Consider the following 57,671-nt stretch of genomic DNA (forward strand, 5'->3'; position numbering starts at 1 on the left):
GTCCACACCGTGCGGCTCTGGCAGAAATACTAACCCGCGTTTGAGTCCTCGCGGCGGGCCAGCCTCTACCTCGCGGAGTCATACTGACTAGTTCAGTTAGCATTGTAAAAGGCCGTGCGAGAGAGCATAAGGGTGCGAAAGCGGGCGTGCTGGCGGTGCGTCGAGTTCGCATCACCGGTATGCAATGTGCTGCGAGTGAGCGTAGAAGGTTCTGTAGAACGGGCGATCTTTTTCGCGCGCATCTCGTCTGATCAACACGTAACTGCGTCGTTGGCTGGCGCGATCTAAGGGTTTTCGCTTGCAGATCAACACGATGCGCGTAAGTGGCCGGTAAGTTGCAGCGCTTATGGTTAAGCCTTGACGCGGAATAGGATCGCGCAGGGCGCCCGCATGCACGGATGTTGCGATGCCGCACGCACGCGCGTTCGACGGTATCGCGAGGTGGGAGACAGCGCCGCTCGTGGCGGCTCGAACAGGATAAGGCCCGCGCGCGCCGCGCGCCGGTACAGGTTTTACGTTTCATCTTCACCAAGGGGTTGTCGATGTCTGCGATTGAATCGGTTCTTCAGGAACGCCGCGTTTTTCCGCCCTCCGCTGACACTGCGAAGGGTGCCACGATCTCCGGCATGGACGCGTACCGGGCGCTCGCCGCCGAAGCGGAGCGCGACTACGAAGGCTTCTGGGGGCGTCTCGCGAAGGAGACGCTGAGTTGGCACAAGCCGTTTACGAAGGTGCTCGACGAATCGAAGGCGCCGTTCTACACGTGGTTCGAAGACGGCCAGCTGAACGCGTCGTATAACAGCATCGACCGTCACGTCGAGGCCGGCAACGGCGAGCGCGTCGCGATCGTGTTCGAAGCCGACGACGGTAGCGTCACGAACGTCACCTATCAGGATCTGCTGCAACGCGTATCGCGCTTCGCGAATGCGCTGAAAAAACGCGGCGTGAAGAAAGGCGACCCGGTCGTCATCTATATGCCGATGTCGATCGAGGGCATCGTCGCGATGCAGGCGTGCGCGCGGATCGGCGCGACGCACTCGGTCGTGTTCGGCGGCTTCTCGTCGAAGTCGCTCAACGAGCGGCTCGTCGACGTCGGCGCGGTCGCGCTGATCACGTCCGACGAACAGATGCGCGGCGGCAAGGCCTTGCCGCTGAAGAACATCGCCGACGAAGCGCTCGCGCTCGGCGGCTGCGAGAAGGTCAGGAGCGTGATCGTGTACCAGCGCACCGGCGGCAAGGTCGCGTGGGACGCAGGGCGCGACCTGTGGATGCACGAACTCGCACAGGCCGAGTCGGACCAGTGCGCGCCCGAATGGGTCGACGCCGAGCATCCGCTCTTCATCCTCTATACGTCGGGCTCGACCGGCAAGCCGAAGGGCGTGCAGCACAGCACCGGCGGCTATCTGCTGTGGGCCGCGCAAACGCTGAAATGGACCTTCGACTGGCGCCCCTCCGACGTGTTCTGGTGTACCGCCGACATCGGCTGGATCACCGGCCATAGCTACATTACGTACGGGCCGCTCACGCTTGGCGGCACCCAGGTCGTGTTCGAGGGCGTGCCGACCTATCCGGACGCCGGGCGCTTCTGGCAGATGATCGCGAAGCACAGGGTCACGCTGTTCTATACGGCGCCTACTGCGATCCGCTCGCTGATCAAGGCCTCCGAGGCCGACGCTAAAGTGCATCCGAAGAGCTACGACCTGTCGACGTTGCGCATCATCGGCACGGTCGGCGAACCGATCAATCCGGAAGCGTGGGTGTGGTACTACGAGAACGTCGGCGGCGGCCGCTGTCCGATCGTCGATACGTGGTGGCAGACCGAGACCGGCGGCCACATGATCGCGCCGATGCCGGGCGCGACGCCGCTCGTGCCGGGTTCGTGCACGCTGCCGCTGCCGGGCATCATGGCCGCGGTCGTCGACGAAACCGGGCAGGACGTGCCGAACGGGCAGGGCGGCATTCTGGTGATCAAGCGCCCGTGGCCGGCGATGCTGCGCAACGTGTGGGGCGATCCGGAACGCTACAAGAAGAGCTACTTCCCCGACGAGCTCGGCGGCAGGCTCTACCTCGCCGGTGACGGCGCGGTGCGCGACAAGGAGACCGGCTACTTCACGATCATGGGCCGCATCGACGACGTGCTGAACGTGTCGGGCCATCGTCTCGGCACCATGGAGATCGAGTCGGCACTGGTGGCCAATCCGCTCGTCGCGGAAGCCGCCGTGGTGGGCCGCCCCGATGCGACGACCGGCGAGGCGGTGTGCGCGTTCGTGGTGCTCAAGCGTGCACGTCCGCAAGGCGAAGAGGCCATGAAGCTCGCGAACGACCTGCGCAACTGGGTCGGCAAGGAGATCGGTCCGATCGCGAAGCCGAAGGACATCCGTTTCGGCGAGAACCTGCCGAAGACGCGTTCGGGCAAGATCATGCGTCGTCTGTTGCGTTCGCTCGCGAAAGGCGAGGAAATCACCCAGGACGTGTCGACGCTGGAAAACCCGGCGATTCTCGATCAGCTCGGCGAGTCGATTTAAAGCGTTGTAAGCGGATCTGCGCGGACGGCGGCGGCGGTGTCGATCGACACGCTTGCGGGCACGCCGCGCAGACCCGTTATTCGAGCGGACGGCTTGCATCGCGGCGTTGCGCGGACAATCCCGATTGCCTCGCCGATGCCTTTTTGATACATAGGCGCATGGCCGCGCCGCACCTATCCTCCCACGCCAGGTTGAACCCCCCGCCCGAACCGCCACCGGTCTCGGCGGCGATGGCGCTCGTGCATCGCAAGTACTGGCGTTTCAACCTCGCGCTGATCGCGGTGCTGATGACGCTTGGCTTCTTCGTCTCCTTCGTCGTGCCATTGCTGGCGCCCGCGCTCGCGCAGGTGCACGCAGGCGGCTTCAGGCTGCCGTTCTACTTTGGCGTACAAGGCGCAATCCTGATCTACCTCGCGCTGATCGTCGTCTATATCGTGCTGATGCAGCGCGCCGATCGTCAGTTGCAGCACGCGTTCGAAGCGGATTCGCAGCGCGATGCGGCAAGCTGTCCCGCCGCGGATTCCACCACCGGCGCGAACGATGACGTCGCGATCGGCAAGGCCGCGCCGGCCGCGCGCGGGCGCTGAGCCGATGAAGCTCACGCATCGGCTGATCCGCTCGTACGCGCTCTATACGCTCGGCTTTCTGCTGTTCGTCTACGTGATGTGGCGCATCGAGCGCAGCACCGGTCCCGGGATGTGGATCGGCTATGTGTTCCTGTTCGTGCCGATCGCGGTGTATGCGGTGATCGGCGTGCTGTCGCGCACGTCCGACCTGGTCGAATACTACGTAGCGGGGCGGCGCGTGCCGTCGGCGTTCAACGGCATGGCGACCGCGGCCGACTGGTTGTCGGCCGCGTCGTTCATCGGTCTGGCCGGCTCGATCTACGCGACCGGCTACGACGGCCTCGCGTACCTGATGGGCTGGACCGGCGGCTATTGCCTCGTCGCGTTCCTGCTCGCGCCGTATGTGCGCAAGCTCGCGCGCTACACGATTCCCGATTTTCTCGGCACGCGCTATTCGAGCAACGCGGTGCGCGGCCTCGCGGCGCTCGCCGCGATCCTGTGCTCGTTCGTTTATCTGGTCGCGCAGATCCAGGGCGTCGGGCTGATCGCGACGCGCTTTATCGGCGTCGATTTCGCGGTCGGCATTTTCTGCGGGCTCGCGGGCATTCTGGTGTGCTCGTTTCTGGGCGGCATGCGTGCCGTCACGTGGACCCAGGTCGCGCAGTACATCATCCTGATCCTCGCGATGCTGATACCGGTATCGATGATCGCGCACAAGGACGGCCTCGGCTGGGTGCCGCAATTCAGCTACGGGCGCCTGATGGAGCGCATGGAAGGGCTCGAGAAACAGGTGCGCGACGCGCCGCTCGAGGAGCGCGTTCGCGACGACTATCGACGCCGCGCCGCGTTGATGCAACTGCGGCTCGATACGCTGCCGCAATCGTTCATCGAGGAAAAGCAGCGGCTCACGCAGGAGGTCGCCGATCTGCGCCGCCATAACGGTCCGTTGCGCGAGATCAACGAGCGCGAGCGCGCGCTCGAACAGTTTCCGCGCGATGCCGCCGCCGCGCAGATCGTCTGGAGTCAGAAGCGAGACGACATGCTGATGCGGGCGAGCGCGCCGGTGCCGATGCAGGAACCGTTTCCTGCTGTCGGTGAGGAAGACCGGAGCACGCACGCGCGTAACTTTCTATCGCTGCTGCTGTGTCTGTCGCTTGGCACGGCGAGCCTGCCGCATATCCTGACGCGCTATAACACGACGACTTCGGTGGCGTCGGCGCGGCGCTCGGTCGGCTGGACGCTCTTTTTCGTCGCGCTGTTCTATCTGACCGTGCCGGTGCTGGCGGTGCTGATCAAGTACGAGATCCTGTCGAATCTGGTCGGCCATCATTTCGCCGATCTGCCGCAGTGGCTGATGCAATGGCGCAAGGTCGAACCGAGCCTGATCAGCCTCGCCGATACGAACGGCGACGGTATCGTGCGCTGGAGCGAGATCCAGATGCAGCCCGATATGGTCGTGCTCGCGGCGCCCGAGATCGCGGGGCTGCCGTATGTGATGTCGGGCTTGATCGCGGCGGGGGCGCTCGCGGCGGCGCTATCGACCGCGGATGGTCTGCTGCTGACGATCGCGAACGCGCTATCGCACGACGTGTACTACCACATGGTCGATCCGAACGCGTCGAGCCAGCGGCGCGTGACGATCTCGAAGATTCTGCTGCTGGGTGTCGCATTGTTCGCGTCGTACGTGGCGTCGCTGAATACGGGGAATATTCTGTTTCTGGTCGGGGCGGCGTTTTCGCTGGCGGCGTCGAGTCTGTTTCCGGCGCTCGTGCTCGGCGTGTTCTGGAAACGCACGACGCGGCTCGGCGCGGTGGCGGGGATGGTCGCGGGGCTTGTCGTGTGCATCTACTACATCGTGTCGACGTATCCGTTCTTCACGCAGTTGACGGGATTCACGGGTGCGCGCTGGTTTGGCATCGAGCCGATCAGTTCGGGCGTGTTCGGTGTGCCGGCGGGTTTTCTCGTGGCGATCGGGGTGAGTTTGCTCGATCGAAAGGCGGACGCTTATACGATCGCGCTGGTCGACTATATCCGGCATCCGTAGGCGGTTTGCGCGGGGCTTTGGCCAGGGTGTGGCGCAGGGCGCGAAGTTTGCTATAATTCGGCTCCCCGCCGGAGAGATGGATGAGCGGTTTAAGTCGCACGCCTGGAAAGCGTGTATAGGTTAATAACCTATCGGGGGTTCGAATCCCCCTCTCTCCGCCAGGACGTCAAATGAATACGGGCCTTTCGGCCCGTTTTTCGTTCTACCCGCACCAGTACCCACACGCGTGCACGCGGTGCAATTTCCCACCCGTCGGCGGCCATTTCGATGCGTCGTCTACGAACAACACAGGTCGGGGTTTTCCGGGGCTCGGCTCGACAAAGAGACTTACCGGGGAACAAATGAAAAGCCCCGCTCGGGGCGGGGCTCATTCAGGCCTATGCCTAAGGCTTTCTGGCAGTTCGATCGGCGAGGCAAGAGAAGAAAATATGTTTGCGAGATCCTGGTAGTCAAGCCTGCCTTCAGCCACGTCAACCATGATCTCTTCGAGCGCCTGAGTACGACGGACTGCGTACCCTTCAATAAGCAAATAGGTTAACGCCGAAACCAGCGCCGTCCTCTTGTTGGCATCCGAAAAAGCGTGTCCGCGCGCGATCGCTTCTGCGTAAAGCCCGGCGATCTCAAAGACATCCTCCAGTCCGCCATAGTGAATGCGGTTCTCAATACGACCAAGGGCACCCTCCAAGGTGCCCCTGTTCGTCGTGCCAACGAGTCCTGGTTCGCGGGAGAGAATAAAGTCGTGCACGATCACGACCATACCCGCATCAAGAATCATCTCTTTGCCAGCGCTTGAATGACAGCATGATGCTGTTCGTACACGCGTTTGGCTGCATTGAGGATCTGCTTACGACCATCCGCGGAGCTTGCATTGACCTTTGTTGTCGGGAGCTGTACGCCTGCCCGGGCCTTGACTTCGACTCCGTGGATGTTCCCGGTCTTTCCTTTCATGACCATAGAATCTCCTTCGGGGTTGGGTTTTAAGGGGCTGTCACATCGTTGTTAACGTCGATTCTACACACAAGTTTAGTTTCCTGAACGGTGCTGTTTACCACATCACCCCTCATCCCCCTCCCGCAACTCCCCCGTATTCCCCCGTTCCGCGCAAGCGCCCGTAACAGGCGGCCGCCCCCGCGTCGCCTCCGACAGCGTCACTCCCTGCTGAATCCCAGCCTTCGCCAGCATATGTGCGCTAATCGGCGCGGTGAGAAACAGAAACGCCGGAATCAGCAACTCGTGCAGGCTCGCGAAGTTGTTATGCGCGCTGAAATACACCACCGACGCGAGCACGATGCCGCCCACACCGAGCGTGGTCGACTTGGTCGGACCGTGCAGCCGCATGAAGAAGTCGGGCAGCCGAGCGAGCCCGACCGCCCCGACCAGCGTGAACAGGCTGCCGGCCAGCAGCAGCAAACAAACGATCGCTTCGACAAAAGTTTCCATCGGCATACCCCACGCTAGTTGAGTTCGATGATGTCGCCGCGCTGCAGGTACTTGGTGAGCGCGACGGTACCCACGAAACCCATCACGGCAATCAGAAGCGCAACCTCGAAGAGCACCGTCGAGCGCAAGCTGATGCCGTACACGACGATCAACGCGATCGCATTGATGTTGAGCGTGTCGAGCGCGACGATGCGATCGGGCAGCGACGGCCCGCGCACGAGGCGCCACAGCGCGAGCAGGAACGCGATGCCGAGGATCGCGAGCGAGATCGGAATCACGATGGCTAGCATGCGAAGATCTCCATCAATGGGGCTTCATAACGGGACTTGATGAGCGCGATGAGTGCCGCTTCGTCGCCGAGATCGAGCACGTGCACGCAGAGGCGCGTGCGGTCGTCGCTGAGTTCGGCGCACAGCGTGCCAGGGCTCAGCGAGACCACGCTGATAAGCACCGTGAGCGCGATCTCGTGGGTGCTGTCGAGCGGCACTTCGATGAACGCCGGGCGCATCCGCCGCGTCGGGCCGAGCACGAGCAGCGCGACCTCGACGTTGGCCACGATGATATCGACCAACACATGCCAGGCGAGGAGCACGAGCAGCCACGGTCGGCCGAAGCGCACCGGTCGCAGCCACAAGCCTTCGGCGACGCGAAAAGAGATCACGTAGCCGAGCGCGGCGCCGAGCAGCAGATTGCCCGGCGAGACGTCGTTCATCAGCAGCACCCAGCAGATGATCAGCAAGACCGCGAGCCACGGGTGGGGGAAGAGCCTTTTCAACATCGTCAGTTCCCTTGTGCGTCGGCCGTGGTCGCGGCGGCCGCTGGTGGCGAGGAGCGCGCCGCGGGCAGGATCGCGTGCACGTAGGCGGCGCGATCGAATAGCTGTGTCGCCGTATCGGTGAGATAGTGCCGCACCGCGCCCGCGCCGAGCGTGATGGCCACGACACAGCCGAGCAGGATCGCGCAGGCGGCGAGCTTCGCATTACTGCCACGGGGTGCGCGCTCCTCTTTGCCGGCGGCGGCGCGCTCGGCCGGCGCGGCCCACATCAGGCGCGTGCCCGTGCGGCTCAGCGCGACGATCGAGAGCAGGCTCGACAGCAGTACGGCCGGCCACAGCACGACTGCCGCGCCGAGCGGCGTGGCGGCCAGCACCATGGCCTTGCCGAGGAACCCGGACAGCGGCGGCAGGCCCGCGGCGCCCACCGCGGCGATCAGATAGAGCAGCGCGGCGAGGTTCGACGGCCACGGTGCATGCGTGCGCGGGACCGCTTCGACCGTAGCTTCGGCTTCGGTGTGAGCCGGTTCCCCGACCAGCACGGCGAGCGCGCCGGCCGTCTCGACCTGCAGCGGCTGCGCCCGCGCCAGCGTCGCCACCGCTTCGCCGTCCGGGTCGGGCGAGATGGCCGCCGCGGCCGCGTCGTCGAGCGCTTCGAGCGAGCCGGGCTCGATCGAATTGGCATCGGCGGAAACGGCGGCATGGGCGGCGTGCGGGGTCGGGGCTTGCTCGGGTTCGAGCGTGTCGGCGAGCAGGAACAGCGCGCCAGTGCAGAGCGTCGTGCTGATCAGGTAGTAGAGCAGCGCGCTCCATGCAAGCGGCGTCTGTAGTGCGATCGCCGCGATCAGCAGACCCACCGAAACCAGCACGAGATAGCCCGTCGTGGTCTTGAGACTCGACACCGCCAACGCGCCCAGCGCGCCGAACACGATCGTCGCGATCGCGAGCCACCACGCCCACTGATGCATGAACGCATCGAGCACGCCGCCCGCCGCGCCGAACACGAGCGCGTCGCAGCGCAGCATCGCATAGATGCCGACCTTGGTCATGATCGCGAACAGCGCGGCCACCGGGCCGATCGCGCTGCGGTAGGCCTGCGGCAACCAGAACGACATCGGAAACACGGCGGCCTTGAGGCCGAACACGAGCATCAGCGTCGCGCCCGCGAACTGCGCGAGCGGCAGCGACTCCGGCCCGAGACGCGCCAGACGTTCGCCCATGTCGGCCATGTTGAGCGTGCCCGTGACGCCGTAGAGCACGCCGATCGCGATCAGAAAGAACGACGAACCGACGAGGTTCATCAACAGATAGTGCAGCCCGTTGCGCACCCGTCGCGCGCCGCCACCATGCAGCAGCAGCGCGTACGACGCGATCAGCAGCAGCTCGAAGAACACGAACAGGTTGAAGAGATCGCCCGCGAGGAAGGCGCCGTTCAGGCCCATCAGCTCGAACTGGAACAGCGCACGGAAATAGCGGCCGCGCCTCGCGTCCTCGCTCGAGGTGCCGAGCAGGCAGCAGACCGCCAGCACGGCAGTGAGCACCAGCATCAGCGCGCCGAGCCGGTCGAGTTCCAGCACGATGCCGAACGGCGCGGGCCATGCGCCGAGCGCGTAGCTGGCGATCTCGCCTTGCGCGGCGCGCGCCATCAGCAGGCACGCGACGGGCAGCAGCGCGATGATGGCGAGCGCGTTCAGCGCGCGTTGCAGGCGTTTCGCGCGCAGCGGCAGCACGACGATGACGCCCGCGGAAAAGAGCGGAATCAGGATCGGGAGCAGGAGAACGTGGTTCATTCGACGGGCGTCTCCTCGTCATTGACGTGATCGTTGCCCGTGATCGAAAACGAGCGCAGCGCGAGCACCACGGTGAAGGCCGTCATTGCGAAGCCGATCACGATGGCCGTCAGCACGAGCGCTTGCGGCACCGGATCGACGTATTGCGCCCCCGCCGCGATGACCGCTGGCTTGCCGATCGCAAGCCGGCCCATGCCGAGCAGGAACAGGTTGATCGCATACGAGAACAGCGTGATGCCGAGAATCACCGGCAACACCCGTGCGCACAGCAGCAGGTAGATGCCGCACGCGCAAAGCACGCCGATCGCGATGGCAAAGGCGGCTTCCATCAGCTTTTCTCCACGGACTGCATGTCCTTGTCGCGTACGCCGAGGTGCGAGACGATCGTGAGCGTCGTGCCGACCACCGCGCCCGTTACGCCGAGATCGAACAGCATCGCCGTGGACAGTTCGATCTCTCCGATCAGCGGCACGTGCAGGTGCCCGAACGCACTGGTCAAAAACGGCTGGCCGAACGCGAGACTGCCGAGCCCCGTGGCCGCGGCGATCAGAATGCCGAAGCCCGCAAGCGCGCGGTAGTTGAGGTGGATGCGCGACTCGGTCCACAGCACCCCGCTCGCGACGTACTGCAGCAACAACGCGATCGAGAGGATCAGCGACGCGATGAAGCCGCCGCCCGGCAGGTTGTGGCCGCGCAGGAACACGAACACGGCGACGAGCACGGTGAGCGGCAGCATCAGCCGGGCGAGGATCGCGAGCATCAGCGGATGCGATTGCGACGACCATGGCCGGCCATCCGGCCCCGCATCGGGCGACTTCAGGCGCAGCCCGCGCAGCAGCGCCTTGACGGCGAGCCCCGCGACCACGAGCACGCTGATTTCGACCATCGTGTCGAAGCCGCGGAAATCCACGAGGATCACGTTGACGACGTTGTGGCCGCCGCTGCCGGGCAGCGCATTGGCGAGGAAGTACGGAGCGATGCCGGGCAGCGGCGCGCTCGTCATGATCCTGTACGATACGGCGCCGAGCAGCGCGCCGCCCGCGAGCGCGAGCACGCCGTTGAGCAGCCGGACGGGGAGCGGCTCGACGGCGCGTTGCAGCGCGGGCAGGAAATAGACGGCCAGCACGAGCAGCAGGATCGTGACCAGTTCGACGGAGATCTGCGTGAGCGCGAGATCGGGCGCGGAGAAGCGCACGAAGGCGAGCGACACGAGCAGGCCGCAGGTGCTCAGCATCACGAGCGCGTAAAGGGTGCGCGCACGCACGCACACCACGCCGACGGCGAGCAACGCCATCAGCACGAGGCCGCCCAGCGTGAACGGATCGGGCGGCAGGCGCGCGTGGCTGCCGCTCCAGGTGTCGAGCGCGACGAGCGGCACGCCCGGCACGATCAGCATCGCCGCGATCATCCATGCGAGGTAGGCCGGCAGCGAGCGCGTCTCGAACAAGCGCACGATCACGCCGGCGCACTGTTCGAGACGCTGCACGAAGCGGTCGAAGATTTCGCTGGCGTTCAACTCGGTAAGCGCCGTGCGACGGTGGCGGAACGCATTGCGGCGCAGGAAAAAGAGCGCCGCACCCGCCGCGAACGACACCGCGCTCATCACGAGCGGCGTATTGACGCCGTGCCACAGGCTCAGGCTGTAGTCGGGCAGCTTGCCGCCGAGCGTGACCCACGCGGCCGATTCGAGCAGCCTGCCGATGCTTTGCTGCGGGAACAGGCCGATCAGCAGGCACAGCGCCACGAGAATCTCGACCGGCAGCCGCATGAAGCGCGGCGCCTCGTGCGGCGGATAGTGCGGCAGATCGCGCGGCGTCTCGCCGTCGAAAAACACGCCCCAGACGAAACGTAGCGAGTACGCCACGGAGAGCGCCGCCGCCACGATCGCGATGACCGGCACGGCGAGGTTCAGCGGCCCGAACATGCTTTGCGCGAGTGTTTCGCCGAAGAACATTTCCTTCGAGAGAAAACCGTTGAGCAGCGGCACGCCGGCCATCGACAGCGACGCGACGCTCGCGAGCACGGCCGTATGCGGCATGTACCTGCGCAGGCCGCGCAGACGGCCCAGATCGCGCGTGCCGGTTTCGTGATCGACGATGCCCGCGGCCATGAAGAGCGACGCCTTGAACACCGCGTGGTTGACCGTGTGAAAGAGCGCGGCGACAGTCGAGAGCTGCGTGTCGAGGCCGAACAGCAGCACGATCAGGCCGAGATGGCTGATGGTCGAATAGGCGAGCAGGCCCTTCAGATCGCGCTGCAACAACGCCATCCCCGCGCCGCCCACCAGCGTGACGAGCCCGGCCACTGTCGCCGTGTACGCCCATAGGTGGGTACCTTCGAAAACCGGATAGAGACGCGCGAGCAGGAACACGCCGGCCTTCACCATCGTCGCCGAATGCAGATAGGCCGACACGGGTGTAGGCGCCGACATCGCGTGCGGTAGCCAGAAGTGAAAAGGAAACTGCGCCGACTTCGTGAACGCCGCGAACAGCGTGAGCAGCAGAATGGCCGGGTAGAGCGGATCGTGCTGCACCTTGTCAAGCTGGGCGAGCACGTCGTTCAGCTCGTAGCTGCCGCATACGTGGCCGAGCAACAGCACGGCCGCAAGCAGCGCGAGACCGCCCGCGCCGGTGATGGTGAGCGCCATGCGTGCGCCGCGCCTTGCGTCGGGCCGCGATGGCCAGAAGCCGATCAGCAGGAACGAGACGAGGCTCGTCAGTTCCCAGAAGATGACGAGCAGCAGCAGGTTGTTCGACAGCACGATGCCGAGCATCGCGCCCATGAAGAGCAGTAGCAGCAGGTACAGACGCGGCAACGAATCGCTGCCGGCGAGGTAGTAGCGTGCGTAGATGAAGACGAGCAGGCCGATCGCGAGTACGAGCAACGCGAACATGAACGAGAGGCCATCGAGGCGCAGCGACAGCGCGAGGCCGATGTCGGGCATCCACTCATGGCGCCATTGCAGCACGTCGTGGTCGCCCATGCCCACGCGCTCGCTCAGCAGCAGCGCGCAGCCGAACAGCGCCGTCGCGAACGCGATCCAGGTGCAGAGCGCGGCGGCGCGCGGCCTCGTGAGCGCAATGAGCGCCGCGGCCATGAACGGAAGTAGGACGAGCCACCCCAGTACCATTCGATGCCCTCCGGGAGTTCGAGTGTTAGACGGTGTGGCTGGCCGGTGGGACTGGGCCGGCGTGCCGCCAGCCGGGCGGCTGCCCACGGGGCACAATCATAGCCGCAAACAGCCCGGCAGTTCACATCGATACATCAAGCATAAATATACGCACCGCGAAGCGCGCGGCGAGCCCGACTGATGCCCAATCATGCCCATTGATGCGGACGCGCGTTCGATTTAACACCCGTCGCGTGACATGCGGCGCGCTGATGCACTGTAATCGGCAAACTTGACGATCAATCGAGGCGCCAAATTGAAAGGAACCGAACTGGATCTGTATACAACTGAAGAGCCAGGCCACAATTGGCTTTCAATCTTTTCGATGGCACATGGGTGTCCGATGTGCCGGGCTACGGTTTAGGTATGGCGTCCCATTTCGACGATGGGCGTCTCCACTGGTTCGAGATCAGCCTCCTTTGTGCATGCCCTCCGGTCTTGCTCTAAACTAGCGCCCGCCCAACCCACGCCCCGATGCGCCCCGTCACGAGCAACAACCGATGCCCCCAGCCTCCATCGATCCCGCCGATTCCCCGCATTTCAGCCTGCCGAAACACCCGCCGTTCCAGCGTTTCTGGTGCACCCGCATCCTGTCGTCGCTGTCGTTCCAGATGCTCGCGGTCGCGATGGGCTGGCATGTCTACGCGCTCACGCATAGCGCGTTCGCACTTGGCCTCGTCGGTCTCGCGCAGTTTCTGCCGATGTTCCTGCTGACGCTCGTCGTCGGCCATGTCGCCGATCGTTACGATCGCCGCCGCATCGCCGCCGTCTGCCAGAGCCTCGAAAGTGTCGCTGCATTGCTGTTCGCGATCGGCACCTTCGGCGGCTGGATCAGCGCGCCGGTCATCTACGTGCTGGCTGCCTGCGTCGGCGCGTCGCGCGCGTTCGAATCGCCGGCCGTGGCGTCGCTGCTGCCGGCCGTGGTGCCGCGCGGCTATCTGCCGAAGGCGACCGCGTGGGCGACGTCCGCCAATCAGACCGCGCAGATCGCCGGGCCCGCGCTCGGTGGTCTGCTGTACGGCATCGGTCCCGGTGCCGCGTATCTCGCGTGCACGCTGACGTTCGCGGCGGCGGCCGCGTCGGTGTGGAGCATTCCGTTGCAGATGAAGCCGGCGAGCCGCGCGCCCGTCACGCTCGAATCGATCTTTTCGGGCATCGCGTTCATTCGTCGCGAGCCGATGATTCTCGGCGCGCTGTCGCTCGATCTGTTCGCGGTACTGTTCGGCGGCGCGACCGCGTTGCTGCCGATCTTCGCGCGCGACGTGCTGCACGCGGGCCCGCTCGGTCTCGGCCTGTTGCGCTCGGGCACGGCGATCGGCGCGCTCGCGGGCACGATCTGGCTCGCGCATTTTCCATTGCGCAACCGGCCCGGCGCGGCGATGTTCGGCGGCGTGATCGTGTTCGGCATCGCGACGATCGTGTTCGGGCTGTCGCATCAGTTCCTCGTGTCGTTGTTCGCTCTGATGGTGCTCGGCGCGTCGGACACGATCAGCGTGGTGGTGCGGCTGTCGCTCGTGCAATTGCGCACGCCCGATGAAATGCTCGGCCGCGTCAGCGCGGTCAATTCGTTGTTCATCGGGACGTCGAATCAATTGGGCGAGTTCGAATCGGGCCTGACCGCGGGATGGTGGGGCGCGCAGCCGGCGGTGCTGGTCGGCGGTGTCGCGACGATCGCGATCGCGCTGTTGTGGATGCGGTTCTTTCCCGAACTGCGGCACACGCGCACGCTCGAGCGCGAAGAGGCGCTCGCGGCGAGCGCCTGATTGCCAGGGCCTGGGCGCCATCGCCCGATCCATGACACGACGAGGAGACGAACCGCATGAGCCAGTCCGAACTGCACCCCGCCGCGCCGGTCGCGGCGACGATCTATCGTGGTGAATCCGTCGAGAACACGCATCTCGCGCACGTCGCGGTCGTCGATGCGCCGCAGCGCCTCAACACGATGGGCGTCGAGATCGGCCGGATGGACTTCTCGATCGAGCTTGCCGCGCATCGTTGAGCGCGGCGACCCGATTCACTGCTCGACACTCCAGACGTCAAGCCGCCGCCGCCTTCGCTGGCGCGGCGCCCAGCGCATCACGGATCGCGTCGGCGAGCTCGCTCGCCGCGAACTTCGCGACATAGCCGTTGGCGCCCGCGTTCTTCACATGCGCCTCATTGGCCGCGCCCGTCAGCGACGAGTGAATGATCACCGGAATATCGCGCGTGCGTTCATCGGCCTTGATCTGGCGCGTCAGCATGAAGCCGTCCATCTCCGGCATCTCCAGATCGGTCAATACGAGCGCGATGGTGTCTTTCGCGCGCGCGCCGTTTTTCTGCGCTTCGCGCGCGACCTGCTGCAGCGTCTGCCACGCTTCCTCGCCGGTCTTCGTCATGATGTAGTCAGCGCCGATCGCGGTGAGCGCCTGTTCGATCAGCTTGCGCGCGAAGCCGGAGTCGTCGGCGGCGAGGATCTTCGCGCCGCGGCGGATGCCGAGCGCCTGGCCGACCGAGGCCGGATCGACGCTCGGATGCTGCGACGGGAACACGTCGCGCAACACCTGCTCGACGTCGATCACCTGGGCGAGGCGCGAGTCGCCGGTATTGCCGTCGATGCGCGCGATGCTCGTGACGAGCTTGCCGCCCGCCGAGCCATCGGCCGACAGCACCTGGTTCCATTCGAGCCGGACGATGTCGTCGACTTCCTCGACCGCGAAGGCCTGCGTCGAACGCGCGAACTCGGTGACCAGCAGGATGTTCAGGCCGCGCGTCGGCTCGCAGCCCATCAGCCGCGGCAGATCGATCACGGGGATGATCTGCCCGCGAATGTCGACCGCGCCCATCACGTAAGGCGACGATCCGGCGATCGGCGTGACGGTCGGCATCGTCGAGATTTCGCGGACCTTGAACACGTTGATCCCATACAACTCGTGCGCGTCGCTGCCCGGCACGTGGCCGAGGCGGTATAGCAGCAACTCGAACTTGTTGGAGCTCGTCAGGTTGCTGCGTTCGGTGTGGCGCTCGTGATTGGCACGGTGGTCGTCTGCCATCGGAATCGTTCTCCAGAATTGCGGTGCTGAGCGGTGCTGAGCGTGCCTGTATCTGGTTATCGGCGCCGATGGCGAAAAATTCAGCACTGCGTGGCAGCGTCGAGCGGCGCGCGCGATTCACGCGAATACGGCAAACGTGTGCGCATTCATATGAGGGTTACCTAAGGTTACAGAAGCGACAGCAGGGTTTCACCTGCCCGACGGTGTGGCTTCTAGAATCGGCAGCGATAAAAGCGTGGCGCCGCGCTGGGCTCGCAAGCAGTCCGCAGCGTTTTGCATCGCACGCTTCGTTCGCGGCGCACACGTGTCCGTCGTTTTGCTTTCAGATGCTTTCACCTCAAGGAGAACGTATGATCCGCCTGCCTTCCGTCCCTTCCGTCGCTTTGGCCCGCATCGCCGCCGTTGCCTGCTTCGGTGGTCTTCTGACGGCCGCCTCGGTGGCCAGCGCGCAGAGCGCCGCGTCCACGGACACGGGCCGCCTGCATGCCGCCGACCAGACCTTCATCGCGGACGGCACGCAAGCCGTCGCGACGCAGCGCGATGCCGCGCGTATCGCCACCGCGCGTTCGGCCGACCGCGACGTGAAGGCCTTCGCCGAGCGCGTGTCGAGCGACGACGCGAAGATCACCGACGCGTTGCGCGCGGCGAGTCCGCGCGGTGTCGACGTGCCGAAGAACGATCCCGATTCGGCCGTGCTCGCAAGCATCAACCACCTGCGCGGCGCGGACTTCGACAAGGTGTACATCGAGCAGGTCGCGCTCGCGGGTGAACAGAAGGCACTGTCCGCTTTCCAGGCGGAAATCGCAGCGGGCCGCGACGAGCAGTTGACGGCCGCCGCGAAACAGGCGCTGCCGACGATCCAGCAGCACTATGCGATGGCGCAGGATCTCGCGAAGCGCAAGCATCTGTCCGTGGCCGCGCAATAAGCGGCGTCACGTCGCTACGCGGCAGGCGGCGGTACTTCGAACCCGGGCTTTTCGGCGATAATCGTGCGCTTCTTCCGACGATTCTTCGCGCCTCCGATTCCAGGTACCGCATGAGCAAGCACGCCAGTCTGCCGCAACAGTTGGACCATCTGCTTCGACAAGCCGTCGCGCTCCAGCAGAACGGCGCGCTCGTCGAAGCCGAGGAGTTGTATCGCGAGATACTCGAACTGAAGCCGAAGCATGGCGACGCGTTGCGCTGGCTCGGCGAACTCGCGCTGCAAACGGGCCGCTTGCAGGAAGGCATCGATCTGCTGAAGAAGGCGCTCGTGGTCAACGCGAGACAGCCGGCCGTGCATTCGAATCTCGCCTATGCGCTGAACGCGTTGCAGCGCCATGACGAAGCGCTCGCGTGTGCCGAGCGGGCGCTCGCGATGCAGCCGAAATTCGCCGATGCGTTGAACAATCGCGGCAACGCATTGGCGGCGCTGAACCGTCCGCTCGATGCGCTCGCGAGCTACGAACGCGCGCTTTCGCTCGTGCCGGAGTTTGCGCCGGCGTGGAACAATCGCGCATGCGTGCTGCGCGATCTCGGCCGCTATGCCGATGCGCTCGATAGCTGCGACCAGGCGCTCGCGTTGCAGCCGAACTATCCGGATGCGTGGAGCAATCGCGGCAACGTGCTCGGCGATCTGAACCAGCCGCACGAAGCACGACACTGCTACCAACGCGCGCTGGAACTTGCGCCTGCTTTCGTCGATGCATGGAACAACCTCGGTCTCGCGCAGATCGATCTGAATCAGCGCGAACAGGCGTTGTCGAGCTATCAGCGCGCGCTTGCGTTGAATCCGGTGTCGGTCGAAACGCACTGGAACCAGGCGCTGTGCCTGCTGCAAATGGGCCGCTTCGATACCGGCTGGCGCGAATACGAATGGCGTTGGGAGCGCAGCCGCATCAAGGCCGGCAGGCGCGCGTTCGCGCAGCCGTTGTGGCTCGGCGATGTTCCGCTCGACGGCAAAACGATCCTGCTGCATGCGGAGCAGGGCCTGGGCGACACGTTGCAGTTCTGCCGCTATGCGCCGCTCGTTGCGAAGCTCGGCGCGAAGGTCGTGCTCGAAGTGCCGGGCGCGTTGTTGCGATTGCTGTCGACGCTCGATGGTGTCGATCAGTTGATCGAAGCGGGGCAGCCGTTGCCGCCGTTCGATTGTCATTGCCCGCTGCTGAGCTTGCCGCTTGCGTTCGGCACGAACGAAGCGAGCATTCCGGCGGCGACGCCGTATCTTTTTGCGCAGCCGGCGGCCGTCAGCGAATGGCGTGAGCGAATCGAACACGACGGCAACATCAACGCGGATGCCGACGCAATCAGGCCGCTGAAAGTCGGCCTCGTCTGGGCCGGCGAGAACCGCGCGCATATCGCCGAGCTGCGCAAGATCGACGCGCGTCGGTCGCTCACGTTCGAGCAACTCGCGCCGCTCCTCGAGGTGCCGAACGTTCGCTTCTTCAGCGTGCAGAAGGGCGCGGCCGCACCGCAATTAGCCGAAAGCGCCTACGGTGAACGCGTCGCCGATTACACCGGGCTGCTGCACGATTTCGCCGATACCGCCGCGCTCGTCGCCAGTCTCGATCTGGTGATTTCGGTCGACACCTCCACCGCGCATCTGGCCGGCGCGCTCGACAAACCCGTCTGGATCCTGAACCGCTTCGACACCTGCTGGCGCTGGTTGCTCGAACGCAGCGACACGCCGTGGTATCCGTGCGCACGTCTGTTCCGTCAACCGGCGCTCGGCGATTGGGGCGGCGTGATCGATGCCGTGCGCGATGCATTGGGGGATCTGAGCGCCCCGCCTTCGTGACGCCTTTGGGCGCACACGCGTAGACTGAACCTCCGTTCATCGATGGCAATGCCACGGAGAGTTCTTCAATGGAATACAGACATCTGGGTGCATCGGGTTTCAAGGTGCCGGTGCTGAGTCTCGGCACCGGTACATTCGGCGGCAAGGGTGAATTTTTCCAGGCGTGGGGTGCGACCGACGTCGCCGAAGCGCGGCGTCTGATCGACATCTGTTTCGATGCGGGCGTCACGATGTTCGACACCGCCGACATCTATTCGAAGGGCGCGTCCGAGTCGGTGCTCGGCGAGGCGCTGAAGGGCAAGCGCGACAAGGCGATCCTGTCGACCAAGGCGACCTTTCGTTTCGACGACGATCCGAACGGCGTCGGCTCGTCGCGCTTCCATCTGATCCAGGCGGTCGATTCAGCGCTAAAGCGTCTGCAAACCGATTACATCGACCTGTTCCAGCTGCACGGCTTCGACGCGAAAACGCCGATCCCCGAAGTGCTGTCCACGCTCGACGACCTCGTGCGCGCGGGCAAGATCCGCTATATCGGCGTGTCGAATTTCTCCGGCTGGCATCTGATGAAGTCGCTCGATATCGCCGACCGTTACGGCTATCCGCGCTATGTCGCGAATCAGACCTACTACTCGCTGGTCGGGCGCGACTACGAGTGGGAGCTGATGCCGCTCGGTGTCGACCAGGGCGTCGGTGCGGTGGTGTGGAGCCCGCTCGGCTGGGGCCGCTTGACCGGCAAGCTCAAGCGCGGCCAGCCGCTGCCGGAGACGAGCCGTCTGCACAAGACCGCCGACATGGGGCCGCCGGTGCCGGAAGACTATCTGTTCCGCGTGCTCGATGCGCTCGACGAAATTGCCGCCGAAACCGGCAAGACCGTGCCGCAGATCGCGCTGAACTGGCTGCTGCAACGGCCGACCGTCGCGACGCTGCTGATCGGCGCGCGCAACGAGGAGCAACTGCGGCAAAACCTCGGCGCGGTCGGCTGGAATCTGACGCCGGAGCAGGTCGCGAAGCTCGATGCGGCCAGCACGGTGCGCCCCGCGTATCCGTACTGGCATCAGGAAGGCTTCGCGGAACGCAATCCAAAGGCGGTTTGAGCGGCGGGTCGACCACGTTCCAGGCGCCGCAGCCGGCGCAATGCGCTGGTCCAGCGCGGCCGCACGCTGGACCAGCGCATCCCATCAAGCCAAACCGCCATTGGCCCGCAATACCTGCCCATTGACCCAACCCGCATCCGGGCCGACCAGAAACGCGACCACGCCCGCCACGTCTTCCGGCTCGCCGAGGCGTTGCAGCGGCGGCATCTTCGCGAACGTCTCGATCTGCTCGTCGGTCTTGCCTTCGAGGAACAGCGCGGTCGCGATCGGTCCCGGCGCGACCGCATTCACTGTGATGTTGCGCCCGCGCAGTTCCTTCGCGAACACACGCGTGAACGCTTCGACGGCTGCCTTGGTCGCCGTGTAGATGCCATAGCCGGGCAGGTTCAGCGCGAGCACGCTGGTCGAGAAATTGACGATGCGCCCGCCGTCGTTCAGGCGCGCGGCCGCTTCGCGCAGCGTGTTGAAGGTGCCGCGCACGTTGATGTCGAAGGTTTGGTCGTAGAGTGCGTCGGGCGTGTCGGCGAGCGGCGTGGGCTTCATCACGCCCGCGTTGTTGACGAGCACATCCACCTTGCCGAGTTCGCGTTCGGTGATCTCGAACATGCGACGTACGTCGCCGGGCTTCGACACGTCGGCTTGCACCGCGACCGCCTTGCCGCCAGCTTCGCGGATCGCACTGACGAGCGCGTCGGCTTCGCCCGCGCTCGCTGCGTAGTTGACGGCGACCGCGTAGCCGTCCTTCGCGAGCCGCTGTGCGATCGCCGTGCCGATGCCGCGCGATGCGCCCGTGACGATGGCGACTTTCGGTTGTGGGTTCGTGCTCATGATTGGTTTCCTCATAGAAGGTGGTGGATCGGTGAGGTGAATCATGAACGCTTTGCGCGCTGAGATAATCAGATTACACTCGCCATCATCATTCCATTTGCTTTAATAATCCGCCGCTATGGACCGTTTCGAGGAAATGCGCGTATTCGTGCGGATCGCCGAGCGCCAGAGCTTCACGCGCGCCGCCGACGATCTGCAAATTCCGCGCGCGACCGTCACCAACCTGATGAAGCGCCTCGAGCAGCGGCTCGGCGCGCGGTTGCTCGAACGCACGACCCGCACGGTGCGGCTCACGCCCGACGGTGAAGCGCACTACCAGCGCTGCGTGCGCCTGATCGCCGATCTGGAGGAGGCCGAGGGGGCGTTTTCCAATCTCGCGCCAAAGGGGCTGTTGCGCGTGAACGTGCAGGGCACGCTCGCGCGGCACTTCGTGGTGCCGGCGCTGCCCGCGTTTCTCGCGCGCTTTCCCGACATCGAGCTGATGATCGGCGAGGACGACCGGCTCGTCGACCTCGTGCGCGAGGGCATCGATTGCGTGCTGCGCGCGGGCGTGCTGCAGGATTCGTCGATGGTCGGGCGGCGTGTCGCGCAACTGCAGCAGGTGACGGTCGCGAGTCCTGCCTATCTGGCCACGTATGGCGAGCCGGCCGATCCTGACGCGCTGTCGACGCATCGCGCGGTCAACTACGTGTCGAGCGCGACCGGCAAGCCGGTGCCGCTCGAATTCCGTGTCGACGGGCGGGATGCCGCGCTTGTGCTGCCGTCGGCGGTGTCGGTCAGCGGCGCCGAACTGTACACGGGCGCGGCCCTCGCCGGGCTCGGCATCGTGCAGGTACCGCGTTACCGCGTGGATGGCGAGTTGGCGGCGGGGCGGCTGCGGGTCATTCTGGCGGACTATCCGCCGCCACCGATGCCGGTGTCGGTGCTGTATCCGCAGAACCGGCAGTTGTCGTCGCGCGTGCGGGTGTTCGCGCAGTGGCTGCGGGAGATTTTCGAGCCGGTGAGCTGAGGGAGCGAAAAACGCAAAGGAATGCGTTTTCGTGGTTAACGCCTGGACATGTGCGCCTCGCATAATGTCATTCTCAAGAGCGCAGAAAGCCGCCCGTGATCGAGGGTGGACGCACAGAACGACCGGGGGATCTGATCATGAATCGTTTTCGTTCGCTGGGTGTGGCGACGGGCGCGGCGCAGTTCGCCAGTGCCGACATCCTCAGCCGGATTAGCACGGCGTCGCGCCGGCAAGGCGCCGCGCGCCCCTTCGATCTGATTTTCGAACCGCGCGCGTGGCAGGGGCCCGCCGCGCCCGAGGCGACGGACCCGCAGTTCAAGATCCACGTGTTCGACACGATGCGCGCGTTCGAAAAACGAGGCGTCGACGCGATCGTGCTGCCATGCTTTCTGAGCCACACCTTCATCGACGAACTCGCGGCCAACGTCAGCGTGCCGGTCGCCAACATCCTGATCGCGCTGTCCGCGCACGTGCGGCGCACCTATCCGTCGGCGCGCCGAATCGGCGTGCTGACGTCGGCGGCGATTCGCGCGAACGGCCTGTTCGAGCGCTACTTCGAAGCCGGGCGGTTCGACGTGTGCTATCCGCGCAACGACACCGGTTTCGACGGCGTGACGAGCGCCGTCTTTGGTGTCGGGGGCATCCGCGATGGGCGCCTGCACGGGCGGCCCGTCGAGCTGTTGCGCGCGGCGTGCGCGGATCTGGTCGCGCAGGGCGTCGACGTGATCGCGCCGGGGCTCGCGGAGATCGGCCTCGTGCTGCGCGCGCTCGGGCGCATCGAGGTGCCGCTCGTCGATACGAACCAGGTGTATGCGCGCTATGTCGCGGCGGCGCAGTACACGCAGCCGGAGCGGGCGTTCCGCCTGGGCGTGGTCGGCGGCATCGGGCCGGCCGCGACCGTCGATTTCATGGCCAAGGTCGTGCGCAACACGCCGGCCGCGCGCGACCAGGACCATATCCGGATCATGGTCGAGCAGAACCCGCAGATCCCCGACCGCACCGCGGCGCTGCTCGAGCGCGGCGACGATCCCACCCTCGCGCTGTACGCGGCCTGCAAGACGCTCGAGGACGGCGGCGCGGATCTGATCGCGATTCCGTGCAATACCGCGCATGCGTTCGTCGAGCGGCTCGAGCCGGCGCTGCGCGTGCCGATCGTCAATATGCTGACCTGTACCGCCGATTATCTGCGCGAGACCTTTCCAGGTCTGCGCGAAGTGGGCGTGCTGGCCACCTCGGGTACGCTCGCGAGCCGCGTCTACGAACAGGCGCTCGACGCGCGCGGCCTGGTGCAGATCGCGCCGTCCGCCACTGCGCAAGCGCGTCTGATGAACGCGATCTACGGCCCGCGCGGCGTGAAGGCGGGGCACACGGCGGGCGACTGTTGCGACGACCTCGCGGCGGCTGTCGACGATCTGCTCGCGCAGGGCGCGCAGGTGATCGTGCTCGCGTGCACGGAGTTGCCGTTGCTGTTGCGCGAACCGGTGCTCGCGTGTCCGGGCGGGCGCGTGGTGCGGCTGGTCGATCCGACCGACGTGCTGGCGAGGCGCTGCGTTGCGTATGCGCATGGCGACGGTGTCGCGCGTGGCACACCGGCGGGTTGCGCGACGCCGGATGCGGCCGGGTGCTCGCAGGTGGAAAGCGCGGTCGGCTAGCCAGGCGCCGTGATCGCGGCGCGGCGATTTCGTCGTTCCGCCGTTTCGGGTGAAAGGAAACTGAATTCGTTGGACTGGGCCTCGTTGGAAATCAACGAGTTGCTAACGAATTCGGCCACGCTCATCGCTGACGCGGAGCGGAATACGTTGAATTTGCGGGAATTGCGTCGGACATGGTTGGACCAACCGAAAGTAAGATCAGCCCGAATCGCACGCTAAGCGAAAGGCTGCCTGCGGCCGATGCCGTTGAAAAAGTCGCGACTGACGGTTTGTCGAGCAACAGCAAAAAAATCGACCTCTCAGATCGGCCTACAAGCCGCCCGAAGCCCTTGGGTAAGGGTAAAGCGGCCCATTAAAACCTCGCGATTTAGACGTGGCCGACTTTTTCAACAGCATCGGCCAAGACGAGACGTTAGCATTGGTGCGCTGGATGACTGGTCCCCGAGGGTGCGGACCGTCGAGTCCACGATTGATTGCACTGCCTGAAATTCTCGCGCCGGGTCGAACAATCGCTCAAACACGCCTCCACGCTTGTTGCTGTGACGGACCTTTCCTTGCATTGGCTGCTGTCCTTCGGTGTGTCGTTTAGTCATCCCGGCGTCCGCCAGTCAGCCCTCCTCGCAAAAAGATCGCCGAAAGGCATTGCATGATAAAAATGGATTGTTTTTTTGCGGATTTCGTGCAAAATCCTCCTTCATACTACGGAGGCGATCATGTTGGTCGAATTTCGCGTCCGAAATTTTCGGTCGATTCGGGGCGATCTGTGTCTCAGCATGGCTGCGAGCGCGGATCAGGAAAAAAGGGACGCGAACACGGTGCCGTCGGGGACTGCCAGCGCGCCGGATTTGCTACGCAGCGCAGCGATCTATGGCCCCAATGCAAGCGGAAAATCTGCTTTGGTGGGTGCGATGCAATATGCTCAGTCGTTTGTGGCGACGTCTGCGGCGCTGATGCCAGGCCAACCTCTCAATCACTTTCCGTTCAAGCTGGACACCAGCTCCGCCTCGGCTCCCTCGGAATTCGAGTTCACATTCGTCCTCGATGGGACGCGCTACCAATACGGCTTCGCTGCCGATTCGGCCGGCGTAACCGAAGAATGGTTGCTTGTTTATAAGACACACAAGTCGCAGGTGTGGTTTGAGCGAGCTTACGACGCTACGTCGAAGGTCGCGACATACAAGTTCGGCGCATCGCTGACGGGCAAGAAAAAGGTCTGGCAGGACGCAACGCGACGCAACGCGTTGTTTCTGTCCACCTCAGCCCAGCTCAATAGTGAAAGCCTGCTACCTGTGTATAAATGGATTGTGCAGGACCTCCTGGTCATCGGCGCAAACATGCAGCCGACCCCTGACCAATCGACCGCCTGGATCACCAATGATGTAGCGAAACCGATGCTCCTGAATTTCCTGGCGTCCGCTGACCTTGGGATCTCGGATCTGAGCGTCCAGACACGTAAACAACATCGATTCAATGTCGAAATCCGGAACGACCGGCCGGAGCACGCTGTTTCAGAATCTGAGGTTCAATTCCCGGTGTTCGTCCATAAGGGACCAAACGGGCAGGCTTTGCTTCAATACGAGGAAGAATCGACCGGCACACAGCGACTGTTCTCATTTGCCGCCCCGGTGGTCGAAGCGCTCCAGACCGGTCGAACCGTCGTTGTCGACGAACTGGATGGAAGCCTGCATACGCAAATCGTGCAGTTCCTGATTGGTCTATTCCACCATCGGCCACCCGAAGGGCGTCGTGCGGCACAGCTGATTTTTACCACGCACGATACAGCCTTACTCGATGCAGGAATCTTCCGGCGGGATCAGATCTGGCTGATGGAGAAGGGCCGCGATCAGGCGAGTACGCTCGTGCCGCTCACTGATTTCTCACCCCGCAAGAACGAAGCGCTCGGGCGGGGTTACCTACAGGGTCGATATGGCGCGCTGCCGCTGACGTCGGAATTCGTTGCGGGAGACGAACGTCTTGGGGCGTGACAATCATCCGCGGCAACGTCGAGCGAGCCAGCTTCAACGGAAGAAGCCACAACGGCCCGCCTATGATCGAATTTTGATTGTTACCGAGGGAGAAAAGACCGAGGTTAACTATTTTGAAGAGATCAGGCGTTTTCACCGTCTAAGTTCCGCACACATACGGGTCTGTAACAGCCCCTATGGAACGACGCCGTTGCAGGTGGTGGAATATGCACGCGACCGATGCCGCGAAACGCTCGAGTGGGAACGCGTGTTTTGTGTCATCGACCGCGACGACCATCAACGTTACGTCGAAGCGCTGAACTCGGCGCAAACCCTCGACGGCAAATACCCAAATGATCTTGGACAACCGATCGTGTTTTCCGCGATCCCCTCCAATCCGTGCTTCGAACTGTGGTTTCTGCTGCATTTCCAGGCACATGAGGCCCACATACACCGCACCGACGTGTTTCGCCTACTCCGCGATCGCTACTTGCAAGGCTACGAGAAGGGACGTCACGGTATTTTCGAGGCAACGATGCAGCATCTTGATCGGGCATACGCTAATGCGGAACGGCTACGGGCGCATGGGCAAGGCCGCGGGCTCACGAACCCATCAACGTGTGTCGACGAGCTAGTCAGGATCTTATGTGCACTGCGCAGTTACTAACGGCGAGCGACTATGTCGCATCCATCTCGGCGGCCGATTGATTCGGAACGCTGCCCGCTTTGACGAGATCGCTAGTGTCGAGCACGTGGCGGCCGTTGCGGCCGTTGCGGATGATGGGATGACTGTTCTATCTCGCTCGCGGTCCCTCGCTGTCGCGGGCAACGCTTGTCGGCGGAGAGAACAACAATTACGAGGATTAGGGGCAGCGTAACGCAAGGTCGTTGATGCAAATGCTCGGCGGCAAGGCGGTCCTAGCTTGAGACGCCAGCGGGCAGCAGTCGGCCAGTTTTCGCCGCTCGCCCTGCAAGCTGAGTGTTCATCTGAACGACTGCTTGACTCCGAAAACCGCCCGATCTCCAACGCGAAGTTTTCGGCCTTTGCGGATTCATCGATTTCAACGCCGAGACGGCCGTTCAACGATTCGGACGGGCCTCTGCCTTCAATCGGCGTCGCGACGAGCTTGCCATTGCGTGTGCTCGCGAGAGAACGCGTTTTCAGCATCGCCCACATAGACCGAGAACTTATCCTCGGCCGGAGGCGTCGGCAGGGCAATGCGCAGCAATCCAATCTCGTGTGCCGTCAAAGTGTACGAAGCGGCGAGTTCCTGAAAACGCTTCGTCTGGATCCATGCCATGACCGATGCAGCAGCGGCTACTCGATGCGATAGCTCCCATCGATAAGCGCATGACAACGGAAGCGTTGCCAGTCTGAGTGCCGCTGAACAGTTCCGACAGAGCGTCGCCCAGCTTCTTTTCAAGGGAGCTAATTCCAGGATCGTTGGCCTCTGCCGCCTGAAGCTCGGCCATGCGCTTTTGCAGTCTTGGAATCGCGGCGCGCATCTGTTCGACACTGAGATTGGCTTTTGCCATGCTTTTCGAGTTGTTGAGTTTGGTTTGTCGGCAATCCGAGCGCTGGGGCGAACGACCGATCTGTGTCCGGAATCAATCGCGTTGGCCGACTGCACCCGCTCCGAACTCCGCAGTAGTGAAAAGACGGTGCAAAGCCCCGAATCACAAACGAACGAAAGAAGGCGCGCAACGCCCGTGATGCAAACCATAGTCGCCCACCGCAAACAACGGACCGGAATGTCGCGGACAACCGCCGCGCGGTAGGCCACTGACTTCTGCAGATTCCCGATAGTCCAATCAATTCCGTGCTTTAGGGTCTAGCTAATTGCACATTAGTCCAACGAGTTCCGGTTCCCGAGATCAGGGCGCAATGCGCGCCCGAGCCCGCCATGGAAAACTGTATAAACATACAGTATAGTATCCCCCTAAAGCTAGGCTTCCGGGCGCTCCTCGCGCCGACCCGGCTGCACCGAACTTGCGCGGTCGCGAGAGCCGGCCGTGAGAGGTGACCCACTCCTTCAGACGGTCGGAAAAATTGTCCTCCAACGACGCAACCCTTGACACCCTCGCTGACACTCCCCAAGGCGGCAACCCGAGCGGCAACAAGATCCAGGGCACGATTCGCATTCGCGGCGCCCGCCAGCACAACCTGAAAAACGTCGACCTCGACGTGCGCACCGGCGAAATGACGGTCGTCACGGGGCCGTCCGGCTCGGGCAAGTCGAGCCTCGTGTTCGACACGCTGTATGCGGAAGGTCAGCGCCGCTACGTCGAAACCTTCAGCGCGTACGCGCGCCAGTTCCTCGACCGGATGGATCGGCCGCAGGTCGACCGCGTCGACGGCGTGCCGCCCGCCATCGCGATCGACCAGACCAACCCGGTGCGCAGCTCGCGCTCCACGGTCGGCACGATGACCGAGCTCAACGATCACCTGAAGCTGCTGTACGCGCGCGCGGCCGAGCTGTTCGACCGCCAGAGCGCGTATCTGGTGCGGCACGACACGCCGGAGACGATCTACGCGGAACTGCTCGAGCGCACCGCGCAGGAGGAGCCGCGGCTCGTCGTCACGTTCCCGGTCGAGCTGCCGGAGTCGGCGTCCGCGCAGGAGGTCGAGCAGTGGTTGTCGGCGAGCGGCTATACGCGCGTGCAGGCGCAGCGCGAAGTCGATTCGCCGACCGGCAAGCGCAAGCTGCTCGACGTCGTCGCCGACCGCTTCCGGCTGCGCTCGGTGGATAAAGCACGCGCGATCGAGGCGATCGAGGCATCGCTGAAGCGCGGCGGCGGGCGCGTCAATCTTTACGTGCTGCCGGCTACCTCGGACGAGCCGCAGGCCGAAGCCGCCGAGCCGCGCATCTGGCGTTTCTCCACCGGCTTGCACAGCCCCGAAAGCGATCTGCGCTATGCCGATCCGCAGCCCGCGCTGTTCTCGTTCAACTCGGCCTATGGCGCTTGCGATGCCTGCCGCGGTTTTGGCCGCGTGATCGGCGTCGACCTCGGTCTCGTGATCCCCGACGCGCGCAAGACGCTGCGCGAAGGTGCGGTCAAGCCGATGCAGACGCCCGCGTGGAAGGAGTGCCAGGACGACCTGATGCGCTACGCGGCGAAAGCCGACATCCGCCGCGACACGCCGTGGGGCGAGCTCAGCGAGCGCGAACGCAACTGGGTCATCAACGGCTCGCCGGACTGGAACGGCAAGTGGCAGACGCATTGGTACGGCGTCAAACGCTTCTTCGACTATCTCGAATCGAAGGCGTACAAGATGCATATCCGCGTGCTGCTGTCGAAATACCGCAGCTACACGCCGTGCGAAACCTGCGGCGGCGCGCGTCTGAAAACCGAATCGCTGCTGTGGCGCCTCGGCAGCAAGGCCAATGCGAACGACGTGCTCGCGCCCGCGCAGCGCTTCATGCCGCGCGGCGTGAAGTGGTCGCGCGCGCAGCTCGAGGCGTTGCCGGGCCTGACCGTGCACGATCTCATGCTGATGCCGATCGAGCGCATCCGCCGCTTCTTCGACGGCATCACGCTGCCGAGCGCGTTGCTCGACGACGCGCTGAAGCTGCTGCTCGCCGAAGTGCGCACGCGCCTCAAGTATCTATGCGACGTCGGTCTCGGCTATCTGACGCTCGACAGGCAAAGCCGCACGCTGTCGGGCGGCGAGGTGCAGCGTATTAACCTGACCACCGCGCTCGGCACGTCGCTGACCAAGACGCTGTTCGTGCTCGACGAGCCGAGCATCGGCCTGCATCCGCGCGACCTGAACCGCATCGTCGAAGCGATGCACCGGCTGCGCGACGCGGGCAATACGCTGGTCGTGGTCGAGCATGATCCGTCGGTGATGCTCGCGGCGGACCGGCTCATCGACATGGGTCCGGGACCGGGCGAGCGCGGCGGCTCGATCATTTTCGACGGCGTGCCCGAGGCGATCCGCTCGACCGGCACGCTGACCGGCGAGTACCTCGGCGGCCGGCGCCATGTCGCGGATGCCGCGCACTGGTCGCGTCGCGCGGTCGACGCGAGCACGCCGCGCATCGTGCTCGAAGGTGCGAGCGAGCACAATCTGCGCGACGTCACGGTCGAAATTCCATTGCAGCGGCTCGTCTGCGTGACCGGCGTGTCGGGTTCCGGCAAATCGACGCTGCTGCAGGACGTGCTGTATCCGGCGATGGCGCGCCACTTCGGGCTCGCCACCGAAGCGCCGGGCGCGTTCAAGGCGCTGAACGGCGCGGACCGGGTCACCGACGTCGTGTTCGTCGACCAGTCGCCGATCGGCAAGACCGCACGCTCGAATCCGGCCAGCTACGTCGGCGCGTTCGACGAAATCCGCAAGCTGTTCGCGAAGGCACCGCTCGCGCAACAGCGCGGCTACGGCCCCGGCATGTTCAGCTTCAATTCGGGCGACGGCCGCTGCCCGACCTGTGGCGGCTCGGGCTTCGAGCACATCGAAATGCAGTTCCTCTCCGACGTGTACCTGCGCTGCCCCGATTGCGACGGGCGCCGTTATCGCGCGGAAATGCTGGAGGTGAAGATCGAGCGCGACCAGCCGGCACGCGGGTTGAGCATTGCCGACGTGCTCGAACTGACCGTCAGCGAGGCTGCCGCGTACTTCGCGCAGGACGCCGAAGTATTGCGCGTGCTGCAGCCGATCGTCGACGTCGGGCTCGAATACGTGAAGCTCGGCCAGCCCGTGCCGACGCTGTCGGGCGGCGAGGCGCAGCGGCTCAAGCTCGCGGGCTTTCTCGCGGAATCGGCACAGGCGCGCGGCGCACGCGGCGCGAAGCAGGTGATCGCGAAGCGTCTGTTCATGTTCGACGAACCGACCACGGGTCTGCATTTCGACGACATCGCGAAGCTGATGCAGGCGTTCGGCAAGCTGCTCGCGAGCGGTCATTCGCTGATCGTGATCGAGCACAATCTCGACGTGATCCGCGCGGCCGACTGGATCATCGACCTCGGTCCCGAAGGCGGCGACGGCGGTGGCCGCGTATTGTGCGCGGGCACGCCGGACGAAGTGAAAGCGTGCGCCGAATCGCATACCGGCGAGGCGTTGCTGCAATACGACCGCGCGATGGACACCGCAACCGCGGCGGAGCCCCAAGGCATCCCGCTGCAGAAGGCCCTGAGCGCGGCCCGCGCACGTCGCGCGATCGAAGGCGAGGACGTCGTGCGCATCGTCAACGCGCGCGAGCACAACCTGAAGGCGCTCGACGTCGACATTCCGCACGGCAAGTTCAACGTGATCACCGGCGTGTCGGGCTCGGGCAAATCGACGCTCGCGTTCGACATCCTGTTCCACGAAGGTCAGCGGCGCTACCTCGAATCGCTGAACGCGTACGCGCGCTCGATCGTGCAGCCAGCCGGACGGCCCGAAGTCGACGCGGTGTATGGCATTCCACCGACCGTCGCGATCGAGCAGCGGCTCTCGCGCGGCGGTCGCAAGAGTACCGTCGCCACGACCTCGGAGGTGTGGCACTTCCTGCGTCTGCTGTACGTGAAGCTCGGCTTGCAGCACTGCATTCACGACGGCACGCCGGTCACGTCGCAAAGCGCCGAATCAATCGCGGCGCAGTTGCTGCGCGATCACAAGGGCCAGCATGTCGGCTTCCTCGCGCCGCTCGTCGTGAACCGCAAGGGCGTCTATACGGACCTCGCGAAATGGGCAAAAGCGCGCGGCAATACGCATCTGCGTGTGGACGGCGAGTTCGTGCCGGTCGATCCGTGGCCGAAGCTCGACCGTTTCCGCGAGCACACGATCGAGCTGCCGGTCGCTGACCTCGTCATCTCGGCCGATCATGAAGCGGAGCTACGCGAAGCGCTCGATCAGACGCTCGACATCGGTAAAGGCATCATGCATCTGCTCGCGCCGCTCGACGGTCTGCACGACGCGCTCAACGGCGGCGAGTCCACCGCGAAGCTCGGCGACGTGAAGGTGCTGTCGACCAAGCGCGCGTGTCCGGTGTGCGGCACGAGCTACCCCGAGCTCGATCCGCGCATGTTCTCGTACAACAGCAAGCATGGCTGGTGCACGAGCTGCGTCGGCACGGGGCTGTCGCTGACGCGCGAGCAGCGGGCCGCGTACGACGACACGATCGTCGACGACGACAATCGCGGTCGCGAGCAGAGCCTGCCCTCGGAGGAGCAGGAACCGGAAGGACTCGTCGACGAGCCGTGTCCGGATTGCGCGGGCACGCGTCTGAATCCGGTCGCGCGCGCGGTCACGTTCGACTCGCAGGCGATCGTCGATGTCGCGCAATGGACGGTGTCCGACACGCGCGCGTGGATCGATACGCTGCGGATGACGGGCCGCGACGCCGAAATCGCGCGCGACGTGGTCAGCGAAATCGGCAGCCGGCTGCAGTTCCTCGAAGAAGTCGGGCTCGGCTATCTGAGCCTCGATCGCGCGGCGCCGAGTTTGTCGGGCGGCGAAGCGCAGCGCATCCGGCTCGCCGCGCAGCTCGGCAGCAATCTGCAGGGCGTGTGTTACGTGCTCGACGAGCCGACCATCGGTCTGCATCCGCGCGACAACCAGATTCTGCTGAACGCGCTGCGCAAGCTCGGCGACAAGGGCAATACGCTCGTCGTCGTCGAGCATGACGAAGATACGATCCGGCGCGCGGATCACATCATCGATATCGGGCCGGGCGCGGGCAAGCGCGGCGGCACGCTGATCGCGCAGGGCAGCGTCGCGGACCTGTCCGCGCAGCCCGATTCGCTGACCGGGCGTTTCCTCGCGCAGCCGATCGTGCATCCGCTGCAGCCGCGCCGCGAGGTCGTCGCGCCGGGCAAGCGTGCGGCCGCGGTGCCGGAGAACTGGCTGACCGTGCATGGCGGCAAGCTGCATAACCTGCGCGACGTGACGGTCGGCATTCCGCTCGCGCGGCTTGTCGCGGTGACGGGCGTCAGCGGCTCCGGCAAATCGACGCTCGCGCGCGACGTGCTGATGACCAATCTGCTCGATGCGGTCGGGCGCTCGGTGCTGTCGTCGCCGGCCACGCGCCGCGCGCGCGCGGCCGCCGGGGAGAAGCCGGCCGCGAACCGGCGTTCGAGCGTGCTCGCGCGCTCGGCGCCGCGCGCGCCGCTGAACGTCACGCACATATGGCAGGGCTGCGATTCGGTCACCGGCTGGGAAAGCATCGACCGCGTGCTGGAAGTCGATCAGACGCCGATCGGCAAGACGCCGCGTTCGTGTCCCGCCACCTACATCGGCGTGTGGGATGCGATCCGCAAGCTGTTCGCGGGCACGCTGGAGGCACGCGCGCGCGGCTATACCGCGTCGCGTTTCTCGTTCAACACGGGCGAGGGCCGTTGCCCCGCATGCGAGGGCCAGGGCGTGCGCACGATCGGCATGAGCTTCCTGCCCGACGTGAAGGTGCCGTGCGACGTCTGCCACGGCCAGCGCTTCAATCCGGAGACACTCGCGGTCACGTGGCGTGGCAAGAACATCGGCGACGTGCTGACCATGGAAATCGACGAAGCGGTCGAGTTCTTCGCGTCGATTACGAACATCGGGCATCCGCTGCAACTGATGAAAGACGTCGGGCTCGGCTATCTGACGCTCGGTCAGCCATCGCCGACGCTGTCGGGCGGCGAGGCGCAGCGCATCAAGCTCGTCACCGAGCTGAGCAAGGTGCGCGACGACATCACGCGGCGTGGCCAGAAGCCGCCGCACACGCTGTACGTGCTGGACGAGCCAACGGTCGGCCTGCACATGGCGGACGTCGCGAAGCTGATTCGCGTGCTGCACCGGCTCGTGGATGGCGGGCATAGCGTCGTCGTCATCGAGCACGATCTCGACGTGATCGCCGAAGCGGACTGGATCATCGACCTCGGTCCGGAGGGCGGTGTGGGCGGCGGTACGATCGTTGCGGCAACGGATCCGGAAAGCCTGTCGCGCGTGGCCGCGAGTCACACGGGCAAGGCTCTGCGGCCGGTGCTCGCGCGCACGGCCGCTGCGGCGACGCTGGCCGGCGAAGGGACGAATGGCTGAGGCACGGTGACGAGCGGTGGCGCGGCCGTTGCAACCTTCGCAGGTTGCAACGGCCGGCGCCTCGTCGCGTGTCCGCCACATATGATTGCTGCGCTGCATCCAATCATACGAAGTTCGATCAATGCGGCGCATGCGCGCTTTTAAATCATACGAAAGAGGCCAGCGATGTTTCAAAATAGAAACATTTTTAGAACCCCCCATAAATCAGCATTTTGATATTAATTTGTCGTGCGGAGCGAATGCCACGGAAATGCCTAATGCCGCGGGCAATAAATTTACGCTTTGCGAATAAACTACCGAATTGGCCGGACATAATAGGGCGATAAGCAGTTCACAATTGAAACATTTTTGAACCGCGCAAGAAACGTACTCGGTAACGCGCAATGGCCGGGCTTCGCATTATCGGCAACTTTGTCCGAATGCGCGAGAGTGCCGTCCATCAAGGCTTTGCGGTAAGATCTCCTCAAGCTCTTCGCGCGGCTTGCATAGTTGCCCGGCCTGTCGCGCGCTTATATCAATCGCTCAATAACCGCTTTTCCTCAGACATGGGCTGTCCTGATGAAACTCGTTTTTCAAATTTACTATAGCGATCCATTCCGCTAACATCACGCTTAATCCTTTATGCGGCGTGAGTCTGCTTTTTCGCCGTAATAACGCATTCTCTCGTTCCGTCTGATGGCGGGGCAAATCGGGGTCCGCAACGTATGACCGTTTGGGGAAGATCATGCCGCACATGCACCTTGATACAACGAGAATTACGTGGCTACACACGCCCGCTTTGAACGTCCGTACTGCAGCGCGGCGAATCGGCATTCTGCTGTTCGACGGCTTCTGGCTGCTCGGCCCCGGTACCGTCGTGGAAATGTTCCAGACCGCCAATGAGTTCGCGGGCACGCGAGCGGGCGAAGATCCGCCCTACGAAGTGCAGTTCCTGTCGATGGACGGCGGCAATGTCGCCAGTTCGTCGTCGGCGCGCATCTGGACTGACCACATCGACACGCGCTTTGGCGGCGGTTTCGACGTGCTGTTCATCGCTGGCGGCTACGGCGCCCACGTGGCCGCGCGCGACGAACGCCTGCTGAACTGGCTGCGCGCCGTGCAATCGCGCACACGCGCGATCGAAACGATCGGCGAGGGGCGCCTCGTGCTCGAAGCGGCCGGCCCGACCGAGCATGACGGCCTGATGAGCCGCTATCCGGGCGCGAGCGCCAGCGAAGGCGCGTTCAGCGCGGCCAACGACCGTCACGACTGCGCCCGCAGCGCGCTGATGTTCATCAAGCGCGACCTGGGCGCCGAGCTTGCGCGCAGCGTCGCCGATCGCGTGATGCCCGGCATGGCTGCGACGTGGGTGCCGCTGCCGGCCGAGGGCGGCACGCTGAGCGTCGCCGAAAAGATTCGCGCGGCCGCGCGCTGGATGGAGGCCAACTGCGACCGTCCGGTCTCGGTCGCCGATGCCGCGCAGGTCGCCGCAATGAGCGAGCGCAATTTCCTGCGCCGTTTCAAGCACGAGATGCAGATCACGCCGTCGGACTACCTGCTGCAGGTGCGGTTGCGTATCGCGTGCAACTTCCTGACCGAGACCGAATTGCCGGTCGACAAGATCGCGCGCCGCAGCGGCACCGGCAACGGCGATCGTCTCGCGAAAATTTTCCGCAAGCGTATGGCTTTGTCGCCAACCGAGTATCGCGCCCGCAGCCGGGCGGCCAGTGAGGCGTAGCATGTATCTTTAGCATGCGTTAGGGCGCCCGCGTTGCGGGCGCACCTCGTCTGTCGGACGCGGTCGCGAGAGCGGCCGTATGTTCGCTGGCCAGCCTTTTTACGAGCACAGTGGCGATGGGCAACAGGGTCATGGCGACGGCATTGCCGGAGGTGAAACTCATCGAGCCGGAAGTGTTCATCGACGAGTTCGGCTTCTGCTTCGAGAGTTTCAGCGCGGACGAGTTTTCGGACGACGTCGCGCAAGGTTTCAACTTCGTGCAGGACCGCCATCTGCGCGCCGTGCATGGCGTGCTGCGCGGCTTGCACTACCAGGTGCAGCGTCCCCAGGGGCGGCTGCTGCGCGTCGTGCGCGGCGAGATCTTCGACGTCTCGGTCGACGTGCGCCTGAACTCACCGAACTTCGGCAAATGGAGCGGCGAGTATCTGAGCGAAGCCAACCATCGGCAGATCTGGGTGCCGCCCGGTTTCGCGCACGGCTTCGTCGTGCTGTCCGATGTCGCCGAATGCATGTGGAAGACCACCGAGTACTGGTTCCCCGAACTCGAGCGCTGCCTGCTGTGGTCCGATCCCGACATCGGCATCCAGTGGCCGATCGACTTTCAGCCCATCCTCGGCAGCAAGGATGCGGCGGGCCGTCGTCTGTACGAGGCTGAAAACATCTCGTGAACGACAGGGCCAACCCTACACGTCGGGCATCCAGTCAGTACGAGGTGCTCAACGCGAAGCGTCGCGCAAGCCATCCGCAATCCGTTCCGGTCCGCTATGGGTGTCGCGCGTTTGCGCCGCTCGGCGCGCAGGGGCTCAATTGCACGTGTCATGTCGCGGTGTATGAAGGACACATCGTCGGCACGATGACGCTTTATGCTTCGGATGGCGAAGCATCGTGCGAGCTATACCGGCACGGCGATGTCGCGAGCCTGCGTCAGTTCGCGGTCGATCCCGCATGGCAGGGGCGCGGCATCGGCACGTTACTGATCGCGTTCGCCGAACGTTGGGCCGCGAGGCGTGGCTATGCGCAACTCGCACTCGATACGCCGCGACCGGCCACGCAGCAGATCGCGTTCCATGACGCCGCAGACGTATGCGGCCTGAGCAGAATTGAAGCGCCCGATGCTTCGGCAACTATTGCAATATGCTGCGGCAAGTATTGCAACGGCGGAAGCGGCCGCGCAATCCTCAACGCGGTACCCACGCAGCGTGGCCAGTTCGCATCGGGCGAGGCGTGAATTCACCGAACGCTGTATGCAGCCGTCAGCGTCGGATCACGCCCATCAGCAGGGTGACGAGGAAGATCACCAGGAAGATGAAGAACAACACCTTGGCGATTTCGGTTGCGCCCGCGGCAATGCCTCCAAAGCCGAACACTGCGGCGATGATGGCGATGATGAAGAAAATCACAGCGTATCGAAGCATGGTGCCTCCACCGGTGGATTGTTGAAATGACGTTTGAACGGCGCCCCGTTGCGTACGTCACGCGGCTTCACGGGTGAGATGCCGGCGAGCGGATTTCAGCAATAGATGTGCCATCGCTTGATTGCCGCCGACGTTCCAGCGATTCACGATCAGATAGCCGACGAGCGCCGCCCGCCAAGCGCAGCGGTCCACCGCGCGCGGCGGCTGGCCCGTCGACGACATCGGCGGCCTCGCGCCGCGTCTGCCGGAGGTCGAGACGGGGCGCTATTTCGATGCCCAGGCGAAGGAGGCTTGCCAGCAGTCGCTGCTGAAGTGGCCGGTGCTCGCGCGGCTGATGAACCTCGTGCCGCGCGACGAAGCCGATGCGCCCGCCGCGCGAGGCGAGCCGCAAGAATCGGCGCTGAAATCAGGCCCGCGTCGAACGCTCAACGCAATTGCGTGAACGCGAGCAGCAACACCATGCTGCCGATCGCGCCATCCAGCACGCGCCACGCGGTTGCGCGGCGAAACAGCGGCGCGAGCATGCGAGCGCCATAGCCGAGCGCGACGAACCACACAGCGCTGACCGTCATCGCGCCGAGCGCGAAGGCGACCCGCGCGCCTTCCGGTTCACGCGCGCCGGCCGTGCCGATCAACAGAAACGTGTCCAGATAGACGTGCGGATTGAGCCACGTGAACGCAAGCGTCATCAGGATGATCGGCAGCGCGCGTTGCGCAGGCGGCGCCTGATCGCGGGACGCGCCGGCCGAGCCATCGAGCACCGCGTGTCCGGGCCGCACCGCGCGGCGCAGCGCGCCGATGCCGAACCAGGCGAGATACGCGAGCCCAACATAGAGCATCGCGTGCACGAGGCGCGGGAAACGCTCCATCAGCACCGCGGCGCCGCCGACGCCCGCGCCGATCAGAATGAAATCGGACAACGTACACAACAGCACGATCTTGCCGACATGCGAGCGCATGATGCCCTGCCGCAGCACGAACGCGTTTTGCGCGCCGATCGTAACGATCAGCGACGCGCACAGCGCCGCGCCATGGGAAAAAGACAACCAGTTCATAAATGGTCCGGAAAAAGGAAAGCAGCGGGGATAGACGGGAAAATCCAACAGCGCTAGTCTGCGGGTTGGCATCTCATAAGAGAAGCTAATTTGCTTAATGCCGATTAAGGAATGCTAATGCTCGACTACGCCTTGCTCGACGCGCTGGCCGCTGTGATCCGCCACGGCTCGTTCGACCGTGCCGCGAGCGAGCTCAATATCACGCCGTCCGCGGTGTCGCAGCGGGTCAAGCTGCTCGAGGAGCGCGTCGGCAGCGTGCTCGTGAAGCGCGGGCAGCCGTGCGTCGCGACCACCTCGGGCGCGCTGCTATGCCGCCATACCGAACGCGTGCAACTGCTCGAAGCGGAGCTGAACGGCCGCATGCCGGCACTGCCCGGCGCGCTCGTCGAGCAGTGGCCGGCACTGCGCGTCGCGGTCAACGACGACAGCGTCGGCACCTGGTTCATCGACGCGGTCGCGCCGTTCTGCGTCGAACGCGAAATGCTGCTCGACCTTGTCATCGACGACCAGGACTACACCGCGCAGCGCATTCGCGACGGCAGCGTGCAGGGCGCGATCACGACGCAGGCCGAACCGGTGCAGGGCTGTCGCTCGACGCGCCTCGGCCGCATGCGATACCTGGCGGTGTGCTCGCCGGCGTTTTTCGCGCGCTATTTCGCCGACGGCGTCACGCGCGACAGCCTGCGGCGCACGCCGTGCGTCGACTTCAATCCAAAGGATCAGCTGCAAAAGCGCTTCATGCGGCGCATTACGCGCGCGGAGCTCGATCCGCCGCTGCACTGGATTCCGCACGTCGCCGGTTTTTTGCGCGCGTGCGTGATGAGCCTCGGCTGGGGTATGTGCCCCGAGCGGATGATCGCCGGGCATTTGCAGCGCGGCGAACTGGTCGAGATCGCGCCGGGCAAGCATATCGACGTCGATCTGTACTGGCAGAGCTGGCGTCTGTCGATCGGCTGGCTCGACGATTTCAGCGCGATGCTCAGAAAGCGGGCGGTAGAGTTTCTCGATTGACCACGCGGCGGGCCGCATGAAAAACCGCGCCAGCCGTTACAGCAACAGCTCGATCGAATGAAACAGGCGGCGCTGTGGCGCGTCCTGCGAGCGCGCGCCTTCGTCGATCGTCTCGCGCAGGCAGTCGAGAAAGCAGGCGGCCGCCGGGCTCGTGGGCGCGCCACGCCGCGACGTGATGCTGACGATGGTTTCGTCCAGCGTTTCACGCAGCGGCAGCGCCCACAGGTTTTCCTTCGCGCGTATCACCTCGACGAGCGGCCACGGAAAGACGCTGACCATATCCGTGTGCGCGAGCAAGCCGAGCACGATCGCGAGCGAATGCGCGAGCACGATCGTGTGCGGCACCGGCATGCCGCGCTTGACGAACAGATTGTTCGACATCGACTCGCGGCTCGCCGGGTCCCAGTTCAGTATCCATTCCGCGTCTTGAAGGTCGAGCAACGTGCGGCAACCGGCCTTCGGATGGTCGCGCCGCGCGACCACCGCCGCGTGCGTCGAAAAGAGCGGCGCGTTCTGAAACTCCGACTGCGGCGACGCGGGCGGCGGCCGGCCGATCGAAAAATCGAGGCTGCCGTCGCGCAGACGCGGCTGCACGACCGCGAGCAGGCCTTCGAAAAATTCCAGTTGCACCTCCGGCATCCGCTCGCGAAAGCGCCGCACGGCGGGCGGCAGAAAAGTCAGCGCGACCCACGGCGTGACGCCGATCGACAGCTTGCCGGCGGCAGCTCCGCGCAACGCCTCGATCTCGGCTTGCGCGCGCTGCAACTGGCCGAGCACGAGCCGCGCATGCACGACGAGCGCGCGCCCGAACTCGGTGAACGCGACACCGCTCGCGCTGCGCACGACGAGCGGCGCGTGCAGATCGGCTTCGAGCTCGCGCATCGCCTTGGTCACGGCGGCCGGGGAAAGCCCCAGCGAGCGGGCGGCCGCCCGGATACTTCCGGTATCGGCGATCGCCGCCAAGGTATTGAGCTGATGCAGTTTCATTCGAATGAGAGGCGAGACGGGGGCAACCAAGGGTTGGCACCGCAACGATTCTACGCCTGCCGCCCGAATATCGGCGCCGCTATGCTGGGTTCACGCTGACAGGGGCGCAACCAGTTGCACGGGATCGGACTAAGCGCTGAAGCGCCAGGTCCGATCGACAGGAGACGGCATGAACACGATGGTCATTCCGGCGGGCATCGCCGAAGTCGAACAGGAAATGATCGCGCTGCGACGCAGCATCCACGCGCATCCGGAGCTCGCCTACGAGGAGTTCGCAACCGGCGATCTGGTCGCCGACCGCCTGCGGGAGTGGGGCTACAGCGTCCATCGCGGCTTGGGGCAGACCGGCGTGGTCGGGCAACTGAAGCTCGGCCACGGCACCCGCCGGCTCGGCCTGCGCGCTGACATGGACGCGCTGCCGATCCAAGAAACCACTGGCCTGCCGTACGCGAGCAAGCTGCCCGGCAAGATGCACGCATGCGGTCACGACGGCCATACGGCGATGCTGCTCGCCGCCGCCTGGCATCTGGCGCGCGAAAAAAGCTTCGACGGCACGCTGAATCTGATCTTCCAGCCGGCCGAGGAAGGGCTCGCCGGCGCGAAGAAAATGCTCGACGACGGCCTGTTCGAACAGTTTCCCTGCGACGCCGTGTTCGCGATGCACAACATGCCGGGTTTTCCTACGGCCAAGCTGGGCTTCATGCCGGGGTCGTTCATGGCGTCGTCGGATACGGTGATCATCAAGGTGATCGGCCGCGGCGGCCATGGCGCGGTGCCGCACAAGGCGGTCGATCCGGTCGTCGTGTGCGCGCAGATCGTGCTCGCGCTGCAGTCGATCGTGTCGCGCAACATCGCGCCGCTCGATATGGCGATCATCACGGTCGGCGCGATTCACGCGGGCGAAGCGCCGAACGTGATCCCCGAAACCGCCGAGATGCGCCTGTCGGTGCGCGCGCTGCGGCCCGAGGTGCGTGACCATCTGCAGCAGCGCATCACCGAGGTCGCGACCGGGCAGGCGGCCGTGTTCGGCGCGCGTGCCGAGGTCGACTATCAGCGTCGCTACCCGGTGCTCGTCAACGATGCGGCCATGACCGCGCTCGCGCGCCAGGTCGCGCTCGACTGGCTGGGCGTCGACGGGCTGATTCACGACATGCAACCGCTGACCGGCAGCGAGGACTTCGCGTTCCTGCTCGAACGCTGCGCGGGCAGCTATCTGATCATCGGCAATGGCGACGGCGAGGGCGGCTGCATGGTCCACAACCCCGGCTACGACTTCAACGACGCTTGCCTCGCGACCGGCGCGGCCTACTGGGTCAAGCTCGCGCAGACGTTCCTCGTTTGACGCGGCGGCGGCGCGCGAGCGCCTTGCCGTAGCAGCCACAAGATAATGACGGAGACACAGATGGACTATTCAGCCACACCGCGGTCCGCGAGCGCCAATGGGCTCGATGCGCTCGATGCGCAGCGCCTCGCCGATGAACCTAAAAAGCGCGTCGGCCACGCGAAGGCGATCGCCGCGATCACGCTCGGCAACGGCCTCGAGTTTTTCGATTTCACGATCTACAGCTTCTTCGCGACGATTATCGGCAAGCTGTATTTCCCGGTCGAAGGTCAGCTCGTGCAGCTGATGCTCGCGGTCGGCACGTTCGGCGTCGGCTTCATCATGCGGCCGGTGGGCGGCATCGTGCTGGGGGGCTACGCGGACCGCGCCGGACGCAAGGCCGCGATGAGCCTGACGCTGTGGCTGATGACGCTCGGTTCCGCGATCATCGCGTTCGCGCCGACCTATGCGGCGATCGGCGTCGCGGCGCCGCTGCTCGTGATTCTCGCGCGGCTGATCCAGGGTTTCGCGCTGGGCGGCGAGGTGGGCGCATCGACGGCGCTGCTGCTCGAATACGGCAGCGATCGCACGCGCGGCTTCTACGGCAGCTGGCAGTTCGTGAGCCAGGGGATGAACACGGTGGCGGGCTCGCTGCTCGGCGTTGCCCTGGCCGCGACGCTGTCGCCGGCCGCGCTCGAAAGCTGGGGCTGGCGCGTGCCGTTCGTGATCGGCATGGCGATGGGGCCGGTCGGCATCTATATCCGGCGGCATCTCGACGAGACGCTGCCGGGTGTTGAAGATGGCACGGCAGCGTCTGGCGGCGCTGTTGCGCAGGCTGCTTCGGATACCGCTGCGAAGCCCGCTGCGCAAGTTCCGTCGCTACCTGTGCGCGACCTGTTCCGCGACCACGCGCGCTCGATCACGACCGGCGTGCTGACGACGATCGGCGGCACCGCGGCGAACTACATCGTGCTGTTCTACCTGTCGACGTACGCGATCCGCATCCTGCATCTGCCGATGGCGACCGCGCTGTGGGCCGCGTGGACCGGCGCGGTGGTCACGGTGATCTGCTCGCCGTTCGCGGGCGCGCTGTCGGATCGGGTCGGCCGCAAGCGCGTGCTGTGGGTATCGCGCGTGCTGCTGATTCTCGCCGTCTACCCGGCCTTCATGACGATCAACGCGTCGCCGACGGTGCCGGTGCTGCTTGCGGTGGTCGCGGGCCTCGCGCTGCTCGTCACGTTCACCGCGGTGCCCAATATCGTGATGCTGCCCGAGCTGTTTCCGCGCGCGATCCGCGCGACCGGCATGTCGATCGTGTACTGCCTCGGCGTGTCGGTCTTCGGCGGCTTCGCGCAGTTTTTCGCGACCTGGCTGATCCAGATTTCGGGCAGCAATCTCGCGCCGGCGTGGTATCTGATCGGTTGCAGCGTCGTGTCGTTGCTGCCGTTGCCGTTCATGCGAGAGACCGCGGGTAGGGCGATCGATTGACGTGATGGCGATCGGGGTCCGCTGAAAAAAGAGGCGCGATCTTTTCGATCGCGCCTCTTTTGCCATTTGCCCTGCTTCACGCTGACTATCGGATCTTGATGACAACCTTACCCTTGGTACGTCCGGTTTCGACGTAAGCCAAAGCCTCCTGGGTCGACTCGAACGGAAAGACCCGATCGATGACGGGTCGTATCGCTCGCGCGTCGATCAGTGCGGCAATCCGGCTGAGCTGTTCTCCGCTGGCCCGCATAAAGAGAAATGTATAGCTGACGTCATGACGTTTCGCGGCCTTCCTGATGCGATAACTCAGAAAGCGCATCACCGTTTTCAGGAACCACGACGCACCGATCTCTTTCGCAAATTCGGCATCAGGCGGACCGGCGATCCCGATGAGTTTGCCACCCGGCTTGAGCACACGCAGCGACTTCTCGAGCGCATTGCCGCCTTGCGTATCCAGTACCAGGTCGTAGTCCTTCAGGATGGCCGCAAAGTCGTCATTCCTGTAATCGATGACGATATCCGCGCCGAGTTGCTTCACCAGTTCGATATTCCGCGCGCTCGCTGTTGTCGCGACGGTCGCGCCCACATGCTTCGCCAGTTGAATGGCGAAGCTGCCGACACCGCCCGAGCCGGCATGTATCAGCACTTTCTGCCCTTTCTTCAATTGCCCTTTTTCGATCAGCGCCTGCCAGGCGGTCAATCCAACCAGCGGGATTGAAGCCGCTTCCTCCATCGTGAGTGCTGTCGGCTTGAGGGCCACGCCATCCTCTTTGACCGAGATGAATTCCGCGAAAGTGCCGATGCGATCCTTGTGCGGGCGCGCGTAGACTTCGTCGCCGGGCTTGAATCGCCGCACGCGCGAGCCGACGCGCACGACAACCCCTGCCAGATCGTTGCCCAAAATCAGCGGCAAACGATAGGGCAAAATGAGCTTGAACTCTCCGTCTCTGATTTTGGCATCGAGCGGGTTCACGCCCGCGGCGTGGATCTGGATCAATACGTCGTCCTCGCGCGGCTCTGGAACCGGCATATCGCTGGATCGTAAGCCGTTCTTGCGTCCATATCGATCGACGACGAATGCTTGCATCATGGTTCCTTGTCAGTGGCTCGTTAAGTCTGGTTGTTTCGCTGGCAATAGCACGGATGCAGAGCCTTTGAACAGGGAGGAGACAGTCACGTCGTCTACGTTGCCAGCCGCAGATCTTTGCGGATACCGGCGTCCACCAGTCCAGCGGGCGCGAATCTGCGCAGCAATCGCAGACGGGCGGCGAGTCCGCCAGCGGTATAGCGGAGTTTCGGACGAGCCGCGACGGCGGCCTGCAGTACGGTTTCGGCCACGACCTCGGGACCGTCGGCGCCCTCGACCACTTCCTTCACTCGCTTGTCCACGGCCGAGCGCACCTCGCGGTATTCGTCGAGAGGGGCGTCGGGCGCGATCAAGTTCGCGTCGAAAGGCGTCTTGATGTAGGCAGGTTCAATGACCGATACGCGGATGCCCAGCGTACGCAACTCATGGTCGAGCGACTCCGAATAACCTTCCACCGCGTGCTTGGTGGCGGAATACAGCGCCATATAGGGCATTGGCAGAAAACCGAGCACGGAACCGATGTTGATGATGCGGCCGCTGCGTTGTCGCCGCATATGAGGCACGACAGCACGCGTCATGCGGATGATCCCGAAGAAGTTCGTATCGAAGATCGTGCGTGCCTGGTCGATCGAACTCTCTTCCGCGGCGGCAGGGGCGACGCCGAAACCGGCATTGTTCACCAGCAGGTCGATGCGGCCCTGCAGGCGCAGCACTTCGGCGACGGCGGCTGCAACGGATGCATCGCTGGTCACATCGAGCGGCAGCATGTCGAACGACTGTTGGCCGGCTCGTTGGCCGCGCCGACTGGTGCCGTAGACCTTGTATCCGGCCTTCGCAAGCCGCTTTGCCGTGGCTTCGCCGATTCCCGACGAGGCGCCCGTCACGAGCGCTATTTTGGTTTGCATGATGTTCTTCCCAAGATGTCTTTGCGTGGTTGGTTGAGCATTCGTTTCACTAAAATATGATGACAGTCATATTTGCGGTCCAACGAAAACCGGCACAGGGCCGGCGTATTTACGCATCAGTCGGTGCGAGTTTTTTCAATGCCGCTTCAAGAAAACTCTCCGATAGTTTGGGGTCGTCGACGGCACGCGCCATCACCATCGTGCCAACCATTGTGGCGACCATCAAAAGCGCCTGTTCGTGCGCGCCTGGCTGACCCCAATCGGGCAATTGGCGCGCAACGACATCGATCATCTCCTTGATGCGGCGGGTGGCCGCGCGCCGTACGGCCGGCGCCTGGCGCGGCATCTCCGAGCCGAGGGCAGAGATCGGGCAACCTGTCGCGATGCTCTCGCAATGCTCCTTCGACAGATAGGCGCGCATCATCGCCGGCAACGCCTGTTCCGGCGGCACGGACGCGGCGATACGCTCCGACAGCGCCACGGATTCAGCTCCGGCGCGGTCAGCGGCTTCGGCAAGCAGCACCTCGCGCGACGGGAAATGGGCATAGAAGCCGCCATGCGTCAGACCTGCCTCCTTCATGATGTCAGCCACGCCCGTGCCGTCGTAGCCGCTGCGCCGAATCGCGCGTGCGGCGACCTCGACGATGCGCTCATGCGTGATTTCCTTGCGGCTGGCTGGCTTCCGGGTGATGGGTGGATTTTTCATGATGACCATCATATATCATTCCGGCGGGATTTGCAGGGGCCATCCAGAGACCGACGGTTCAGGCGGTAACCGCTAGAATTGCGGCTTTAGCCCGGAATACGCCAATGTCTTTTGCCTCGCTTGGCCTGATCGATCCCTTGCTGCGCAATGTGCAGGACCTCAATTACCAGACACCTACGCCGGTGCAGGCCAAGGCGATTCCTGCTGTGCTCAGTGGCAAGGACGTCATGGCTGCGGCGCAGACCGGCACTGGCAAAACGGCGGGTTTTGCGCTGCCGCTGTTGCAACGGCTGGTGCAACACGGCCCGGCGGTGTCCAGCAACCGCGCGCGGGTTCTGGTGCTGGTGCCCACGCGTGAACTGGCCGAACAAGTGCTGCAAAGCTTTATCGCTTACGGCAACGGCCTCGACTTACGATTTCTGGCCGCCTACGGCGGTGTGAGTATCAACCCGCAGATGATGAAGTTGCGCAAAGGCGTGGACGTGCTCGTCGCCACGCCGGGCCGTTTGCTAGATCTCCATCGCCAGAACGCGGTGCAGTTTGATCAGGTACAAACGCTGGTGCTGGATGAAGCCGACCGCATGCTGGATCTGGGCTTTGCGCGCGAGCTCAACGCCGTCTTTGCTGCCTTGCCCGCTCAGCGCCAGACCCTGCTGTTCTCTGCCACGTTTACCGATGAGATCCGCGCCATGGCGGCGGGCATTCTGCGCGGCCCGGTCAATATCAGCGTCAGCCCGCCCAATGCCACGGCCAGCAAGATCAAGCAGTGGGTGGTGCCGGTGGATAAAAAGAACAAGCCCGACCTCTTCATGCACCTTGTGGCTGAGAACGACTGGAAGCACGCGCTGGTGTTCGTCAAAACCCGCAATGGCGTGGATTACCTGGCGGCCATGCTGGATGAAGCGGGCTATGCGGTCGACACCATCCACGGCGACAAACCGCAACCCGCGCGCCTGCGTGCGCTGGAGCGCTTCAAGACGGGCGAAGTACATATGCTGGTCGCTACCGATGTGGCTGCGCGCGGGCTGGATATCGACGATCTGCCGCTGGTGATCAACGTTGATCTGCCGATCGTGGCGCAAGACTATGTGCACCGTATTGGCCGTACCGGCCGAGCGGGCGCCAGCGGCGTGGCGGTGTCCCTTGTGTGCGCCGATGAAGCCCCGCAACTGGCCGCGATTGAAGCGCTGATCCGGCAAACGCTGCGCCGTGAAGAAGAGCCGGGTTTTGAAGCCGAACACCGCGTGCCGCAAACTAGCGCGACGGGCCAGATCATCAAGAAACCCAAAAAGCCTAAGAAGCCCAAAGTGCCGCAAGCTGCGCCGGGCGCCATGCAGGTGCTCAGCAAAAAACCGCGCCCGCAAAGTGGCGAAAACAAACGCAAGCCTGCAGCGCAACGCGCTGTGGCCGCGGGTAAAGGCACAAGCTTGTCCAGCGGTAGCCCATTCAGCGTGCAAAAGCCACGCAGCAAACCCGCCAGCAAGCCAGCTGCGGGTTCACGTAAGCCGGCTGGCAAACCCGCTGGTGGTCGCGGCAAACGCCAACCCTGATCCGTGTGTGACGGCAACGCACACGCCATTCCATCTCGCATCATCCGACCTTAGCGGATTCCGCGTTTGATCAACGGAATGAGCGAGTCGATCGTCGCAGGTGTTTGGACACCCGCGCCGGTGTTGATGGTCAGTCCCGCGAAATGATAAGCAGCCGAGAGCACGCATTGCGTGACCGGCAGGAAGCCTTGCAGATAGAGTTGCTGGTCGAGCGTCGCGGTAATGTATTTGCTCTGCAGCCCCGAAATCGTGGCCGGTGCCAGATCGATGCCACCAATGATGATTTGCCCCGGCTTCTTGCCAGCCTGCTGGAGCGCCTGCGGAATGAACCCGGTTACACCGCCGTGCTGAGTCCCAATCGCCCTCAGATTAGGGTGCGCCTGGATAAAGGCGACCAGGATCGGCACGGCGAGCGATGAATCGGAATCCACCTGAGGTGAGATATTGAGCCTGGTCACCTTTACGCCGGCCTTCTCCAGCGTTTCGGCAAGACCACGGTCAGACTGACTGCGCACACTCTCGTTGAACACACCGTATTCCAGCGCCTCGTCGCCCTTCTTGATCCCAGCGTTGAGCATCGCCTGCGCGGTGATCTGCCCGCCGACGTAGAGTTCGACGCCGGCGTAGCCGAAGCCCTTCGCGTCGTAAAGTTTCTGGTTCTCGGGTAGCGGCGTGTTGCCGACGGTAACGATGATGCCCTGGTCTACCGCCTGCTTGATCAGTGGCGCGAAGGCTGGATCGCCCGGATGGCCCATGATGCCGATGCACGTCGGATGCGCCGCCATCGCCTGGCGAAACTGCGCAAGCATTGTCTCTGGGCTCCAGGCCGAGAACTGCTCGATCACCTTGATGCCTAAGGCATGCCCCGCGTCCGCAGCCCCGGTCTGACGTGGCAGCGTCGCGCCGTCGCCAGGGTTTCCGCCCATCTGCATATACATTGTCATACCGGCGCCGAGCGGCCCCGTCGTGGTCGGCTCAGTGGCACCGGCCGTCTGCGCGAGGCCAAACGCGAGAATACTCGCCCCCAGGAGGGATCCCGTCATGATCTTGATCATTTCTGCTCCTTTCTCCTGATTTAACGGCTTTATCGCCCCCCAAGCCTGAATCTTTCGCGCAACACGCGCAGCTTGGCGGGATTCTCTACCAACAGATGCAGCGTCACAGCGACGATGAACACCACCCCTTCGATCGCCTGTACCCAGAAGCCGGCGATACCTGTCGCAACGATTCCGGCCTCCAGCATGCCAATCACGAAAGTGCCGAAGAAGGTACCCACGATCGTCGCCGTGCCACCAAACACCGAGGTTCCGCCGATGAACACGCCGGCCAGCGCCGGCAGCAGATAGCCCTGCCCCTGGGTTGAAAAATAGTTCAGATTCTCGAGCGTGAGCAGCACCGTGGCGAAACCGGCCAGCACACCCATCAGCGTGAACAATTTCACTGTCTCACGCACGACATTGATGCCCACGACCTTCGCCACGTTTCGGTTGTCTCCGATGAACAGCAGGTGCTCGCCAAAACGGTGACGATTGAGGATGAACCACATGAACGCTGCAAGCCCGAGCGCCCAGAGCGCTTGCATCGGGACCACACCGAACAACGTGCCCGCGAATACTGCATAGGCTGAACCGTTGGCGAGCTCCTGTAGCGCATTGGAGAGCCCGCCGGACAGGATCGAAGCAACCCCAGCCCAGAGGAACTGCGTGCCGATTGTCACGATGATCGAAGGCACACCGACCACCGCGACCAGCACCCCGTTCACCACGCCGACCAGCGCGCCGCCCGCCAATGCCGCGATCATGGCTAGCCAGGCTGATCCGGTGGTGTTCACGCACCAGGCGAACAGGAAGCCCGAGAATGCCATCACGGAGGGGAAGGACAGATCAATTTCCCCCGCCGCAACCACCAGAGTGAGCCCGATCGCCAACACCGCCAGCGGTGGCACGGTGGTCAGGAAGGAGAAGTAGATTGGCCAGCCTAAAAAGACGCGCGGTGCGGTTGCCATGAACAGGCCGACCACCAACGCGAACACGACCAGGCTCGGCACTCCCTCTATGCGTGCAAAATCCGGCAGGCGAAAACGCACCAGCCGCGCCGGCTGTTCGTCTTTTATCGGATCACTCACGTCCTTGCCCCGCAGCCAGCGCCGGCCCGTGCCCGCTCTGCTGTAGCGAAATCAAGAACCGGGTGAGTTCCTCGAGGCTCATCTCACCCGACTTCATATCCGCGACGATCCGGCCACGATCGAGCACGACGAGCCGATCGGCGAGCTCGTGCACATGGGCGAGGTTATGTTCGATGTAGATGCAGGCGCGGCCGGACTCCTTGATCGACCGTACGAAGTCGAGAACCTTACGTACCTCGCTAATGGCAAGCGCAACCGTTGGTTCATCGAGAATGATCAGATCGCTGTCGAAATACATCGCCCGTCCGATCGCGATGCCCTGGCGCTCGCCACCGGAGAGTTTCGCAATCAGCGAATCCGCGTCGATCCCCACGCCGCGGAAACCGAGCTGGCGCTTCAAAATATCGTTGGCAATGCGCCGCTGTTCGGCAACCTTGATGAAGCCGAACCGGTTGGTGATCTGCCGGCCGACAAAAAAATTACGCCACAGCGGCTGCTTCTCGCCCAGCGATTTTTCCTGATAGACCGTCTCGAAGCGCAGTCGGTGCGCCTCGCGCACCGAAAAGCGGTTCCAGTCGACCTCCTCGTCCCGGATGAACAGCTTGCCCGTGCTCGGCCGCACGACACCAGTCAGTACCTTGATGAGCGTCGACTTACCCGCGCCGTTATCACCGATCAGGCCGACGATCTCGTTCCGCCCAATGGCCAGATCGATGCCGGACAGCGCCCGTATCTTGCCGTAGGACAGGCTGATACCTTGGGCGCGCACGATATGCTGATAGGCGCACGTACCGGGCGCCGCCTGGTTCGGCATCACGCCACGCTCCAGCTCGAATGACCCACAGCGATGTTGTGAACGACGACAGCCATAGATCTTTCCCCTTTGCTTATCGATCGCCGCATCAACTTACATTGGAAGTGTCCCTGAAATTTAGCAAGCCTTAGAGTCCAGTTCAAGAATCGCTTACGAGACCGCTTATATTTCATCGGGAAAATATTAGCCTTGGGCACTTGAACAACGCACAACCTAAGGGATAGAAGAAGCGCGTCAGAAGGGTCCCACAGGACGAGCGGCCACAAACGCCCGGTCAAAAAAGCGCAAAAAGCAGAGGTATCGGCATGCATCCGCCACGCCAGCGGCTATTCTTCAGACGCTACGACTAACGCGTTTCAGACCGGCTCTGCGGGTCGTCGTCAGCCATTCCGCGCCCCACGCGGAAAGGGGGTATGTCACGTCCAGAACTTCAGATGAGCAACCCCGTCAGCTTCGGTCCCACATACGACTTCGGACCTGGCGGGGTATGGGCCATGCCCGCCGGAGCAACGCCCCCGTGCTGCGGTGGCAACTGGGTCAGTAGATGGCGAAGGCTTGTCGACAGGGTGGAACTCGACACGACGCAGATGCTGTCGTGAAAATCATTTGGGCGGGACAACTCCGGTAGGTCAGCGATGAATTGCTCCATTCGCGCGAGGCTTATCCAGTCTGCCTGGATCATCCTTCTGGCCGTGCCCTGTGCGGCATGGGCGCAATCGCAAACGATAGTCACGATCGCTGGCACTGGGGCGCAAGGGTAGAGAATCAGCGGCCCAACGCGATGGTTAGCCAGGCGATGCATCGCGGGCCCCAGCACTTCGTTGTGCATTTTTGCGGCGCCACGTCGAAACGCTGCAGCCGAAGCGGCCGTTGAACCAGCGGGAAAACGCGCTCAGCGATGAGAAGCCTACCAGCGTAGCCACTTCAGACAGCGGCCGGTCGCCGCTACTGACATACCGCATCACCTGTTCAACCCGCACCGCATCGACAATCGACAGAAAGCTGTCACCCTGACGGGCGAGGTGGCGATTCACGGTCGTGCGATCCACGCCCAGATGCTGCGCGATCCGGTCGGCCGAGCAGGTGCCAGACGGCAAAAGTGCAATGACCAGTTTCCTGACCTTGTCGGACATGGTTGCGTTGGACTGAAGCAGCATCGAATCCAGATACTGGCGCACCTGCTGCGCCATGACCGGATCGTAAGCTGGAATCGCGGCGTCGAGATCCGCTGCGAGACACACGATGCCGTCGAAATCCTGGTTGAACTCAACGGGCGCGCCAAATACACGCGTATGCATGGCGAGGCTGGCTGGAGCGCTGTACGTGAGACAGATGGTGCGGGGCTTCCAGGCGGCGCCCAGCACCAGGCCCAGCGTCCGGTACAGGACGCCCAGTATCAACTCCGTTGCCTGGCGCATCGAGCCAGGCATGCCGCCCATGAGGTCTTCGCGGATGATGGCGAGTCCTGCCGTTTCCTCGACGCGCATCACCACCGCTTCGTTCTGCAGGCGCAGATAGTGCGCCATCGATTCGAGCGCGCGGCGCAACGTCGGCTGTTCCCGCATCGCAAAACCGAGAGGGCCAAGGTTGGAGAGGTGGCGGGTCTCGGCCATGCGCAGCGCGAAATCCTCGACGGCAGCGGCCCGGGCGGAGGTTTCCAGCAACCGCGCCACTGCCTCGGCCGGAATCATGATGTCGGGGTTCAGCAACGCGGAACGGTCAATGCCGGCATCACTTAACTGCTGGTAAGGATCAAGGCCCACCGATCGGGCCACTTCGACGTAACTGGTCAGGGAGGCACTGCGAAGCAGATAGGACATATGGTTTTCCCTCGTGCATCAAAATGTAAATTTTTTGCCTCAATCTGTCAAACCGCTATTTGCCAGTATCCGATACTTGCCTCCAGAGACGCGTGATGACCAACGCGTACGGAAATTCGAGAAGTTCGAGAGGAGGCGAAACAATGAGCAATGAGACGAGCCGCAGCGCGACCCCGGTCTGCGATCAGCTGCGCGCAACCGGCAACTGGAATCCCGCCTGGGATGCCATTGCAGAACTCGATCCTGTCTGGGCCGAGAAATTCATGGCGATGGGCATGCACGCCGTGATGTCGGGTGTGCTGGAACCGAAGGTGTTCGAGTTCCTCGCCATCGCGGTCGACGCGTCCTGCACGCATATGTATGCGCCGGGCACACGCCGTCACATCCGCCGCGCGCTCGAACTGGGCGCCACCAGGGAAGAAATCGCTGCGGTCTTACAGGCGGTTAGCGTCCTTGGCATTCATTCCTCCAGTCTCGGCGCGCCGATCCTGCTGGAAGAACTGGCCGCCTTCGAGAAGGCAAACGTCGACGCTGCGCAGGCCGTTGCCTGACGTCAGCGCCGTCACTTCATTAATTTTCAAAGAGGAACACAGACCATGCATTTCATGGACGACTCCCTGCTGCCTGAAAACCAGGAAAAACTCGTGATCCAGGTGGCGCCCTATGGGCCGCAATGGATCCCCGGCGATTCGGACGATATCCCGGTCACGATGGACGAGCAGGTGCAGAAGGCCGTCGACTGCTACAACGCAGGCGCGAGCGTGCTGCACGTGCACGTGCGCGAGGAGGACGGCAAGGGCAGCAAGCGTCTGTCGAAGTTCAACGACATGCTTGCCCGTCTGCGCGATGCTGTGCCGAAGATGGTGCTGCAGGTCGGCGGCTCGATCTCATTCGCGCCGGAGAATGAAGGCGAAGCGGCCCAATGGCAAAACGATGACACACGTCACATGCTCGCGGAGTTGAACCCCCGTCCGGATCAGGTCACCGTCGCAATCAACACCAGCCAGATGAACGTGATGGAGTTGATGACCGAGGCCGACATCGCGGGTACCTCGCTCATGAACCCGGCGCTGCAGGCTGCCTATCGCGACATGATCGTGCCGTCCAATCCCTCATGGCACGTCGAACACATCAGGCGTCTCGTCGCCAACGGCATCCAGCCGCAGTTCATGCTGGGGAATCTGACGCAACTCGAAACGGTCGAGCGTCTTATTCGCAACGGTGCGTATAGCGGTCCGCTGAATATCAATTACGTGGCAATTGGCGGCGGCGCGGCCGGGTTGCATCCCGCCGACATGATCGAGTTTGCCCGCCGCACCCCGGAGGGCGCGGTGCTTACGTTCGAAACGCTGAACCGGAACGTGGTGCCGATGAATACGCTGGCGATTGCGCTGGGCCTGCATGTACGGGTCGGTATCGAAGACACGCTGTTCGGCCCGAACGGCGAGCGGGCGACTTCAGTGCAGCAGATCGAGCAGATGGTGCGCATTGCGCGCGAGCTCAATCGCGACATCGCGAGCGGCGAGGATGCCCACCGCATCTATCAGATCGGCACCCAGTGGGGTTCGGTCGACGAGACGCTCGACAACCTGCGCATGGTCCCTAATCGCACGCCCGGCCGGCGCGACGTGCCGGCACGCAAGGTCGCCTGAGCGGGGATAACGGGGCGCAGCGCGGCAGCGTATCGCGTTGCGCCTCGCTCTGAACCCTCTCAGGCATGGAGACAGATGATGTTCTGGAAGAAAAGCCCCTCTGCGGTTCTGGCGTCGCTACTGGTGATCCACCTGCTGGCACACATCGACCGCAATATGCTGCTCGGTTTCTCGCCGCAGATCATTAAAGACCTGGCGCTCAGCAACACGCAATACGGCTTTCTGGTCGGCGCGGTATGGGTGCTGAGCTTCGGCGTGATGGCGATGTTCATGGGCACCCTTGCGGACCGCTTCAGCCGCACCCGGGTCATCGCCGCCGGCGTGCTGATCTGGAGCGCCTGCACGCTGGCCTCGGGCCATGCCCAGAGCTTTGAGCAGATGGTGGTGGCGCGCTTTTTCGTCGCTAGCGGCGAGGCGGCGCTGGTACCTGCCGCGGTGGCCCTGCTGGCTGAACTCTTCTCGGAGAAGCGACGAGGCACGGCGATGGGGCTGTTCTTCATGGGGATACCCATGGGCGTCGGCTGCAGTTTCCTGCTCGCCGGCAGCTTTGGCGCCACGCATGGCTGGCGGACCACGTTCTATGTCCTTGGCATCGTCGGCGTCGCCGTTGCCTTGCCGCTGGCGCTGCTCAAGGAAGACCGTAGCCAGCTCGCACCGCAGGAACGCGGCGCGCCGTTCGTAGCCCAGGCGCTCGCGGTGTTGCGCACCGTCGGTGGCAACCGTGCGCTGGGCTTCGTGATCGTTGGTTTCGTACTGGTGCACCTCGTTTTTGCCAGCTTTTCCTTCTCGCAGTTGTGGCTCGTCAACGAGCGCGGCATGAACGCGGCTGGCATTGCCACCAGGATCGGCGCGCTACAACTGGTGTTCGGCACGCTGGGCGCGGTGATGGGTGGCGTCATGGGCGATCGTGTGGCGAGCAAACTGCGCGGCGGACACGCCAGCTTCATGGCGCTCCTTGTCGTGATCTGCGCGCCGTTGATGCTGGCCTGCCGTTTCGTCCCGGTCAGTTCGCCGCTGTTCTACATCGGCATGTGCGCGGGATTCTTCCTGCCGCTGGCGGTGTACGGCCCGGGCGCGGCGGCGATCATGAGCATGGCACCCCAGAAGATGCGCTCGACGATCTTCGGTTTCACGATGCTCTCGATCAACGTATTCGCCCTTGCCATCGGCACCGTGGTCATCGGGATGGCCGCCGACCATTTCATCAAGGCTGGCGCCACCGCTCCGCTGACGGGTGTCCTGATCGCCACTGACGTGCTGACGATCAGTTCGGCGCTGTTTTTCGCCCTCGCGGCGCGCGCCTCGCGCAGGCAGCGTGCGCTCGCGCTGCAAAACATACAACCTGCGAGGTAATGGAAATGCAAGACCAACGTCGGAATCTGGAAGGGCGTGTCGCCCTCGTCACCGGTGCCGGTCGTGGGATGGGCGGTGCCATCGCCGTTGATCTGGCCCGCGCCGGTGCACGGGTCGCGATCTGCGATATCGACATGCCGGCTCTCGAAGAAACGCGCGCTGCCGTGCAAGCGGCCGGCGCGCCGTGTCTGGCGCTGCGCTGCGACGTCTCGTCCAGCAGCGAAGTCGCCAACCTGTTCGCCGCGATCGTCGAGCGTTTCGGGACGTTGCACATTCTCGTCAACAACGCCGCGCTCGTGCCGAACACGCCGATCGATACGGCGCGCCGCAACAGGCATTACGCCTATCTCACCACGCCCGTGCAGCGGCAATCGCTGGCTTTCACCAGCAGCATCAGCGACGAGGAGTGGCATCGTTACTGGGACGTCAACGTGCACGGCCTCTTTTACTGCACCCGCGAAGCGCTCAGGCTGATGCAGCCGCAGCGCGACGGCAGGATCATCAACATCGCGTCGATTGCGGGCATCTCGGCCATGAGCGCCCATAGCCCGCACTACAGCGCCACCAAGGGTGCGGTGGTTGCCTTCACAAAGTCGGTCGCAGCCGAAGTCGCGGGCGCCAATATCTTCGTCAACGCGATGGCGCCTGGGGGTGTGGCCACTCCCGAATTCACGGAATACTTCGAGGCCGCCGGTGAGGAAAAGCGCAACCAGTTCTGGCAAGTGGTGCCAGCCGGACGCCTGGGCACGATGGAGGAATACGCCTCGACGGTGACCTATCTGGCCGGCGACCACTACCTGGTCGGCCAGGTGATCAGCCCGAATGGCGGCGTGGTGATATGACCGGGTGCGCCGCGTGACCTGAAGCGATCACGCCTGAAAATCCTTGCATCGACCTCTTCAGCATCTGCCATAACAATCAGTTCTGCGAATAGGATTGTGAACGCTTCTGGAGATCGGCTTTGACAAAAGACGACTGACCGGCGGTAAAAGACCGCAGGCGCCCAATGGCTCGAATGCTGCCTCGGGCGATGTCGGCTCGTGACTCTGCATTAAAGAATGGACGGACGAAATGAACGGTTTGATGCTGCAAAAGCAGTTGCTGATTTCCTCGCTGATCGTGCATGCCGATCGCCATCATGGGGATACGGAGATCGTGTCGCGGCGGGTAGAGGGTGACATCCATCGCTACACCTTCCGCGACTGTCACCGGCGCGCGCGACAGATGGCCAATGCGCTCACGAGTCTGGGCATCAGGCCGTCCGACCGTGTCGGCACCCTCGCCTGGAACGGTTATCGCCACATGGAGCTGTACTACGGCATATCCGGCATGGGCGCAGTGATGCATACGATCAATCCGCGCCTGCACGCAGACCAGATCGCCTACATCGTCGACCATGCGGAAGATCAGGTCCTGTTCTTCGATCTGACGTTCCTGCCGCTGGTCAAGACCATTGCCGGCCGCTGCAAGACTGTCAAGGCGTTTGTCGCGATGACCGATCGCGCGCATATGCCGCTGGATACCGGCATTGCCAACCTGCTGTGCTACGAAGATCTGCTCGAGCGCAGCTCGTCGACCTACGTGTGGCCGAATTTTGACGAGGATACCGCCTGTGCGCTGTGCTACACGTCCGGTACCACGGGCAACCCGAAGGGCGTCCTCTACTCGCATCGCTCGTCGCTGCTTCACACCTTCGCTGCCGCACTGCCGGATGCGCTGAACTGCTCGGCGCGCGACGTGATCCTGCCGGTCGTGCCGATGTTCCATGTCAATGCGTGGGGCATTCCGTATGTCGCGTGCATGGTCGGGGCCAAGCTGGTTTTCCCCGGCCCCGGGTTGGACGGCCAAGCGCTCTACGAACTCGTCGAAGCCGAGCAGGTCACCTTCGCGGCTGGCGTGCCGACAGTATGGCAAGGCCTGCTGACCTGGCTCGAGCAAGGTGGCCTGAACTTCTCGACCCTGAAGCGCACCGTCATTGGCGGCGCAGCCTGCCCGCCCGCCATGCTTCACACGTTCCAGGATGGGTACGGCGTGGAGGTCCTGCACGCATGGGGCATGACCGAACTGAGTCCGCTCGGGACCATCGGCGCGTTGAAAGCAAGGCACCTCGCACTGGGTCCGGAAGACCGTTGCGCCCTGCAATCCAAACAGGGGCGCGCGGTATTTGGCGTCGATATGAAGATCCTCGGTGAGAACGGTCAGGAACTGCCATGGGACGGCGTGAGCTCGGGCGATCTGCTGGTGCGTGGCCCATGGGTGGTGCGCAACTACTTCCGCAATGAAGGTGGCAACCCGCTGCGGATCGATGCCGACGCGCATGGCTGGTTCCCGACCGGCGATATCGCGACCATCGACGCCGACGGCTTCATGCAGATCACCGATCGCAGCAAGGACGTGATCAAGTCCGGCGGCGAGTGGATCAGCTCGATCGAGATCGAGAACCTCGCAGCCGCGCATCCCGCGATAGCGAGCGCGGCCTGCATTGCGGCGAAGCATATGAAGTGGGACGAGCGGCCATTGCTTGTCGCCGTGAAACAGCCCGGTGCACAGGTCACAGCCGAAGAATTGCTGGCGTTCTTCGAAGGAAAGATCGCGAAATGGTGGACGCCGGATGCAGTCGTATTTGTCGACGCGGTGCCGCTTGGCGCTACCGGCAAGGTGCTGAAGAACCAGCTGCGCGAAGCGTTTCAGGACTATCTGTTGCCGACTTAAGGAAGCAGGTGGCCTGGCGTGTTGAGTATTGAACGTACGTCTTGAACGTACGTCGTTACGGGTGGATTAAAGCTACAAAACTGGAGACGCAATGAAACTGAAATGGGTAGCTGCGGCCGCGGTGGCCGTCCTTGGAAGTCCGGCCTATGCGCAGTCGTCGGTGACGCTGTACGGCGTCGTGGATTCCGGTCTGCTATATCAAAGTACCTCGGCGGCCTCGTTCAGCCCTACGGCGAAGAATCTGGGCAAGGTATATCGCTACAAGGATGGCGGGATCTACGCGAGTATCTGGGGGCTCAAGGGTTCCGAGGACATTGGCGGCGGCTATCACGTCAACTTCAAGCTGCAGGGGTCGTTCGACAGCGGCACCGGCAAGTTCGGCCTGGCGGATACGCCGGGCGCGGTGGCGCAGTTCAACCAGTTCGCGACGCTCGGCGTGTCGGGACCGTTCGGTACGGTGAACTTCGGTCGCCAGATCGTGCCGATGGCCTACGCGATGGCCGATACCGACGTGCGGGCGGGCCAGTATTTCGGCAGCATCCTGACGGCATGGCTGGGCATGAACCAGGCCGCAGGCTGGTCCGGCACCAGCACCAACGGACCGATCGGCGCGCTGTACGACAGCAATGCGATCGTCTACGAGTCGCCGACATTCGCTGGCGTGTCCGCAGCGCTCGAATATGCGCCCGGCGGTGTGGCAGGCAGCTTCCAGGGCGGCACGCGCGAGTCCGCCGTGCTCAAATACTCGAACTATGGCCTCAATCTGAGAGCCGTCTACTACAACGGTCACGACACCAATCCCGGACCGACGACGGTGCCCACCGGACTCGCCAACAACCGCCTCTACTACCTCGGGGCGCTGTACACCTATCACGCCTTCTCCATTTCCGCGTCATATTCCAACGGCAGGAATCCGGCGCACGCGAATCTGGTCAACCTCGACCTGTATTCGGCCGGCCTCGGCTATCAGTTCTCACCGGCATTCAAGCTCACCAGTGGCGTGTATTACCTGAAGGACGCGAACAATTCGGCCAACAAATCGCTCGAGGTCGCCGGAGGCGCCGAATACAGTCTGTCCAAGGCCACTTTGCTCTATGGCCAGGTGGGTTGGGTGAACAACCACGGAGATATGACGCAGACGATTACGTACGGCCAGCCCGTCGCGCCGGGCCTCGGGACGACGGCGGTCATGCTCGGGATACGCCACTACTTCTAGGGATCCTCCGTATTGGGCTCGAAATGAAGACCTCTGGCCGGTGAAGCGTGCCGGCTCGCCACGCGGTAGCAGAACAGCGA

47 protein-coding genes, 1 tRNA gene and 1 pseudogene are annotated in these 57,671 nt (G+C 63.8%); 27 read left to right on the forward strand and 22 right to left on the reverse strand.

Annotated features, from left to right (window positions below):
• Positions 1-542: 542 nt before the first annotated feature.
• The 4 genes from acs to HWY30_RS29125 all read left to right on the forward strand — a co-directional run bounded on the left by acs (position 543) and on the right by HWY30_RS29125 (position 5,296).
• On the forward strand, positions 543-2,525 hold the full coding sequence (gene acs, locus HWY30_RS29110; RefSeq protein ID WP_090803865.1) for an acetate--CoA ligase: 1,983 nt from the start codon (positions 543-545) through the stop codon (positions 2,523-2,525).
• 158 nt (positions 2,526-2,683) lie between these two features.
• Positions 2,684-3,112, forward strand: coding sequence for a DUF4212 domain-containing protein (locus tag HWY30_RS29115; protein ID WP_176078969.1), 429 nt, complete (start codon positions 2,684-2,686; stop codon positions 3,110-3,112).
• A 4-nt stretch (positions 3,113-3,116) separates the two neighbouring features.
• Positions 3,117-5,135: a sodium:solute symporter family protein gene (locus tag HWY30_RS29120; protein WP_090805659.1), complete on the forward strand. Its 2,019-nt coding sequence runs from the start codon at positions 3,117-3,119 to the stop codon at positions 5,133-5,135.
• 70 nt (positions 5,136-5,205) lie between these two features.
• Positions 5,206-5,296 (forward strand) — tRNA-Ser (locus HWY30_RS29125).
• Between the two features lie 206 nt (positions 5,297-5,502).
• On the opposite strand, the gene HWY30_RS29130 is transcribed toward HWY30_RS29125, so the two are convergent.
• From HWY30_RS29130 to HWY30_RS29165, 8 genes are all read right to left on the reverse strand, one after another.
• Entirely contained in the window at positions 5,503-5,910 is a 408-nt protein-coding gene (locus HWY30_RS29130; RefSeq protein ID WP_208524329.1) for a type II toxin-antitoxin system death-on-curing family toxin, read from the reverse strand.
• The gene (locus HWY30_RS29135; protein ID WP_167368631.1) at positions 5,907-6,083 is read right to left on the reverse strand and encodes a hypothetical protein; all 177 of its coding nucleotides are present in this window, start codon (positions 6,081-6,083) and stop codon (positions 5,907-5,909) included. Before HWY30_RS29135 ends, HWY30_RS29130 begins: the two co-directional genes overlap by 4 nt.
• A gap of 105 nt (positions 6,084-6,188) precedes the next feature.
• Positions 6,189-6,581 carry a Na+/H+ antiporter subunit G gene (locus HWY30_RS29140; RefSeq protein ID WP_090803870.1) on the reverse strand — a complete coding sequence of 131 codons (393 nt, stop codon included), beginning with the start codon at positions 6,579-6,581 and terminating at the stop codon, positions 6,189-6,191.
• Between the two features lie 8 nt (positions 6,582-6,589).
• A complete protein-coding gene (locus tag HWY30_RS29145) occupies positions 6,590-6,865 on the reverse strand; it encodes a K+/H+ antiporter subunit F (protein WP_018418609.1) in 276 nt (91 codons plus the stop codon).
• Entirely contained in the window at positions 6,859-7,353 is a 495-nt protein-coding gene (locus HWY30_RS29150; RefSeq protein WP_090803872.1) for a Na+/H+ antiporter subunit E, read from the reverse strand. Before HWY30_RS29150 ends, HWY30_RS29145 begins: the two co-directional genes overlap by 7 nt.
• 2 nt (positions 7,354-7,355) lie before the next feature.
• On the reverse strand, positions 7,356-9,137 hold the full coding sequence (locus HWY30_RS29155) for a monovalent cation/H+ antiporter subunit D (RefSeq protein ID WP_090803873.1): 1,782 nt from the start codon (positions 9,135-9,137) through the stop codon (positions 7,356-7,358).
• Positions 9,134-9,466 carry a Na+/H+ antiporter subunit C gene (locus tag HWY30_RS29160; RefSeq protein WP_090803875.1) on the reverse strand — a complete coding sequence of 111 codons (333 nt, stop codon included), beginning with the start codon at positions 9,464-9,466 and terminating at the stop codon, positions 9,134-9,136. Before HWY30_RS29160 ends, HWY30_RS29155 begins: the two co-directional genes overlap by 4 nt.
• Positions 9,466-12,267 carry a monovalent cation/H+ antiporter subunit A gene (locus HWY30_RS29165; RefSeq protein WP_090803876.1) on the reverse strand — a complete coding sequence of 934 codons (2,802 nt, stop codon included), beginning with the start codon at positions 12,265-12,267 and terminating at the stop codon, positions 9,466-9,468. The genes HWY30_RS29160 and HWY30_RS29165 overlap by 1 nt, the downstream gene beginning before the upstream one ends.
• Before the next feature lie 539 nt (positions 12,268-12,806).
• On the opposite strand from HWY30_RS29165, the gene HWY30_RS29170 reads away from it, so the two are divergent.
• Both HWY30_RS29170 and HWY30_RS29175 read left to right on the forward strand, forming a co-directional pair.
• Complete coding sequence (locus tag HWY30_RS29170) at positions 12,807-14,069, forward strand: MFS transporter (protein ID WP_090803878.1); 1,263 nt, start codon at positions 12,807-12,809, stop codon at positions 14,067-14,069.
• Positions 14,070-14,125: 56 nt separating this feature from the next.
• Positions 14,126-14,242, forward strand: a pseudogene (locus HWY30_RS29175) (asparaginase); the annotation flags it as partial.
• 100 nt (positions 14,243-14,342) lie between these two features.
• Here HWY30_RS29175 and HWY30_RS29180 read toward each other — a convergent pair.
• A complete protein-coding gene (locus tag HWY30_RS29180) occupies positions 14,343-15,335 on the reverse strand; it encodes a chemotaxis protein (protein WP_090803881.1) in 993 nt (330 codons plus the stop codon).
• 350 nt (positions 15,336-15,685) lie between these two features.
• Here HWY30_RS29180 and HWY30_RS29185 point away from each other — a divergent pair, with 350 nt between their 5' ends.
• The 3 genes from HWY30_RS29185 (at position 15,686) to HWY30_RS29195 (ending at position 19,205) form a co-directional block, all read left to right on the forward strand.
• Positions 15,686-16,261, forward strand: coding sequence for a DUF4142 domain-containing protein (locus HWY30_RS29185; protein WP_090803883.1), 576 nt, complete (start codon positions 15,686-15,688; stop codon positions 16,259-16,261).
• A 110-nt stretch (positions 16,262-16,371) separates the two neighbouring features.
• Complete coding sequence (locus tag HWY30_RS29190) at positions 16,372-18,111, forward strand: tetratricopeptide repeat protein (protein ID WP_090803885.1); 1,740 nt, start codon at positions 16,372-16,374, stop codon at positions 18,109-18,111.
• A 68-nt stretch (positions 18,112-18,179) separates the two neighbouring features.
• The gene (locus HWY30_RS29195) at positions 18,180-19,205 is read left to right on the forward strand and encodes an aldo/keto reductase (protein WP_090803887.1); all 1,026 of its coding nucleotides are present in this window, start codon (positions 18,180-18,182) and stop codon (positions 19,203-19,205) included.
• Positions 19,206-19,289: 84 nt separating this feature from the next.
• Here the strand turns inward: HWY30_RS29195 and HWY30_RS29200 are convergent, their stop codons facing one another.
• Positions 19,290-20,033, reverse strand: coding sequence for an SDR family oxidoreductase (locus HWY30_RS29200; protein ID WP_090803888.1), 744 nt, complete (start codon positions 20,031-20,033; stop codon positions 19,290-19,292).
• Between the two features lie 118 nt (positions 20,034-20,151).
• Between HWY30_RS29200 and HWY30_RS29205 the strand changes: the two genes are divergently transcribed.
• The 4 genes from HWY30_RS29205 (at position 20,152) to HWY30_RS29220 (ending at position 25,325) form a co-directional block, all read left to right on the forward strand.
• Positions 20,152-21,042, forward strand: a complete 891-nt coding sequence (locus tag HWY30_RS29205) for a LysR family transcriptional regulator (RefSeq protein ID WP_090803890.1) — start codon at positions 20,152-20,154, stop codon at positions 21,040-21,042.
• Positions 21,043-21,179: 137 nt separating this feature from the next.
• Positions 21,180-22,694 carry a cysteate racemase gene (gene cuyB, locus HWY30_RS29210; protein WP_090803892.1) on the forward strand — a complete coding sequence of 505 codons (1,515 nt, stop codon included), beginning with the start codon at positions 21,180-21,182 and terminating at the stop codon, positions 22,692-22,694.
• A gap of 713 nt (positions 22,695-23,407) precedes the next feature.
• A complete protein-coding gene (locus HWY30_RS29215; RefSeq protein WP_090803894.1) occupies positions 23,408-24,679 on the forward strand; it encodes an AAA family ATPase in 1,272 nt (423 codons plus the stop codon).
• Positions 24,669-25,325, forward strand: coding sequence for an RloB family protein (locus tag HWY30_RS29220; protein WP_090803896.1), 657 nt, complete (start codon positions 24,669-24,671; stop codon positions 25,323-25,325). The genes HWY30_RS29215 and HWY30_RS29220 overlap by 11 nt, the downstream gene beginning before the upstream one ends.
• Before the next feature lie 439 nt (positions 25,326-25,764).
• Here HWY30_RS29220 and HWY30_RS43100 read toward each other — a convergent pair whose 3' ends face one another.
• Positions 25,765-26,382, reverse strand: coding sequence for an SLATT domain-containing protein (locus HWY30_RS43100; protein ID WP_143037181.1), 618 nt, complete (start codon positions 26,380-26,382; stop codon positions 25,765-25,767).
• Positions 26,383-26,708: 326 nt separating this feature from the next.
• Between HWY30_RS43100 and uvrA the strand changes: the two genes are divergently transcribed.
• The 4 genes from uvrA to HWY30_RS41935 all read left to right on the forward strand — a co-directional run bounded on the left by uvrA (position 26,709) and on the right by HWY30_RS41935 (position 35,602).
• Complete coding sequence (gene uvrA, locus HWY30_RS29230; protein ID WP_090803899.1) at positions 26,709-32,657, forward strand: excinuclease ABC subunit UvrA; 5,949 nt, start codon at positions 26,709-26,711, stop codon at positions 32,655-32,657.
• A 724-nt stretch (positions 32,658-33,381) separates the two neighbouring features.
• Positions 33,382-34,374, forward strand: a complete 993-nt coding sequence (locus tag HWY30_RS29235) for a GlxA family transcriptional regulator (protein WP_090803900.1) — start codon at positions 33,382-33,384, stop codon at positions 34,372-34,374.
• A 116-nt stretch (positions 34,375-34,490) separates the two neighbouring features.
• The gene (rfbC, locus tag HWY30_RS29240) at positions 34,491-35,042 is read left to right on the forward strand and encodes a dTDP-4-dehydrorhamnose 3,5-epimerase (protein WP_090803902.1); all 552 of its coding nucleotides are present in this window, start codon (positions 34,491-34,493) and stop codon (positions 35,040-35,042) included.
• The gene (locus tag HWY30_RS41935; protein WP_244145052.1) at positions 35,039-35,602 is read left to right on the forward strand and encodes a GNAT family N-acetyltransferase; all 564 of its coding nucleotides are present in this window, start codon (positions 35,039-35,041) and stop codon (positions 35,600-35,602) included. Before rfbC ends, HWY30_RS41935 begins: the two co-directional genes overlap by 4 nt.
• Before the next feature lie 25 nt (positions 35,603-35,627).
• Here the strand turns inward: HWY30_RS41935 and HWY30_RS29250 are convergent, their stop codons facing one another.
• The 3 genes from HWY30_RS29250 to HWY30_RS29260 form a co-directional block, all read right to left on the reverse strand.
• Positions 35,628-35,789, reverse strand: coding sequence for a DUF1328 domain-containing protein (locus HWY30_RS29250; protein ID WP_013089029.1), 162 nt, complete (start codon positions 35,787-35,789; stop codon positions 35,628-35,630).
• A 57-nt stretch (positions 35,790-35,846) separates the two neighbouring features.
• Complete coding sequence (locus HWY30_RS29255; protein WP_167368632.1) at positions 35,847-36,011, reverse strand: hypothetical protein; 165 nt, start codon at positions 36,009-36,011, stop codon at positions 35,847-35,849.
• A 203-nt stretch (positions 36,012-36,214) separates the two neighbouring features.
• A complete protein-coding gene (locus tag HWY30_RS29260) occupies positions 36,215-36,844 on the reverse strand; it encodes a LysE/ArgO family amino acid transporter (protein ID WP_090803905.1) in 630 nt (209 codons plus the stop codon).
• A 117-nt stretch (positions 36,845-36,961) separates the two neighbouring features.
• Between HWY30_RS29260 and HWY30_RS29265 the strand changes: the two genes are divergently transcribed.
• The gene (locus HWY30_RS29265) at positions 36,962-37,855 is read left to right on the forward strand and encodes a LysR family transcriptional regulator ArgP (protein WP_090803906.1); all 894 of its coding nucleotides are present in this window, start codon (positions 36,962-36,964) and stop codon (positions 37,853-37,855) included.
• A gap of 36 nt (positions 37,856-37,891) precedes the next feature.
• Here the strand turns inward: HWY30_RS29265 and HWY30_RS29270 are convergent, their stop codons facing one another.
• A complete protein-coding gene (locus HWY30_RS29270) occupies positions 37,892-38,842 on the reverse strand; it encodes a LysR substrate-binding domain-containing protein (RefSeq protein WP_090803908.1) in 951 nt (316 codons plus the stop codon).
• A 169-nt stretch (positions 38,843-39,011) separates the two neighbouring features.
• Here HWY30_RS29270 and HWY30_RS29275 point away from each other — a divergent pair, with 169 nt between their 5' ends.
• Both HWY30_RS29275 and HWY30_RS29280 read left to right on the forward strand, forming a co-directional pair.
• Positions 39,012-40,184 (forward strand): M20 aminoacylase family protein, encoded by a 1,173-nt coding sequence (locus HWY30_RS29275; RefSeq protein ID WP_090803910.1) that lies wholly within the window; start codon positions 39,012-39,014, stop codon positions 40,182-40,184.
• A 60-nt stretch (positions 40,185-40,244) separates the two neighbouring features.
• Positions 40,245-41,651, forward strand: a complete 1,407-nt coding sequence (locus HWY30_RS29280) for an MFS transporter (protein WP_090803912.1) — start codon at positions 40,245-40,247, stop codon at positions 41,649-41,651.
• Positions 41,652-41,736: 85 nt separating this feature from the next.
• Here the strand turns inward: HWY30_RS29280 and HWY30_RS29285 are convergent, their stop codons facing one another.
• The 3 genes from HWY30_RS29285 to HWY30_RS29295 all read right to left on the reverse strand — a co-directional run bounded on the left by HWY30_RS29285 (position 41,737) and on the right by HWY30_RS29295 (position 44,361).
• Entirely contained in the window at positions 41,737-42,738 is a 1,002-nt protein-coding gene (locus tag HWY30_RS29285) for an NADP-dependent oxidoreductase (RefSeq protein ID WP_090805662.1), read from the reverse strand.
• A gap of 95 nt (positions 42,739-42,833) precedes the next feature.
• Entirely contained in the window at positions 42,834-43,643 is an 810-nt protein-coding gene (locus tag HWY30_RS29290) for an oxidoreductase (RefSeq protein ID WP_090803913.1), read from the reverse strand.
• 109 nt (positions 43,644-43,752) lie between these two features.
• Positions 43,753-44,361: a TetR/AcrR family transcriptional regulator gene (locus HWY30_RS29295; protein WP_090803914.1), complete on the reverse strand. Its 609-nt coding sequence runs from the start codon at positions 44,359-44,361 to the stop codon at positions 43,753-43,755.
• A gap of 92 nt (positions 44,362-44,453) precedes the next feature.
• Here HWY30_RS29295 and HWY30_RS29300 point away from each other — a divergent pair, with 92 nt between their 5' ends.
• A complete protein-coding gene (locus tag HWY30_RS29300; RefSeq protein WP_090803916.1) occupies positions 44,454-45,899 on the forward strand; it encodes a DEAD/DEAH box helicase in 1,446 nt (481 codons plus the stop codon).
• 50 nt (positions 45,900-45,949) lie between these two features.
• Here HWY30_RS29300 and HWY30_RS29305 read toward each other — a convergent pair whose 3' ends face one another.
• The 4 genes from HWY30_RS29305 to HWY30_RS29320 form a co-directional block, all read right to left on the reverse strand.
• On the reverse strand, positions 45,950-46,954 hold the full coding sequence (locus tag HWY30_RS29305; protein ID WP_018418573.1) for a substrate-binding domain-containing protein: 1,005 nt from the start codon (positions 46,952-46,954) through the stop codon (positions 45,950-45,952).
• A 29-nt stretch (positions 46,955-46,983) separates the two neighbouring features.
• The gene (locus HWY30_RS29310) at positions 46,984-48,024 is read right to left on the reverse strand and encodes an ABC transporter permease (protein WP_244145053.1); all 1,041 of its coding nucleotides are present in this window, start codon (positions 48,022-48,024) and stop codon (positions 46,984-46,986) included.
• Positions 48,017-48,838 carry an ATP-binding cassette domain-containing protein gene (locus tag HWY30_RS29315; RefSeq protein WP_221307813.1) on the reverse strand — a complete coding sequence of 274 codons (822 nt, stop codon included), beginning with the start codon at positions 48,836-48,838 and terminating at the stop codon, positions 48,017-48,019. The genes HWY30_RS29310 and HWY30_RS29315 overlap by 8 nt, the downstream gene beginning before the upstream one ends.
• 785 nt (positions 48,839-49,623) lie before the next feature.
• The gene (locus HWY30_RS29320) at positions 49,624-50,658 is read right to left on the reverse strand and encodes an AraC family transcriptional regulator (protein ID WP_090803919.1); all 1,035 of its coding nucleotides are present in this window, start codon (positions 50,656-50,658) and stop codon (positions 49,624-49,626) included.
• Between the two features lie 143 nt (positions 50,659-50,801).
• Between HWY30_RS29320 and HWY30_RS29325 the strand changes: the two genes are divergently transcribed.
• The 6 genes from HWY30_RS29325 (at position 50,802) to HWY30_RS29350 (ending at position 57,591) form a co-directional block, all read left to right on the forward strand.
• Complete coding sequence (locus HWY30_RS29325; protein WP_090803921.1) at positions 50,802-51,209, forward strand: carboxymuconolactone decarboxylase family protein; 408 nt, start codon at positions 50,802-50,804, stop codon at positions 51,207-51,209.
• Positions 51,210-51,254: 45 nt separating this feature from the next.
• Positions 51,255-52,310, forward strand: coding sequence for a beta-keto acid cleavage family enzyme (locus HWY30_RS29330; RefSeq protein WP_090803923.1), 1,056 nt, complete (start codon positions 51,255-51,257; stop codon positions 52,308-52,310).
• A 75-nt stretch (positions 52,311-52,385) separates the two neighbouring features.
• Complete coding sequence (locus HWY30_RS29335; RefSeq protein ID WP_244145054.1) at positions 52,386-53,663, forward strand: MFS transporter; 1,278 nt, start codon at positions 52,386-52,388, stop codon at positions 53,661-53,663.
• Between the two features lie 5 nt (positions 53,664-53,668).
• A complete protein-coding gene (locus HWY30_RS29340) occupies positions 53,669-54,505 on the forward strand; it encodes an SDR family NAD(P)-dependent oxidoreductase (RefSeq protein WP_090805666.1) in 837 nt (278 codons plus the stop codon).
• Between the two features lie 229 nt (positions 54,506-54,734).
• A complete protein-coding gene (locus HWY30_RS29345; RefSeq protein ID WP_090803925.1) occupies positions 54,735-56,375 on the forward strand; it encodes a 3-(methylthio)propionyl-CoA ligase in 1,641 nt (546 codons plus the stop codon).
• A gap of 91 nt (positions 56,376-56,466) precedes the next feature.
• A complete protein-coding gene (locus tag HWY30_RS29350) occupies positions 56,467-57,591 on the forward strand; it encodes a porin (RefSeq protein ID WP_090803927.1) in 1,125 nt (374 codons plus the stop codon).
• The last annotated feature ends 80 nt before the right edge of the window (positions 57,592-57,671 follow it).

It is taken from the genome of Paraburkholderia tuberum STM678, from assembly GCF_902833905.1.
Lineage (GTDB): Bacteria > Pseudomonadota > Gammaproteobacteria > Burkholderiales > Burkholderiaceae > Paraburkholderia > Paraburkholderia tuberum.

Coding starts and splice junctions, on each gene's coding strand:
- acs (WP_090803865.1), top strand. CDS start 543: ATGTCTGCGATTGAATCGGTTCTTCAGGAACGCCGCGTTTTTCCGCCC.
- HWY30_RS29115 (WP_176078969.1), top strand. CDS start 2,684: ATGGCCGCGCCGCACCTATCCTCCCACGCCAGGTTGAACCCCCCGCCC.
- HWY30_RS29120 (WP_090805659.1), top strand. CDS start 3,117: ATGAAGCTCACGCATCGGCTGATCCGCTCGTACGCGCTCTATACGCTC.
- HWY30_RS29130 (WP_208524329.1), bottom strand. CDS start 5,910: ATGATTCTTGATGCGGGTATGGTCGTGATCGTGCACGACTTTATTCTC.
- HWY30_RS29135 (WP_167368631.1), bottom strand. CDS start 6,083: ATGAAAGGAAAGACCGGGAACATCCACGGAGTCGAAGTCAAGGCCCGG.
- HWY30_RS29140 (WP_090803870.1), bottom strand. CDS start 6,581: ATGCCGATGGAAACTTTTGTCGAAGCGATCGTTTGTTTGCTGCTGCTG.
- HWY30_RS29145 (WP_018418609.1), bottom strand. CDS start 6,865: ATGCTAGCCATCGTGATTCCGATCTCGCTCGCGATCCTCGGCATCGCG.
- HWY30_RS29150 (WP_090803872.1), bottom strand. CDS start 7,353: ATGTTGAAAAGGCTCTTCCCCCACCCGTGGCTCGCGGTCTTGCTGATC.
- HWY30_RS29155 (WP_090803873.1), bottom strand. CDS start 9,137: ATGAACCACGTTCTCCTGCTCCCGATCCTGATTCCGCTCTTTTCCGCG.
- HWY30_RS29160 (WP_090803875.1), bottom strand. CDS start 9,466: ATGGAAGCCGCCTTTGCCATCGCGATCGGCGTGCTTTGCGCGTGCGGC.
- HWY30_RS29165 (WP_090803876.1), bottom strand. CDS start 12,267: ATGGTACTGGGGTGGCTCGTCCTACTTCCGTTCATGGCCGCGGCGCTC.
- HWY30_RS29170 (WP_090803878.1), top strand. CDS start 12,807: ATGCCCCCAGCCTCCATCGATCCCGCCGATTCCCCGCATTTCAGCCTG.
- HWY30_RS29180 (WP_090803881.1), bottom strand. CDS start 15,335: ATGGCAGACGACCACCGTGCCAATCACGAGCGCCACACCGAACGCAGC.
- HWY30_RS29185 (WP_090803883.1), top strand. CDS start 15,686: ATGATCCGCCTGCCTTCCGTCCCTTCCGTCGCTTTGGCCCGCATCGCC.
- HWY30_RS29190 (WP_090803885.1), top strand. CDS start 16,372: ATGAGCAAGCACGCCAGTCTGCCGCAACAGTTGGACCATCTGCTTCGA.
- HWY30_RS29195 (WP_090803887.1), top strand. CDS start 18,180: ATGGAATACAGACATCTGGGTGCATCGGGTTTCAAGGTGCCGGTGCTG.
- HWY30_RS29200 (WP_090803888.1), bottom strand. CDS start 20,033: ATGAGCACGAACCCACAACCGAAAGTCGCCATCGTCACGGGCGCATCG.
- HWY30_RS29205 (WP_090803890.1), top strand. CDS start 20,152: ATGGACCGTTTCGAGGAAATGCGCGTATTCGTGCGGATCGCCGAGCGC.
- cuyB (WP_090803892.1), top strand. CDS start 21,180: ATGAATCGTTTTCGTTCGCTGGGTGTGGCGACGGGCGCGGCGCAGTTC.
- HWY30_RS29215 (WP_090803894.1), top strand. CDS start 23,408: ATGTTGGTCGAATTTCGCGTCCGAAATTTTCGGTCGATTCGGGGCGAT.
- HWY30_RS43100 (WP_143037181.1), bottom strand. CDS start 26,382: ATGGTTTGCATCACGGGCGTTGCGCGCCTTCTTTCGTTCGTTTGTGAT.
- HWY30_RS29235 (WP_090803900.1), top strand. CDS start 33,382: ATGCCGCACATGCACCTTGATACAACGAGAATTACGTGGCTACACACG.
- rfbC (WP_090803902.1), top strand. CDS start 34,491: ATGGGCAACAGGGTCATGGCGACGGCATTGCCGGAGGTGAAACTCATC.
- HWY30_RS29250 (WP_013089029.1), bottom strand. CDS start 35,789: ATGCTTCGATACGCTGTGATTTTCTTCATCATCGCCATCATCGCCGCA.
- HWY30_RS29255 (WP_167368632.1), bottom strand. CDS start 36,011: ATGTCGTCGACGGGCCAGCCGCCGCGCGCGGTGGACCGCTGCGCTTGG.
- HWY30_RS29260 (WP_090803905.1), bottom strand. CDS start 36,844: ATGAACTGGTTGTCTTTTTCCCATGGCGCGGCGCTGTGCGCGTCGCTG.
- HWY30_RS29265 (WP_090803906.1), top strand. CDS start 36,962: ATGCTCGACTACGCCTTGCTCGACGCGCTGGCCGCTGTGATCCGCCAC.
- HWY30_RS29270 (WP_090803908.1), bottom strand. CDS start 38,842: ATGAAACTGCATCAGCTCAATACCTTGGCGGCGATCGCCGATACCGGA.
- HWY30_RS29275 (WP_090803910.1), top strand. CDS start 39,012: ATGAACACGATGGTCATTCCGGCGGGCATCGCCGAAGTCGAACAGGAA.
- HWY30_RS29280 (WP_090803912.1), top strand. CDS start 40,245: ATGGACTATTCAGCCACACCGCGGTCCGCGAGCGCCAATGGGCTCGAT.
- HWY30_RS29285 (WP_090805662.1), bottom strand. CDS start 42,738: ATGCAAGCATTCGTCGTCGATCGATATGGACGCAAGAACGGCTTACGA.
- HWY30_RS29290 (WP_090803913.1), bottom strand. CDS start 43,643: ATGCAAACCAAAATAGCGCTCGTGACGGGCGCCTCGTCGGGAATCGGC.
- HWY30_RS29295 (WP_090803914.1), bottom strand. CDS start 44,361: ATGATGGTCATCATGAAAAATCCACCCATCACCCGGAAGCCAGCCAGC.
- HWY30_RS29300 (WP_090803916.1), top strand. CDS start 44,454: ATGTCTTTTGCCTCGCTTGGCCTGATCGATCCCTTGCTGCGCAATGTG.
- HWY30_RS29305 (WP_018418573.1), bottom strand. CDS start 46,954: ATGATCAAGATCATGACGGGATCCCTCCTGGGGGCGAGTATTCTCGCG.
- HWY30_RS29315 (WP_221307813.1), bottom strand. CDS start 48,838: ATGCCGAACCAGGCGGCGCCCGGTACGTGCGCCTATCAGCATATCGTG.
- HWY30_RS29320 (WP_090803919.1), bottom strand. CDS start 50,658: ATGTCCTATCTGCTTCGCAGTGCCTCCCTGACCAGTTACGTCGAAGTG.
- HWY30_RS29325 (WP_090803921.1), top strand. CDS start 50,802: ATGAGCAATGAGACGAGCCGCAGCGCGACCCCGGTCTGCGATCAGCTG.
- HWY30_RS29330 (WP_090803923.1), top strand. CDS start 51,255: ATGCATTTCATGGACGACTCCCTGCTGCCTGAAAACCAGGAAAAACTC.
- HWY30_RS29335 (WP_244145054.1), top strand. CDS start 52,386: ATGATGTTCTGGAAGAAAAGCCCCTCTGCGGTTCTGGCGTCGCTACTG.
- HWY30_RS29340 (WP_090805666.1), top strand. CDS start 53,669: ATGCAAGACCAACGTCGGAATCTGGAAGGGCGTGTCGCCCTCGTCACC.
- HWY30_RS29345 (WP_090803925.1), top strand. CDS start 54,735: ATGAACGGTTTGATGCTGCAAAAGCAGTTGCTGATTTCCTCGCTGATC.
- HWY30_RS29350 (WP_090803927.1), top strand. CDS start 56,467: ATGAAACTGAAATGGGTAGCTGCGGCCGCGGTGGCCGTCCTTGGAAGT.